The organism is Sphingomonas sp. BGYR3 (assembly GCF_025153455.1).
In the GTDB taxonomy this organism is placed as follows: Bacteria; Pseudomonadota; Alphaproteobacteria; order Sphingomonadales; family Sphingomonadaceae; genus Sphingomonas.
The window spans coordinates 1,482,070-1,536,192 of record NZ_JANZNT010000001.1 but is presented as its reverse complement, the minus strand read 5'-3'; the positions used below and the strand labels follow the sequence as shown (position 1 = coordinate 1,536,192).

Here is a 54,123-nt window from a genome sequence, read left to right as displayed (position 1 = left end):
ATCCGCAACCCCGCCTATGCCGCGTTCCTGAAGCGGCTGGCCGCGGAGGGGCCAAAGGCGCTGTATGCCGGCCCGACGGCGGAGCGGATCGTGGCGCGGACCACGGCGGGGCCGCTGGCCGGTACGATGACGATGGCGGACCTTTCCGCCTATCGCCCCGTCAAGCGGCAGGCGCTGTGCCGCCCCTATCGCGTCTGGAAAATCTGCGTGCCGCCGCCGCCGTCGAGCGGGGTGGGGCTGCTGCAGCTGTTCGCCATGCTGGAGCGGACGGATATTGCCAAGCGCGGGCCGCAGGATGCGCAGGCATGGTTCCTGTTCGCTGAGGCAAGCCGCCTGATGTACGCCGACCGGGACCGGTATGTCGGCGATGTGCCGGACGTGCCGGTCGCGGGGTTGCTTGATCCCGCCTATGTCGCCTCTCGCGCGGCGCTGATCGGGGAGCGGGCGGGGCCTGCACCAGCGGCGGGAACGCCGCCGGGCGCGCCCAGGCTGGCGATGGACCGGACGCTGGAGCCGGCGGGAACATCGCATTTCATCGTCGGGGATGCGGCGGGCAATGTCGTGTCGATGACGACGACGGTGGAAAGCATCTTTGGCACCGGCCGGATGGTCGACGGGTTTTTCCTGAATAACCAGATGACCGATTTCAGCTTTTCGCCGACCGAGCCGGACGGACGACCGGCGGCCAATGCGGTCGGCGCGGGCAAGCGGCCGCGATCGTCGATGACGCCGCTGATCCTGCTGGACGCGGACGGCCGGTTTGCCGGCGCGCTGGGATCGGCGGGGGGCAATGCCATCCTGGCCTATGTCGGCAAGTCGCTGGTGGCGGCGGCGGACTGGGGGATGCCGATGCAGGATGCGCTGGCGCTGCCCAATCTGGTGGCGCGCGGACCCAGCTTTAACGGCGAAGTGACGAAGTTCAGCCCCGATCTGCTGGCCGCGCTGAAGGCGAGGGGCGTCGACCTGAAGCCCGGACAGGGCGAGGATTCAGGGCTGCACGGCGTGATGATCCGCAAGGGGCGCGTCGATGGCGGGTTCGATCCCCGGCGCGAGGGCGTGGTACTGGTGCTGCCAGCGGGGCAGGCGCGATAGGGTCAGGCGCGATAGGTATCGTCATGCTGATGGGCGAACGCCTTCAGCATCGAGAAATTGCTCCAGTCCTTTGCCCAGGCCTTTTCATGGAAGAAATAGGCGATGGCGTTGCAGCACGGTTCGATCAGCGCGATGCCGCCCGCAATGGCGAACGAGCCGGTGAAGGCATAGGCCACCGAAAAGCCGATCGCGAGGTGGATGACCAGATAGGTCAGGGTCTTCATCAGATCGCGTGACACGTCGCTCACTCCCGGTACTGCGACTGGCCAACGGGTGGCGCACCGCTTTGATCCAGTGATTTGGGCGATGAGCGTTAATCGTTCAAACCGATTGATCCGGAGATACTGATCGAAACGGGCAATCAGCCAAGGCCGCGGGCGATGCGCGCGGCAAGCCCCGGCCCGTGGAACAGCAGCGCGGAATAGAGCTGAACCAGCGTCGCGCCGGCATCCAGCCGCGCCTGCGCCTCTTCCGCCGAATCGATGCCGCCGACCGAGATCAGCGGCAATTGACCGCCGGTTGCCGAACGCGCCTCCGCCAGCTTGGCGCGGGCCAGATCGCGCAGCGGCGCGCCGGACAGGCCGCCCGCTTCGCCCGCCGCGCCCGATTGCAGCGTGTCCGGCCGGGTGATGGTGGTGTTGGATACGATCAACGCATCGACATGATGGTCGATGGCCGCGCGGACGATCCGGTCGATCAGGTCGCGGGGGCAATCCGGCGCGATTTTCAGAAATAGCGGGCGGCGCGTGCCATCGGCCAAGTGACGGGCAGCGTCGCAGCGGGTGAGCAGATCGCCCAGCATCGGCTGTTCCTGAAGATCGCGCAGGCCCGGCGTGTTGGGCGAACTGATGTTGATGGTGACATAATCGCCATGGGCAGCAGCCGCAGCCACGCCGTATGCGTAATCCGCGATGCGATCGTCCGAATCCTTGTTCGCGCCGACATTGATGCCGACGATCCCCTGGCGCCGGGCGACCGACAGGCGCAGCAGCGCGGCGTCTAGACCGGCATTGTTGAAGCCCATGCGATTGATCACCGCCTGATCCTCGACCAGCCGGAACAGGCGGGGGCGGGGATTGCCCGCCTGGGGCCGCGGGGTCAGCGTTCCGACCTCCACAAAGCCGAAGCCGAGCGCGAGAAACCCGTCCACCGCCTCTGCATCCTTGTCCACCCCGGCGGCGAGGCCAATGGGGTTGGGAAAGGTGAGGCCAGCGAGCGTCACCGGATGCGCGGGCAGGGCCGGGGCCAGCGGCGCACCGACGCCGCCCCACAGGGCCAGCGCGCGGATCGTCAGGCGGTGCGCACGCTCCGGTTCGATGCGGAACAGCGCGGACTGGACAAGCGGGTAAAGCATGGCCGGTCGATGGCACTGCGCCGGGCCAGCGTCAAATCGCATTGACGCCCCGGCTTGTCGCTTTTGTCCAATACGTATTCCCCCTTAGCCGCTAGGTGATCCCTGCGACCCGAGGCGGCCCCTTGCGGGGGCGCCTGAACTTCGTCGGCTCGGCTCATTCGTGAGCCGGGCCGTTTTTTTGTCCGTTCCGGATGCTGTCATCGAACAAATCTCATTGAATATCCGGTACATGCTGGTCAAAGTCATTGGGGTTACGTGATGATGCGATAGCGCGAGGAAGCGGGGGCGCCTGGGGTCGATGCAACTGAATTTTGCGCTGCCGTCTGCCGAGGTCGCGCCGTTCGTCTCTGTCTTCTACCTGTTTCGGGATGATTCGCCGCAGTTCGAGGGGATCGAACGGGCCGATGTCGGTCAGATCCGGTTCATGCTGAAGGGGGAGGGCGTGATCGCCTTTCCCGGCGGGCATGAAGAACCATCGACGCCGATCATGATCAACGGTCCCGGCACCGGGGCATCCCCCTATCGCGTCAACGGCCCGTTCCATTGTTTCGGCGCGTCGCTGCGCGCGGTCGGCTGGGGCAGCCTGGTCGGCATGTCGGCGGCCGACCGCGCCGATCATGTGACCGACGGCGCGCTGTTGTTCGGCGAGGAGGGGCTGGCGCTGCTCGAACGGTTGCGGGGGATCGAGACGCTGGCCGACATGGTGGCGGTGGCCGAACCGTTCATCCTCAATCATGTGCGGCGCAATCCCGTGCCCGACGATCATCGCCATCTGTGCGAGGTGGTGCGCCAGTGGCTGACCCAGCCGGGGCCGATCCGGGTTGCCGACCTGTTTGCCGTGCTGCCCATGTCGGAACGGCAGGTGACGCGGCTGGTGAACCGATATTATGGCGGGCCGCCCAAGTTCCTGGAGCGCAAGTTCCGCACCCTGCGCGCCGCGACAGAGATCGCCACCGGGCGGCCGCCGTCCGAGGTGGCCGTCCATTTTTATGACCAGTCGCACATGATCAACGAAATCCGTCACTTTACCGGCCATACGCCGGGGTCGCTGGGCGCGCAGATGGACCCGGTGCTGGCGATCACGTTGCGCGAAGAGCGGTTCGGCGAACTGGCGCCGCTGGTCTTTCCCAACGGCAGCGAATGAGCGGCCATTTCCCGGCGGCGGGCGGTTGACGAAGCGGGGCAAAGCGCCCATCTGCCTAATCGGAACGAATTGATCCGATTTGAGAACCACTCGCAAAATGCGCCTGTCCGCCCAGTCCGATTACGCTGTCGTGATGCTTGCCGCCGCCGCCCGCCATTGCGGCGTTTCCGGCCGGTTGAACGCCACGATCCTGAGCGAGGAAACCGGCCTGCCGCTGCCGACCGTGCAAAAGCTGGTCAGCCGCCTGTCCGCGGCCGGGCTGATCGAAAGTACCCGCGGGACGGGCGGCGGGTTTCGCCTGTCGCGCCCGCCCGCCGCCATCACGCTGGCCGATATCATCGAGGCGATCGAAGGGCCGATCGCGATGACCGCATGTGTCGAACATGGCCGCAATGACTGCGCAGTCGAGGCCGAGTGCCGGGTCAGGCCGCACTGGCCAAGCGTCAACGGCGCCGTTCGCGGCGCACTGGCCGGGATCAGCCTGGCCACCCTTTCTTCCACGCCCGCATTGCAAGCGAACGGAATCTGAGCATGGCCACCAAGAATGCCGAGGCGATCGCCGCCGCGAACAAGAAGTATGAATGGGGCTTTGCCACCGATGTCGAACAGGAGTTCGCGCCCAAGGGGCTGAGCGAGGATACCGTCCGCTATATCAGCGCCAAGAAGGACGAGCCGGAATGGATGCTCGACTGGCGGCTGAAGGCGTTCCGGTTGTGGCAGACGATGGAGGCACCCGACTGGGCCAAGCTGAACGTGCCGCCGATCGATTATCAGGACGCATATTACTACGCCGAGCCGAAGCAGAAAAAGACGATCGCGTCGCTGGACGAGCTCGATCCGGAAATCCGGCGCACCTATGAAAAGCTGGGCATCCCGCTGGAGGAGCAGAAGGTGCTGGCCGGCGTCGAGGGCGCGCGCAAGATCGCGGTGGATGCCGTGTTCGACAGCGTGTCGGTGGCGACCACGTTCCGCAAGGAGCTGGAAGAAGCGGGCGTCATCTTTCGGTCGATCAGCGAGGCGATCCGGGAATATCCCGAGCTGGTCCGCAAATGGCTGGGCAAGGTGGTGCCGCAGCATGACAATTATTTCGCGGCATTGAACTGCGCGGTCTTTTCGGACGGGACGTTCGTCTATGTGCCGGAGGGCGTGCGCTGCCCGATGGAGCTGAGCACCTATTTCCGGATCAATGCCGAAAATACCGGCCAGTTCGAACGCACGCTGATCGTCGCCGACAAGGGCGCGTATGTCTCCTATCTGGAAGGCTGCACCGCGCCGATGCGCGACGAGAACCAGCTGCATGCCGCCGTGGTCGAGCTGGTCGCGCTGGACGATGCCGAGATCAAATATTCGACGGTGCAGAACTGGTATCCCGGCGACGAGAATGGCGTCGGCGGCATCTATAACTTCGTGACCAAGCGGGCGCTGTGTCAGGGCCGCAATTCCAAGGTCAGCTGGACGCAGGTCGAAACCGGCAGCGCGATCACCTGGAAATACCCCAGCTGCGTGCTGAACGGCGAGAACAGCGTCGGCGAGTTTTATTCCGTCGCGGTGACCAACGGCCGGCAACAGGCCGACACCGGCACCAAGATGATCCACAACGGCAAGGGCACGCGGTCGACCATCGTGTCCAAGGGGATCAGCGCGGGTCGCAGCGACAATACCTATCGCGGGCTGGTGCGCGTGGCGCCGGGTGCAGAGGGGGTGCGCAATTTCACCCAGTGCGATTCGCTGCTGCTGGGCGATCAGTGCGGCGCGCACACCGTCCCCTATATCGAGGTGCGCAACCCCAGCGCGCAGATCGAGCATGAGGCGACGACCAGCAAGATCAGCGAGGATCAGCTGTTCTATGCCATGCAGCGCGGGCTGGATCAGGAGGCCGCCGTGGCGCTGATCGTCAACGGTTTTGCGCGGGAGGTGCTGCAGCAATTGCCGATGGAGTTCGCGGTCGAGGCGCAGAAGCTGCTTGGCATCTCGCTGGAAGGATCGGTGGGGTGATGCTGTTGCCGCTGATCCTGCTGGCATCGGTTCAGGATGGTGCGCCGCCCGTCGATGACGGTGCGGACATCGTCGTCGTGGCCGAGCGGATGAAGCGGATCAAGCTGAGCCTCAGCCGCAAGGGCGATGTGCTGCGCAAATGCCGCGTGCGGGAATCGAGCGGTGATCCGGCGATCGACGGCTTTGCGTGTCAGGCCGTGGCCGAATGCCTGAGTGAAGGCAATCGCAAGTCGGATCCGCTGGAAGCGTGTGCAACCAAGCGCACGCTTGCCTTTTATCGCGCGCGCCGTGCCGGGATGGCGCCGGTGGAGACGGCGCAATGATCGCCGCGATGATCGCAGTATCGCTTGGCGGTGGTGCCATGCTGCAGGATGCTGCACCCGTGGCGCAGGAAGCGCCCCCGCCCGTCGACACCGGCGAGGACATCGTCGTCAGTGCGACGGTGGGCAAGATCGCGCTGGTGTTCGACAAGGGCGTCGATGGTCGGCTGCACAATTGCCGGGTGTTCGTATCGTCGGGCGTCCGGCGGCTGGATGCAAAGGCGTGCGGCAGCCTGCCCGATTGCGTGACGATCGAGGGCGGCGAGACATTCTGCGGCGACAAGATCGAGGGCCGGGTTGCCGCGGCGCCGAAGCCGGAGGTGATTGCCGCGCCCAACCTGGCCATCGGCGCGATCCTGAAGCCGGAAGCCAGGCCCCTGCCCGCGACCGGCCCGGCGCTGCGCGAGGGCGAGGGCCAGTCGGCGGACCGGCTGGGCAAACTGCCCCCGCCGCCGCGCCCCGCAACCGGCGCACCCGGCATCCAGATCGGACCGGTGACGAATACGCAAGAACGGCCGGACGACCGGCTCAATCCTTTTGGACGAAGTGAGATCCCCAGTGCTGACGATCGATAACCTGCACGCCGAAATCGATGGCAAGGCCATTTTGAAGAGCCTGTCCCTGACCGTGAACGCGGGCGAGGTCCATGCGATCATGGGCCCGAACGGCGCGGGCAAATCCACGCTCGGCTATGTGCTGGGCGGCCGGCCGGGCTATGATGTGACCGAGGGATCGGTGACCTTTGCCGGGGCCGACCTGCTGGAACTGGAGCCGCATGAGCGGGCCGCCGCCGGGCTGTTCCTGGGGTTCCAGTATCCGGTCGAGGTGCCCGGCGTATCCAACCTGCAATTCGTGCGCGAGGCGCTGAACGCGCAGCGCAAGGGGCGGGACAAGGCACCATTGTCGGGCGCGGAGTTCATCAAGCTGGCCCGCGCGCAGGCGCAGGCGATCGGGATGGACCCCGAAATGCTGAAGCGCCCGGTGAATGTCGGCTTTTCCGGCGGCGAGAAGAAGCGCAACGAGATGGTGCAGATGGGGATCATCGACCCCCGGCTGGCCATCCTTGATGAAACCGACAGCGGCCTGGACATCGACGCGCTGAAGGCGGTGGGCGAGGGGATCAACCGCATCATGCGCCGGCCCGACAAGGCGGTGATCCTGATCACCCATTATCAGCGGCTGCTGGATTATGTTCAGCCCGATTTCGTGCATGTGCTGGCCGATGGCCGGATCGTCCGTTCGGGCGGGCCGGAACTGGCGCTGGAGCTGGAGCGCGAAGGTTATGCCGGGGTGGCGGCGTGACCGACGCGCTGACCCTGCCCACGCGCCGGGACGAAAGCTGGCGCTATGCCGATCTGGATGCGCTGGCCCGCGTCTGGCCGCTGGCCGATGCGCCGGAGCACATCGTGGTTCCGGCGGGCGAGGCACAGACGCTGCTGATCCCCGCGCTGGAGCCGGTGGACGGCGTGGCCGTGCGCGCCATTCAGGCAGAGCTGGGCGCGGGCGCGCGCCTGAACGTTCAGGCACTGGTTTCCGGATGCGATTATGGCCGCCTGTCGATCAGCGTGCGGCTGTCGCGGGGCAGCCATTTCGAACTGGGCGGCGCGATCCTGGGTTCGGGCGAACAGACGCTGGAAATCGTGACGGACGTCTATCACGTCGAGCCTGAGGCGACGAGCAATCAGACGGTGCGCAACGTCCTGTCCGGCCGGGCGACCGGCAGCTATATCGGCGCGGTGCGCGTGGCGCGCCATGCGCAGAAGACGGATGGCAGCCAGTCGGTGAAGTCGATGCTGCTCGACCGGACGGCAACGGCCAATGCGGTGCCGCAGCTGGAGATTTTCGCCGACGACGTGAAATGCGCGCATGGCGCGACGGTGGGCGAACTGGACAAGTCCGGCCTGTTCTACATGGCCGCGCGCGGTATCCCGCCTGAGGTTGCCAAGCGGCTGATGCTGCAGGCGTTCCTGGCCGAGGCATTTGCAGCGGCCGGTGATGCGGGCGAGGCGCTGGACGCGGCGGCGCAGGCGCAGCTGGAGGCGATGCTGTGACCACGATGACCGCGCCGCAGACGCTGGCCCTGCGCGGGGATTTCCCCGGGGTCGGCGACTGGCATTATCTGGATACCGCCGCGACGGCGCAAAAGCCGGGGCAGGTGATCGATGCGATCGCGCGCGCCTATGGCCCCGATTATGCCACGGTGCACCGCGGCGTCTATCGCCGGTCGGCGGACATGACGATTGCCTATGAAGCGGCGCGGGCGCGGGTGGCGCGGTTCATCGGTGCCGCCAGCCCGGACGAGTGCGTGTTCGTGCGCGGCGCGACCGAGGGGATCAACCTGGTCGCCCATGGCTGGGCAGCCAATGTGTTGAAGTCCGGCGACCGCATCCTGATTTCCGCGCTGGAGCATCACAGCAACATCGTGCCGTGGCAGATGGTGGCCGAGCGGACGGGCGCTGCGATCGATGTGGTGCCGCTGACCCCCGATCATGCCATCGATCTGGACGCGATGGCGGCAATGATCCGGCCGGAACATCGCATCGTCGCGCTGGCCCATGTGTCCAATGTGACCGGCGCCGTGCTGGACGCGGCGCGTGCGGCGGAGATTGCCCATTCGGTCGGCGCAAAGCTGCTGCTGGACGGGTGCCAGGCCGCGCCGCGGCTGGCGCTGGACGTGCGGGCGCTGGATTGCGATTTCTATGTCCTGTCCGGGCACAAGCTGTACGGCCCGACCGGCATCGGCGTGCTGTGGGGCAGGGCCGAACTGCTGGATGCGATGCAGCCCATGCAGGGCGGCGGCGCGATGATCGACAAGGTGACGTTCCAGCGCACCACCTATGCCCCGCCGCCGGGCCGGTTCGAGGCGGGGACGCCGCATATCGTCGGCGTGGTCGGCCTGCACGCCGCGATCGATTATGTGGACGATGTGGGGCTGGACCGCATCCACGCGCATGAGGCGGCGCTGGTGACGGCGACGCGGGAGGCGCTGGGGCAGATCAATTCGGTGCGGCTGTTCGGCCCCGCCGATGCGGCAGGCATCGTCAGTTTCGAGGTTCAGGGCGTGCATCCGCACGATGTCGGCACGATCCTGGACGAAGAAGGCGTGGCGATCCGCGCCGGGCACCATTGTGCCCAGCCGCTGATGGACCTGCTGAATGTGCCGGCGACGGCGCGGGCCAGCTTTGGCCTGTACAACGACGCGGACGATGTGGCGGCGCTGGTGCGCGGCATCGAGCGCGTGACCAGGATTTTTGGATAGGATTCGCGGGATGAACGAGGAACGGCCAATCGCAATCGAGGAAGTCGACGCCGTCGCAACGCCGCCCAAGGCGCGCGTGGACGATGCCGCCGTGGAAAGCCCGCGCGACACATTCGAGCGCAAGCGCGACTATCTGGACGGATTTCTGAACCAGAAGCCGGTGGCGGCAAGCGGCAATGAGCCGGGCGGCGCATTGTACGAAGCGGTGATCGACGCGCTGAAGGAAATCTATGACCCCGAAATCCCGGTCAACATCTATGACCTGGGCCTGATCTATAATGTCGAGATTGCCGAGGGCGGCCATGTCGTGGTGACGATGACGCTGACCACGCCGCATTGCCCGGTTGCGGAATCCATGCCGGGCGAGGTTGAACTGCGCGTCTGTGCGGTGCCGGGCGTGTCGATGGCGGACGTCAATCTGGTGTGGGACCCGGCATGGGATCCGGGCAAGATGAGCGACGAGGCGCGGCTCGAACTGGGGATGCTGTGATGACCATAACCACCACCCGTCAGCGGCCCGCCGCCGTCATCCTGACCCAGCGGGCAGAGGCGCGGATCGCCGACCTGATGGGCCGCGCGCCGGAAGGGGCGATCGGGGTCAAGCTGTCCACGCCGCGTCGCGGCTGTTCGGGCCTGGCCTATTCGGTCGATTACGTGACTGTTGCCAACCCGATGGACGAACGGATCGAAACGCCCGGCGGCACCTTTTTCGTCGATGGCGGGTCCGTCCTGTACCTGATCGGATCGACGATGGACTGGGTGGAGGACGATTTCACCGCCGGGTTCGTGTTCAACAATCCGAACGCCAAGGGCGCGTGCGGGTGCGGCGAGAGCTTTACCGTCTGACGGTGCCGCCTTCGACCAGCGTTTTCAGCCGGTCCAGCCCGGCGATCCAGTCTGCCTCTCGCGCATCGCGGGTCGCCTGATCGGCAAAGGGGCGTTCGGTCAGCGTCAGTTCGACCTCGTCGCCCAGCGGCCAGAATTGCAGCGTCAGCGTGCGGGCGGGCGTGCCGTCCAGTTCCAGGATCAGGGCATCGCGGGCCAGCACGTCGCGAAACCGGCCGCGATCCGCCTTTTCCCCCTCGCGCGCGCTATAGGTGACGACGACGAACGGCCCGCCGGGGCGCGCGACGATTTCGGCAATCATCACCCGCTGTTCCGGCGTCGACCACCAATGGGCCAGCATCGGCGCATCGGTCCATGCCGTCATCAACCGGTCGATATCGGTGCGGAACCGGCGCAGCAGCGTGATGCGGATCGCCGGCGGCACCCCCTATCGTCCGCCAGCGCGGCTGGCCGGGCAGCGATCGATGGGGGGAATGGGCAGTGCCGACGTCATGCCGCACTATCCCTTCGCAGCCGCACAAAATCAAGGGTGCGGCGCAGCATGATCGAGCGGGCGTTCAGGAGGTTCCGCCTGGTGCGGGCAGGGGCGGGAGAATCGCGGAAACTTCGTGCAATTACAAGACTTGTTCTGCGACTCGCGGTGATTCACAGTCCGGGTCGCACCAGGCAGGTGCATCTAGGCTTCAACTAGCGAAAGGAGGTGATCCGATGTCTCATGGTTCAGCAATGGGGTCGGTTCAGTTCGTTCGGGAGACGCGCCGCTAAGCACCGGACCACGGACGGAAGCCCTCCGTCCGCGGGGCAGCCGGGGGGTATCCTCCCCCAATCAACGGTTGCCGGTCCGATCAAGCGGTCCGCATGGTCTCCCGGGCTGGAGCTCTCCGGCCGCTGACCATGTCGGAGGTCGCCGGATGCCTTGTCGCAAGGCTCCGGCGGCCTCTTTCATTTTGGGGACATGGCGGTCCCCTTTGACTACAGCAGATACACCACGACATAGCGCGCGATCAGCAGCAGCATGATGATGCGCGCCGCATAAGGGCCGCGGACCATCATCGCCGCCCCGATCAGCAGCGCCAGCACGATCGTCAGCACAACAGACAGGGGCCGGTACAGCGCCGGGGCCAGCGCGGGCGTGACCAGATAGAACAGGAGCTGCGCCGCCAGCAGCAGCAGCATGCCCCCCAGCACGATGCGGCGGACGCGAAAGAAATGCTGATCGAGGTCAGGCGTGCCGTCGGCATCGCCGGGAAAGACCAGATGCGCGGCAAGATAATAAACGCCGGCAAACAGCGTCACGAACATCAGCGTTTCGCCGGTCACCGCGATCGACCCGCGCACGAACCACGCCGCCGACCAGAAGGACAAGAGGTCGAGCAGGACGAAGATGGCGAGCAGCGGCGTCAGCCAGCCGATGCGGAACGTCCCGCCGGGCCGCAGCCGCCGTTCGATCGTCCGGGCAAGCCCGCCCAACAGTTCGGCCAGTGACAGGCCGAGCAACAGGCCAAACAGCGAAAAGACGAATTCGAAATCGCTCACCCGGCCGCCCCCGTTTGCCGAACCATTTCTGTCCTGTACCAATCCCGGTGGACGCGGAACAGCCTTGCCCCGGTTCGCATGGCAACCCATCAAGGATGCCATGTCCCGACCCGCCATCCCCGCCGCGACCCTGATCCTGTTCCGCGAAGCTGCGGGCGGGCCGCCGGAACTGTTGTTTGTCGAGCGATCGCGCATGATGCGCTTTGCCGGCGGGGCGATCGTGTTTCCGGGCGGGCGCGTCGATGCGGCCGATCATGCGCTGTCCGAAACCGGCGGCGGCCCCGATGACTGGGAAGAGGCGGCGCGGATTGCGGCAATCCGTGAATGCGTCGAGGAGGCGGGGGTGGCGGCCGGGATCGAGCCGGCGGGCGCGGAAACGGTCGCTGCGATCCGCCATGCGCTGAACCATGGCAGCGCGATGGGTGAGGCACTGGCGGCGGCCGATGCGGTGCTGCGGCTGGATGCCCTCGTCCCCTATGCCCGCTGGCGGCCGGATTTCGACCATGCGCGCAGTTTCGACACGCGCTTCTATCTGGCGAAGCTGCCAGCCGATGCGCCGGAAGCGGTCGTGGATGCGACCGAGAATGTCCGGACATTCTGGGCGACGGCGGCGGAGGTGCTGGCGATGGCGGCGCGGGGGGAGGCGCGGCTGATCTTTCCCACGCGCTGCACGCTGGAGCGGCTGGCGACGCATGACGGGTTCGATGCGGCGGCGGCGGCTGCGCGGGCGTTTCCGGTGCGAACCATCACGCCGTGGATCGAGCAGCGGGACGGGGCGGACTGGATCACCATTCCCGGCGATCTGGGCTATCCCGTGACGGCATTGCCGCTGGCGGCGGCGGCGCGGCAATGAGGGCGGTGCGTCGCACGTTGGGCGCGGTCACGCTGATCGCCATCCTGCTGGCGGGCGCGCTGCTGCTGTATGCCGCCGCGCGAAAGCGGCCGCAGGACATGCCGTGGACAAAGCTGGACCTGAGCCAGCCGGTCGGCCTGTTCACCGGGCGCAAGCTGACCGCGCTGACCAGCGATTTTCCGGCGTGCCGCGGCCTGCTGGACCGGGCGGGCGTCCGGTTCGAATCCCTGCCGCCGGTCAGCGATGGCCAGTGCGGCTATGCCGATGCGGTGCGGCTGGCCGATGGCGGGGCGCGGAGCATCGACCTGATCCCCCAGCGGGTCGGCATGGCCTGTCCGGTGGCGGCGGCGCTGATGCTGTGGGAATGGCAGGTGCTGCAACCGGCGGCGCGGCGGCATTTCGGGCCAGGCGTGCGGGTGTCGCGCATCGACCATTTCGGCAGTTACAGCTGTCGCCGGATGTATGGCCGCAGCGAAGGCGCGTTCAGCGAACATTCGACGGCGGATGCGCTGGATGTGGCCGGGTTCGTCCTGTCCGACGGGACGAGCATCCGGCTGGTCAACGATTGGCAGGACGATGGCGCAAAGGGCGCATTCCTGCGCGAGGTGCGGGACGGGGCGTGCGATCTGTTCGCGACGGTGCTGTCGCCCGATTACAATGCGGCCCATGCCGACCACTTCCACCTGGATCAGGCAGAGCGCGGTGCGATGGGATGGCGGGCCTGTCGCTGACCGACAGGCCGCGCCAACGGGTCAGTTGGGCAGGGCGTTGTGATCGACCTTTTCCACCCAGGCGGGGAAAAAGGCCGGTTGACGCGTCGACCAGCCGCTGGCCGTCGCCGCCGCTTCGCTGATCGATTGCAGCAGCTTGCGCCGCAGATCGGGGTGAAGCTGGGGCAATGCGGCCGCCGAACAGAAGGCAGCGGGCAGCCATGGCCGGGATTCGGCGCCGATCAACCGTTCATACAGAAAGCGATAGGCCGAAAAGCTGGAAAGCCGCCCCTGTCCCAGGTCAAAGGCCGACATGGAGATCAGCGGGGCCATGAACGGTTCGACGGCATCGAGGCCGCTGTCATCCGGAACGATGGCGCGCAGATCGGGCAGCCGGTCGTAAATGCGGGCCTGGGCACGGATGCTGGCCGCTTCCACCACATCGCGCGACCAGCGCGACAGGGCGTCGTCACGGTCCAGCCCGATGTCGAGCGACCGCCGGATATACCGCTGCGTCGCTGCGGCGAATCCCGCAAATTCCTTCATTTCCGCCAGCGTCATTGCACCTTGTGCCGGCTTTGACCTGCTTGCCATCTCCCAGCTCCTACCCACCCCGGGTTCAACACCCTTCGGATCATGCGCCCGGATGGTTAACGGATTGCTTAACCACCCGGTCTGCCGTCGTTCATGCAGTCGATCACAATTGATTCCGCAATGCAACAAAGGTTGCGACGAATTGTGACGGGACGATGCAATCGGCCGGTTGCGGCACGCTTGCATAAGCGGGTGGTGCCGGTAAGCCGGGGGGATTGCGTATCCGGTACGGCGCGGTCGGCGTCGTGCCCCGATTGTCCGGAGTGTCCCGATGCTGCGTTTCCTGTTGCTGTCGCTGATGGCTGGCCTGGCTGCCTGTTCCGCCGGAACCGAAACGGCGGGTGGGCCGGAAACGGGGGACCGGATGGTGGCGACGGTGCTGACGACGCCAGAGGCGCGGGACGTGCACAGCTATGCCCGGCCGGCCGAGGCGCGGGTGACTCATGTGGCGCTGGACCTGAATGCCGATTTCGACAAGCGCGTGCTGTCCGGCACTGCGCGGCTGGATATTCAGGCGGCAGACGGCGCCAAGCAGATCGTGCTGGATACCCGCGACCTGGCCATCGAAGCGGTGACCGACAGCGCGGGCAAGGCGTTGAACTGGAAATTGGGTGCGGCGGATGCCGTGCATGGCGCGCCGCTGACCGTCGATATCGGCGATGCGCGCCAGGTGACGATCCGTTATGCCACCAGCCCCAATGCCGCCGCGCTGCAATGGCTGACCCCTGCGCAGACGGCGGGCAAGCAGCACCCGTTCCTGTTCAGCCAGGGGCAGGCGATCCTCAACCGCAGCTGGATTCCGACGCAGGACAGCCCCGGCATCCGCCAGACATGGGAAGCGCGGGTGACGGTGCCCGAACCGCTGGTCGCGTTGATGAGCGCGGACGGCAATGTCGCCGCCGATGCCATGGCCAAGGGCGAAGGCGCGGGCGAGGGACGGCGCGCGTTCAGTTTCGTGATGGACAAGCCCGTCGCCCCCTATCTGATCGCGATTGCGGTGGGCGATATCGGGTTTCAGTCGACCGGCCCGCGCACCGGCGTGTTCGCCGAACCGGCAACGCTGAAGGCATCGGCGGCCGAGTTTGCCGATCTGGAAAAATTCGTGGATGCCGCCGAATCGCTGTACGGTCCCTATCGCTGGGGCCGGTATGACGTGATCGTCCTGCCGCCCAGCTTTCCGTTTGGCGGCATGGAAAACCCGCTGCTGACCTTTGCCACGCCGACGGTGATCGCGGGCGACAAGTCGCTGGTCAGCCTGATCGCGCACGAACTGGCGCATAGCTGGTCGGGCAATCTGGTCACCAATGCGACCTGGGACGATTTCTGGTTGAACGAGGGGTTCACCAGCTATTTCGAAAACCGGATCATGGAGGCGCTGTACGGCAAGCGGCGCGCGGACATGGAGGCGGATCTGGCGTGGACCGCGATGCAGGACGCGCTGAAGGCAGCGGGCGGCAATGGCCCCGACACGCAGCTGCACCTCAACCTGACCGCCGACCGCGATCCGGACGAGGGGATGACGCAGGTCGCCTATGACAAGGGCGCGACGTTCCTGCGCACGCTGGAGCAGGCGGTCGGGCGGGAAAAATGGGACGCGTATCTGCGCGGCTATTTCGACCGGCACGCCTTTCAGCCGCAGACGAGCAAGGGGTTCCTGGCGGACCTGCGCGAGCATCTGATCAAGGGGGACAAGGCGCTGGAGGACAAGCTGCAGCTCGATCGCTGGGTCTATCAGCCGGGCCTGCCCGACAATGCGGTGCGCGTTGCGTCCGACGCCTTTCCGGCGGTGGACAAGGCCGCGCTCGCCTTTGCCAACGGACTGCCGGTGGACGGGGCGGTGGCACAGGCGACGACGTGGGAAAAGGTGCGCTTCCTCGATTCGCTGCCGCGCACGTTGTCGCGCGAACGGCTGGATACGCTGGACCGCGCGCTCGGCCTGTCGGCCAGCGGCAACAGCGAGGTTCGCTTTGCCTGGCTGAAGCTGGCCATCGCCAACCGCTATGATCCCGCCGTGCCGTCGATCGAACAGTTCCTGACCAGCCAGGGGCGGCGCAAGTTCGTCCTGCCGCTGTTCACCGCGCTGATGGCGCAGGGCGAATGGGGGCAACCGGTGGCGCGGCGCATCTATGCCAAGGCGCGGCCCGGCTATCATTCGGTGACCAGCGGCAGCGTGGACGGGGTGGTAAAGGGCTGATTCGCCGGATCGGACGCCGCCCGGGCGGCGGCGTTCATTCACGGTTCAACCGGTCATCGCCGCCGAAACACCGTTCGTCGGAAATGGTTCCGCATTGCGGATTGCCCCTATTCCCTTTGCCGGCGGGGGATGCTTCCTAGGCTTCACAAACCGGGGGTTCGCAAGGGGTCTTCCATGAAACTGGGTGCTGCAACAGCGCGTTTTGCGCTGCTAGTAAGCTGTTTCCTGATGATGGCGACGCCCGCGCAGGCGCGGTTCTGGCAATGCGTCACCTTTGCCCGCGAAGTTTCCTCGGTCCAGCTGTTCGGCAATGCGCATACCTGGTGGGCTCAGGCCGCCGGTACGTACGAGCGCGACCATCGTCCGGCGGTCGGCGCGGTGATGTCGTTCAAGTCGCATGGCAAGATGCGGCTGGGCCATGTCGCCATGGTGTCCCGCGTGGTGAGCGATCGCGAAGTCCTGTTGACCCATGCCAACTGGTCGCGGCGTGGCGGCGTCGAGCGTGACGTGCGTGCGATCGATGTGTCGGCGGCGGGCGACTGGAGCGAGGTGAAGGTGTGGTTCGGCCCGATCGGCGGCTTGGGTACCAGCAGCTATCCGGTCAACGGCTTCATCTATCCCAAGGGGATGAGCGAGGCGGACGCCATCGCGCCGGTGACGGTCGCCGGCAATGGCGGCCGCGACACCATCGTCGCCGTCAACGACTGAACGCTTCGGTCAGGCAGCCTTTCCGGGCGCAAAGGTCAGCGACAGGCCGTTGATGCAGTGCCGTTTGCCCGTAGGTTTCGGGCCGTCGTCAAAAATATGGCCCAGATGCCCGCCACAGCGGCGGCAATGCGCCTCTGTCCGGACCATGCCAAAGCTGACATCGCGTTCGGTGCCGACCGCGTTGGGCAGCGCCTGCCAGAAGCTGGGCCAGCCGGTGCCGCTGTCGAATTTCGTGCGGGACGAATAAAGCGGCAGTTTGCACCCGGCGCAGGCAAAAGTGCCGGTGCGCTTTTCATTGTTCAGCGGGCTGGTGAAGGGACGTTCCGTCCCCTGTTCGCGCAGGATGCGGAACCGGTCGGGGCCGAGCCGTTTTTTCCATTCGGCATCGCTTAACTGAACCTCGAACTTGCCGCGGGCGGCGGCGCTTTCGCCGGTCGAACACCCGATGGTCATCGCAACGCCGCCGATGGCGGCACTGGTCAGAAACTGGCGGCGGCTGGTCATGCGGGCGATCCTTGCTGCGATGGGGTGCATATAGGTTCGGTCCGGCCGGTCAAAAGGTTGCGCGTGCCGTGCGATCAGTAGCGGGTGAGTTCGACGGGCAGCGAGCGATAGCCATGGACGAAACACGCCGCGACGCGCACCGGATCGCCGGTCACGTTCACGCGCAGGCGGCGGCGCGCCATTTCCTCCATCAGCACGCTGATCTGAAGTTCCGCCAGCCGCGCCCCGACGCAGCGATGAATCCCCCAGCCGAACGACAGGTGCCGCCGGGCATTGGCACGATCGACGCGGATCGCATCGGCGTCCGGGCCGAACACGGATTGGTCGCGATTTGCCGAGATATACCAGAGCGCCAGCTTGTCGCCCGCGCGGATCGCCTGGCCCATCAGTTCGGTATCCTGCGTCGCGGTGCGGCGCATATGGGCGAGCGGCGTCTGCCACCGGATGATTTCCTGGGTCGCATTGGGGATCAGCGCGGGATCGCGTTCCAGCTTTTCCCGTTCGGCCGGAAACTGGCTGAGGCCAAGGGCATAGGCGGACATGGAATTGCGCGTGGTGTCGTTGCCGCCGACGATCAGCAGCATCAGATTGCCCAGAAATTCGTACTGATCCATGTGGCTCATCGCGTCGGAATGGATCATCATGCTGATAAGATCGGGCGTCGGTTCCTTGCCCAGCTTCGACTGCCAGAGCTGCTGAAAATAGGCGCCACATTCGAACATGTGGGCCAGCCGCTGCTGCTTCAGTTCCGCATTCTTGACCAGTTCGATATCGCCCGCCCAGTCGGACCAGAAGGTCAGTTTGCGCCGGTCCTCCCACGGGAAATCGAACAGGATGGCCAGCATCTGTGTCGACAATTCGATCGACACCCGGTCCACCCAGTCGAACCCGGTGCCGATGGGCAGGCTGTCGAGCAGTTCGGCGGTGCGGCGGCGAACATCGACGCCCATTCGGGTCATTTCGGACGGGGTAAAGGCGGGCGCGACGGTGCGCCGCTGATCGGTGTGCCTGGGCCGGTCCATCGCAATGAACATCGGCAGGCGAATGTCGGTTTCGGGATCGAGATCGGCGACCACGATCCCTTCTGCCGAGGAATAGAGGTCGGGCAGCGATTCGACCTCGACAATCCCCTGATAGCTGCTGACCGACCAATAGGCGCCAAAGTCTGACCGCTCGCAGCGATAGACCGGCGCGTCGGCCCGCAGCCGGGCAAAGGGTGCCTGCCATATGTCGTCGCGATACAGTTCCGCCCGGCTGACATCCAGCGGATCGGGGTCCGCCATGCCAGGCATGTCCGCCAAGGTCGCCATCCTGCCTCTCCCTCTTTCCCAAGGAGGAGACTGCTAATTGACACGAATGTCAATTAGGCGGCGGCAGTCCCCTTGCCGAACAGGCGCAGCTTCGGGCCGGATGACTGCAGCACGCCGCGCCGGAACAGACGCGCGCCAAGCCCGATGCAGATGCTGACCCACAAGAGCTGCCAGGCGATGGCGGCAAGATGCGGCCAGATCGCGGCGTCATTTGCTGCCCGCGCGATCATGGCGAAGGGCGAGCTGAACGGAAACACTTCCGCAATCTTGGCCACCATGCTGTCGGGCGCGCCTGCGGCACTGGCGGACAGGCCGAACATCCCCACCTGAACCACCGTGATGGGCAGCGACAGCATCTGCAATTCGCGCTGCGTGCTGGCGAGCGCGCCAACGCCCAGAAACACCGAACCGAGGAGCAGATAGGCATGCAGGAAATAGACCAGGAACAGCAGCGCATAAAGCGGCAGGCCGACCGCCGGGCGGATGTCGCCAAGCGCGCTGGCGGCCTCTGGCGGCAGCGCGCCCGTCGGGATCAGCAGGCCAAAGCCGCCCGCAATCGTGCCCCAGAACCCGATGAACAGGACAGCGACGCCCAACATGCCGATCAGCTTGCCAAGGAACACGCTTTCCAGCGGGACGGCGGCGGCCAGCACCTCGATCACCTTGTTCGACCGTTCCTCCGCCATGGTGCCCACCGCCTGGCCGGCCAGCATCAGCGAGAGCAGGAAAAGGCCGAATACGCCCAGGAACGCGGCGGCGTTGCGGCCGCCGATCGATCCGGATTTGGGGGCGATGCGTTCGAACCGCGGCTTGCTGACCGGTCCTTCGATCCCGGCGCGCCTGTCCCTGAGAGTACGTTCAGCAAGATAGCCGAGATACCGCGACGTGGACGAGGTGGCGTTGCGGTGAATGATCTGAGGCGCGGCAAGCGAGCCATAGAGGACGGCGGGCACATCCCGATCGGATTGCAGCAGCAGGCCGCGGGCCTGGGCTGCGGCATCCGCCTCTGGTCTGACCAGGATCAGCAACGGCACCTGATCCTTGCGCTGGAACAGGACGCGAGCGTCCTTGTCCGCCTGTTCAAGCGCGGCGGAATCGGCGTCGTTCAGGATGGCATAGATGCGCTGCTTTTCCTCTGCGCCCTTGCCCACCGTGGCCGCGCCCATGCCGCCGATCGCGCCAAAGCCGAGCATGAACAATGGCGCGAGCAGAAACAGGAGAAAGGTCGGTGTCGCCACGGTTGCCACGAAATCGCGGCGGGCAACGGTCAGCGCATCGCGCATCAGGCGGGAAAGGCCGTTCATGCCCCCTGCTCCTCGGTTACGGGTTCTTCGGGCGCGGTTTCGGCTATGCCCTCCATCGCCTGCGCACCGACGATCCGCACGAACGCCTCGTGCAGGGTTGGCCGCTCGATCGCCAAGCCGGAAATGCCGTGCCCTTCGGCCAGCAGGCGGGTGAGGATTGGTTCGATCCCGTCATCGGGCAGGGTGAAACGCCAGCCGCCATCGGCGCGCGCGGCGTCGGGCGGCAACAGCGCGGCGATGCCTGCAATTTCGGTGCGCGGTTCGTAAAAGGCGCGATAGGGCAGGGTGGCGCGCGCATCGGCAACCGTCCCCTCGAACTTGCGCTCGCCGCCCGCGATGATCGCCAGCCGGTCGCACAGCCGTTCGGCATGGGCCATGACGTGCGTGGAAAACAGGACGGTCGCTCCGCGATCCCGCTCCGCCAGGATCAGCCGTTCCAGCCGTTCCTGATTCACCGGGTCCAGGCCGGAAAAGGGTTCGTCCAGCACGATGAAGTCGGGCCGGTGGACGACGGAGCCGAGCAGCTGGACAAGCTGAGCCATCCCCTTGGACAGCTTGCGGATCTTTTGCCCCACGGCATGGCCAAGCCCCGCGCCCTCCATCATTTCGGCCGCGCGTGCCCGGCCCGTTTTCCAGTCCAGCCCGCGCAATGCGCCCATAAAGGCAATCGCCTCCCGCGCCGTCATGCTGGGATAGAGGCCGCGTTCTTCGGGCAGATAGCCAACCAGATCGCTGGCCTGTCGCGGGGCGTCATGGCCGAGCAGCGTACGGTGCCCCTCATCCGGTTCGATGATGCCGAGGAGCATCCGCAGCGTCGTCGTCTTGCCCGCGCCATTGGGGCCAAGCACGCCATAGATGCTGCCGGTCGGCACGGCGAGGTCGATGCCCTTTACCACCCGGCGGTTGCCGAAATATTTGACCAGGCCGTGAGCCTCAAGAGCGTAGGTGCTGGGGGTCACAATCTCTCCGTCCGGCGGGGGTGCTCGCAATTTTCTGCCCCTGTGCTAGCGCGCAGTGATGCAGCCGCACAAGGCACTTGAAGACCGTATCCGGGAAAAGGCCGCCGAGCTTGGCTTTGCGGCGTGCGGAATCGCGCGTGCGGATGCCGCGCCGCATGCGGGCGAGCGGCTGCGCCAGTGGCTGGCCGAGGGGCGGCACGGCACCATGATCTGGATGGAGGAGCGCGCGGCGCAGCGGGCCAGCCCGCGCGGATTGTGGCCCGAAGTGCGGTCGGTGATCGCGCTGGGCATGAGTTATGCCCCCGATGTCGACCCGCTGGCGATGGCGGACCGCGCCGATATGGGGCGGATCAGCGTCTATGCGCAGGGCAAGGATTATCACGATGTGGTCAAGCGCGCGCTGAAGGCGCTGGGCCGGTGGCTGGCGGCGGAGGCAGGCTGCGACCTCAAAGTCTTTGTCGACACCGCGCCGGTGATGGAAAAGCCGCTGGCCGAGGCGGCGGGCCTTGGCTGGCAGGGCAAGCACAGCAACCTGGTCAGCCGCACGCATGGCAGCTGGCTGTTCCTGGGCGCGATTTATACCACGCTGGACCTTGCCCCCGATGCGCCGGGGCGCGACCGGTGCGGATCGTGCGATGCGTGCCAGCGCGCCTGCCCCACTGATGCGTTTCCCGCGCCCTATACCGTCGATGCGCGGCGCTGCGTCAGTTACCTGACCATCGAGCATAAGGGCCCGATTCCGGAGGATCTGCGCGCGGGGATGGGCAACCGCATCTATGGCTGTGACGATTGCCTGGCGGTGTGTCCGTGGAACAAGTTTGCCGATGCCGCGCGCGCCAACATCGCCTTTGCCGCGCGCGAGGGGATGGCAGCGCCGGGTCTGGCCGAGCTGCTGGCGCTGGACGATGCGGGATTTCGCGCGCGCTTTGCCGGCAGCCCGATCAAGCGGATCGGGCGGAACCGGATGGTGCGCAACTGCCTGATCGCGGCGGGCAATGGCGGCGATGCGGCGTTGCGGCCACAAGTGGCGGCACTGACCGGCGACCCCGATCCGGTGGTGGCAGAGGCCGCCCGCTGGGCCCTGGCGCGGCTGGGCTGAGCGGTTACTTCCCCCCGCTGCGCCGGGTAAGGGCGGCGACGCAGCTGGCCTGATCGATCGGCGCGCCGGTGCGCTGGCGCGTGTCGACATGGGTGACGACCGGGGCGGCGCCATCGCGCGGGGCGTAAAGATAGGCGTCGAGCACGCAGATCGGGCTGGCGAATTGCAGCTTGCGCCCCGCACCCTCCGTCATTTCGGCATCCGGCCGGCCCAGCACGGCGAGCAGCGCGCGCTCCTCTGCCCCGATCACCTGCGTCATGCCGGGCGCAACGACGCGCGGCGGCACGGGGCGCATGGGTGCGGTGCTGACGGTTGCCGGGCGGGGGCCGGTCGCCCCGCCACAGGCGGCAAGGGCGAGCGCCGCCGGCAAGATGGGGACGAGACGCGAAACAGGGGTCATTGGCTTTCCCTCATGTGAAACAGGTGCGTCGCCATCGCCGCGCCCAGGATCGGGCCGAACAGTCCGGCGACCGGCACGATCAGGATGGCGGTGCCGATCGCGCCCAGCACCATGCGCGATCCGCGGGTACGCCGCCGCCAGTCGCGCATCGCGGCATCGTCCATGTGGCGGGCAGCAACCATGTCGCCCAGGTCGCGGCCAAGCAGCCAGGCATTGGCAATGAAGAACAGCGCCGCCGTGCCGACGCCGGTGACGAGCAGGAACAGATAGGGCGGCACCAGCAACAGGTTGACCGCCACCGCCCGCCCGGCCGATCCAAGCGCCATGCGCAGTGACCTGGCCAGCGGCACTGGCACCGCGCGGTCGCGCCGGGCCGGGTAATGCCGCGCCTCCACCGCCTCTACCACCCCGTCCGCGAACAGGCCGATGACCGCAATGGCAACCGCGCGGAACAACAGCCATGCGCCAAGGATCGAGAGCAGGGCGGCGGCAACCGCGCCCAGCGTGCCCCAGCGTTCGTCAAGCGCCAGCCCGTCGACCAGCACCGCCTGCGTGCCCCAGACAAGGCCAGCCCCGATCAGGGCGAGCAGGACCAGCGTGACCGCCAGCGACCCCAGAAACAGCTTCAGGATCGGCCGGTCGCCAAGCTGGGCCAGGGACAGGGCAAGGGCGCGCAACATGGAACAGGGGATTGGCCCCGCGCACGCACGCCGTCAACGCGGTTGCGCCGGACGGGCGGCAAGGATAGGCGCGCGGACAACGCCTTTTTCCTGATTACGGAGCCCAACTTGAGCGAACCCCGTTTCCATATCGTCGCCATCGGCAACGCCATCGTCGACATCCTGGCCCAGGCCGATGATGCGTTCATCGTCGAACAGGGCATGACCAAGGGGTCGATGCAGCTGATCTTTTCCCCCGAAGAGGCCGATGCGCTGTACGACAAGATGGGCCCGGGGCGCGAGGTTTCCGGCGGATCGGCGGCCAACACCATCGCGGCGATGGCGGCACTGGGCGATTCGTGCGCGTTCATCGGCCAGGTGGCGGACGACCAGCTGGGCAAGGTGTTTGCCCATGACATCCGGTCGGTCGGCATCCATTACGACACGCCCGTGCGCCCCGGCGAGCCGAGCACGGCGCGCTGCCTGATCTTTGTGACGCCGGACGGCCAGCGCACGATGAACACGTTCCTTGGCGCGTCGCAGTTCCTGCCCGAGGCGGCGCTGGACCGCGCGGTCATCGCCGATTCCGCGATCCTGTATCTCGAAGGCTATCTGTGGGATCCCGAAGAGCCGCGCGCGGCGATGCGCGCCGCCATCGATGTCGCGAAGGGGGCGGGGCGAAAGGTCGCGTTCACCCTGTCCGACGTGTTCTGCATCAGCCGCCATGGCGACGATTTCCGCACCTTGTTGAGCGAGGGGATGGTCGACATCCTGTTCGCCAACGAAAACGAGCTGCTGGCGCTGGCCCAGACCGAGGATTTCGATGCGGCGGTGGCCAAGGTTTCGGCCGAGGTCGAAACGCTGGTCGTCACGCGCAGCGAAAAGGGCGCGATCGCGGTGTCGGGCGGGGCCAAGGTGGCCGTGCCGGCAGAGCCGATCGAGCGGGTGGTGGACACGACGGGCGCGGGCGATCTGTTCGCCGCGGGCTTCCTGCATGGTCAGGCACAGGGCCTGGGCCTGGATGCCTCGCTGCGCCTTGGCGCAATCTGCGCGGCGGAGATCATCAGCCATTATGGCGCGCGGCCCGAGGCGGACCTGAAGGCGCTGGTGGCACAGAAGCTGGGCTGAACCGCCGCTTCGCCGGACAAGGAAAAAGGGGCCGGAGGATCGTTCCTCCGGCCCCTTTTTTTGGTCGGTTACGCCTGCTTGCCGCCGGGCGTCGGTGCCCCCGGCAATGGCGGCACCGGCTGCGGCGGGACGTCCGTGTCGTCCTCGGGCACGTCGACGACACCCTGTCCGACATGGCTGCGCGAGCGGCTGTAGCCGAAATAGACCAGCAGGCCGATCGCCGCCCAGCCCAGGAACAGATAGATGCTCTTCTGATCCAGGCTGATGAACAGATAGATGCATCCAAGGACCGCGATCGGGGCAGTCACGAAGACGGCCGGCGTACGGAACGGACGGTGGCGGGTCGGGTCCTTGCGGCGGATGACCATGACGGCGATCGCCACGGCGGCGAAAGCGAACAGGGTGCCGGAGTTGGAGATGTTGGCCAGCTGACCCACCGGGAAGAAGGCGGCGAACAGCGCGACGAACACACCCGTGATCACCGTGATGACGTGCGGCGTGTTGTAGGTCGGGTGAATCTTTGAGAACGCCTTGGGCAACAGGCCGTCGCGGCTCATCACGAAGAAGATGCGCGTCTGGCCGAACATCATCATCAGGATGACCGAGGGCAGGGCGAGGCCAGCGGCGAGGCCAAGCAGATTGCCGATCTGCGGCCAGCCGATTTCACGCAGCGTGAAGGCCAGTGCTTCCTTGGAACAGACGACGTCCTTGAACCCTTCAGCAGCGCGAGCGGCGCATTGCGCGGCCAGTTCGCGGCTGCCGGGTTCGAGCACACCACCTGCGGCGTCGACCACGGGCTGGCTCGACAGGCCCGGGGCACCGATCACGCCGGCGGCGACGAGCATGTAGAAGACGGTGCAGATCAGCAGCGAACCGATCAGGCCGATCGGCATGTTCCGCTGCGGGTTCTTGGTTTCCTCTGCTGCGGTCGAAACCGCGTCAAATCCGACATAGGCGAAGAAGATCGACGCAGCCGCCGCAGAGATGCCGACGAATCCGGTCGGTGCGAACGGGCTGAACTGGTCCATGTTCATCACCGGAACGGCGAGGACGATGAACAGCGTCAGCGCCGACACCTTGATCGCAACCAGGATCGCGTTGACGGTGGCGCTTTCCTTGGTGCCCACGACCAGCAGCCAAGTCACCAGGCCTGCGATCGCCATTGCGGGCAGATTGATCAGGCCGCCGTCGAACGGCCCAAGGACAAGCGCATCGGGGATGTCCATGCCGAAACTCGCCTCGATCAGGCCGATGACATATCCCGACCAGCCGACGGACACCGCGCCTGCGGCAACCGCATATTCAAGGATCAGCGCCCAGCCGACCATCCATGCGATCAGTTCGCCCATGACCGCATAGCTGTAGGTGTAGGCAGAGCCGGAAACCGGCACCATCGATGCCATTTCTGCGTAACACAGGGCTGCAAAGGCGCAGACCAGACCAGCGATCACGAAGCTCCACATCATCGCCGGCCCGGCCTTTTGAGCCGCTTCGGCGGTGAGCACGAAGATGCCGGTGCCAATGACCGCGCCGATACCCAGCATGGTCAGCTGAAAAGCACCGAGCGAACGAGTGAGCGATTTCTTTTCTGCGGTCGCCAGGATGGCGTCGAGTGGCTTGATACGCCCAAAAATCATGAACGGTTTTTCCCCTTTGCCGGGTGGTCGCAACCCCCGGAACTTCCGATTGCGGCGGAGCCTAGTCGCTAATCGCCCGCGTGCAATCCCCAATCGCGCGGTTCAGCGCAGCAGCATCGGGCCCAGCGGCGTGCCGCCGAACAGGTGGACGTGAAGATGGGGCACTTCCTGTCCGCCATGGCCGCCGACATTGGCCAGCAGGCGATAGCCCGGCTCGACCAGGCCCAGTTGCCGGGCGACCGTGCCGACGGCGCGGATGAAGCCCGCAATCTCTGCCTCGCTGCCCCGCGCGCTGAAATCGTCCCAGCTGACATAGGCGCCGCGCGGGATGACCAGGACGTGGACCGGCGCCTGCGGCGCGATGTCGTGGAATGCGACGGCCCAGTCATCCTCATACACCCGGTTCGACGGGATTTCGCCGCGCAGGATGCGGGCAAAGATGTTGGTGTCGTCATAGGGCAGGGTGGCATCGATCGGCATGGCGCTACTCCGTCCGGGCGGCTTTTTCGGCAAGGCCCGACACGCCTTCGCGCCGGGCGAGTTCGGCGCGGACATCGGCCAGGGAGACGCCGCTTTCGGCCAGAAGGACGATGAGGTGGAACATCAGGTCCGCTGCCTCTGCGGTCAGTGCCGCGCGGTCGCCGTCCAGCGCGGCGATGACGGTTTCCACCGCCTCTTCGCCCAGTTTCTGCGCGATCTTTGCCCGCCCCTTGCTGTGCAGGCGCGCGACATAGGAGGTGTCGGGATCAGCACCCAGCCGGGCGCGGATGGTGAGTTCCAGGGCGTCGAGCGGATCAGCGGTCATGGCCCCCGGCATTGTCGGCAAGGGCCTGTGTGTCAATCCTTTCGCCGCGCGAACCGGCTGCGCAGCGCCCGCCGCGCGATCAGGATGCCGACGGCCACGACTCCGAACATCACGGCATCGGCCAGTTCGAACCCGTCGCGCACCACCTCGCCCGAATGGGCGCGGGCGGCGATCAGCAGCGGGAACAGGGGCAGGATCGGCCAGCGGATCATGGGCAGGGACGGTAACGCGGTGCCCGCAACAAAGCGTTAATTGCCGCCCCGCCGGCGGGCAAGGCGGCGTCCGGCGGCAAGGCCGACCACGCCAAGCGCGAACAGGACAAGCAGCTCCGGTTCCGGAATGGCAATGGCTGGCCGCCCCCCGCCAGTGGCCGGGCGCGCCGGATCAGCGGCGATGCCGGTGCCCGCAAGCCCGATCAGCAGGGCGGCGGCGGCAAGGGGAGCGAGCAATCGGACGGACATGGCCCCGTTTCGACATGGTGAAACCGTTGGTCCGACCATCCAAGCAAGGCGCGCGCCGCGATCGCGATTCAGCGGGAACGCGGGCCGATGATGCTTAACCCGCGCGCGGCGCGCATGGTTAATGTCAAATCAACCGACTCCGATCGGCGTGCGGGCCGGGATGCCGGCATTGCGCAGGGCGGCATGGGCGTCGGCGATCGTCGCTTCGCCAAAATGAAAGATGCTGGCGGCCAGCACGGCGCTGGCATGGCCGTCCCGGATGCCGGCGACCAGATCATCGAGCCCGCCCACGCCGCCCGATGCAACCACCGGAACGGTGACGGCATCGGCGATGGCGCGGATCAGGGGCAGGTCATAGCCGCTGCGCGTCCCGTCCCGGTCCATCGAGGTGACGAGCAGTTCGCCCGCGCCCAGCCGGACGAGGTTCAGCGCATGGTCCATCGCGTCGATGCCGGTGGCCCGCCGCCCGCCATGGGTAAAGATTTCCCAGCGGTCGCCGGATCGGCGCGCGTCGATGCTGGCAACGATGCACTGGCTGCCGAATCGGTCGGCGATATCGGCGACGATTTCGGGCCGCGCGACGGCGGCGCTGTTGACCGCCACCTTGTCCGCCCCGGCCAGCAGCAGCGCGCGCGCATCGTCCGCCGACCGGACGCCGCCACCGACGGTGACGGGCATGAAGCACACCTCTGCCGTCCGGCGCACGACGTCGATGATGGTGCCGCGCGCCTCGTGACTGGCGGTGATATCGAGAAAGCACAGTTCGTCCGCGCCGCCCGCATCATAGACGCGCGCTTGCTCCACCGGATCGCCCGCATCGCGCAGGTCGACGAAATTGACGCCCTTGACCACCCGGCCATTGGCAACGTCGAGACAGGGGATGACGCGGGCGCGGACGGTCATCCGCGCGCGACCCGGATTGCCTCGGCCAGGTCCAGGCGGCCATCATACAGCGCGCGGCCGGTGATCACGCCCTCGATCCCCTCGGCGACATGGGGTTTCAGGGCGTGGATGTCCTCGATCCCCGCAACCCCGCCCGATGCGATGACCGGGATGCTGACCGCGCGGGCCAGCGCCGCCGTCGCATGGACATTACACCCCTTGAGCAATCCGTCGCGGCCGACATCGGTGAACAGCAGGGCAGCGACGCCCGCATCCTCGAACCGGCGGGCAAGATCGGTGACGGAAACGTCCGACACATCGGCCCAGCCATGGGTGGCGACCATGCCGTCGCGGGCATCGACGCCCACGACCACCCGGCCGGGATGGGCGCGGGCAGCGGTGCGGACCAGGTCGGGATTGGTCAGCGCCGCGGTGCCGATGACGATGCGCTGGACGCCGAGGCCGATCCAGCGTTCGACCGATTCCACGGTGCGGATGCCGCCGCCCAGCTGAACCTTGCCCGGAAAGGCGGCGATGACCGCGGCGACCGCATCGCCATTGACCGACCGTCCGGCAAAGGCGCCGTCCAGATCGACCATGTGCAGCCAGTCGGCGCCAGCATCGGCGAAGATCAGCGCCTGCGCGGCGGGATCGTCGCCATAGACGGTGGCACGGGCCATGTCGCCTTCAGCCAGGCGCACCACCTGTCCACCCTTGAGGTCAATGGCGGGAAAGACGGTCAGGGACGCCATTCAAGGAACCTTTCAATGAGGGCGATGCCGTAACGCTGGCTTTTTTCCGGGTGGAACTGGACGCCGATCAGGTTGTCGCGCCCGATCGCGGCAGTCACCGGCCCGCCATGGTCGGTGGTGGCCAGCACATCGTGGCCGGAAAAGGCGAAACTGTGCAGGAAATACGCCTCGCCCGGCTGAATCAGCGGATGGGGACGGGTGGGGACGACATCGTTCCACCCCATGTGCGGCACGCGCACCGCATCGCTGGCGGGCAGCGGCGCTACCTCGCCCGCGATCCAGCCAAGGCCCGGATGGGTGCCGAATTCCAGTCCCCGCGTCGCCATCAACTGCATGCCCACGCACACGCCCAGAAACGGCGCGCCGCCGCGCAGCACCCGCGTCTCCAGCGCCTCGATCATGCCGGGCAGGGCGGCCAGCCCGTCCCAGCAGGCGCGAAACGCCCCCACGCCGGGCAGCACGATCCGGTCGGCGCCCAGCACCGCATCGGCATCGGCAGTGACGATCACGTCGTCCGCGCCAGCGGCCCGGAGCGCGTTATGAACCGAATGAAGATTGCCCGCGCCATAATCGATGAGCGCGACGCTCACGATTGCAGCGCCTCCAGCCCCGGGGCGACCAGGCTGGTCGTCATCTCGACAAATTGCGGGTCGGCAATGCCGCGGACCACATAGGGATCGTTCATCGCCCATGCCTGAACCTCGGCAAGCGTGCCGCGCGCGATCAGCACGCCGCCCGTGGGCGGGTTCTGACGCCCGGCGGCGAGCAGGCGGCCATCGGCCAGCGCCTGTTTCAGGAAATCGACATGATCGGGGCGGACGGCATCCACCTGATCCAGCGGCACCTTGTAGCTGAGCAGGACAAGGATCATCACAGCACCCCCTTGGTCGACGGGATCGCATCGGCCTTGCGCGGATCAATCTCGATCGCGCCGCGCAGGGCGCGGGCCAGCCCCTTGAACACGCTTTCGGCGATATGATGGTTGTTCTGACCGTACAGCGTTTCGATGTGCAGCGTGACACCCGCCGTCTGGGCAAAGCTGTGGAAGAAATGTTCGAACATTTCGGTGTCCATTTCGCCCAGCCGCTTTTGCGTGAACTCGGTCTTGAACACCAGCCAGGGACGGCCGGAAATGTCGATGGCCACGCGGCTCAGCGTTTCGTCCATCGGCGACAAGGCATCGGCGTACCGGCGGATACCGCGCTTGTCGCCCAGCGCCTCTGCCACCGCCTGACCGATGGCAAGCGCGGTGTCCTCGACCGTGTGATGCTGGTCGATATGCAGGTCGCCGACGGTGGTCACATCAAGGTCGATCAGCGAATGGCGCGACAATTGTTCGAGCATATGATCGAAAAAGCCAATGCCGGTGCTGATGCGATAGGCACCGGTGCCGTCCAGGTTGACGGTCACGTCGATGCTGGTCTCGCTCGTCTTGCGCTGAATGGTGGCGGTCCGCATGATGCGCCCCACATAGCGTGCTTCGCTGGTCATGCAATCTTGACCCCGCCGCCTGAGCCTTTAGCAACGGGCGCATGAGTGACAGCGTGGCCGACAGCCTGATTCCCTATGACGACATCGTGCAGGAGGCGCTGCGCGCAGTCGTCGGCCGGGTGCTGGGGCAAGTAGCCGATATGGGCGGCCTGCCGGGCGCGCACCATTTCTACATCACGTTCAAGACGCAGGCGCCGGGCGTGGACATTCCCGCGCGGCTGATCGAGCGGTTTCCCGACGAAATGACGATCGTGCTGCAGAACCGGTTTTGGGACCTGCGCGCCGATGACGAGCGGTTTTCGGTCGGGCTGAGCTTCAACCAGATCCCGTCGACGCTGACCATTCCGTTCAGCGCGATCACCGGGTTCCACGATCCTGCGGTCAATTTCGAGCTGCGGTTCCATGTCGCGGACGGACCGGAAGGGCCGGACCCGCATGACGCGGCGGAAAATGACGGCGAATCGGCCCAGCCGGTCGAGGACGGGTCCAACGTCGTCGCGGTGGATTTCAGCCGCAAGAAATGATCCCCGGTTGAAATCGCGGCAACCTGAACCCGGTTCAGCGGCCATGCTGCGTGCTGGCAATGTCGGGTCGGGCGCGCGATGGATGCCGACACACGTTCAGCATGACGGCAGGTGAAGCCATGACCCAGACCCGGACCGAAACCGACAGCATCGGCGCAATCGAGGTGCCCGCCAGCGCCTATTGGGGTGCGCAGACGCAGCGGAGCATCGACAATTTCCCGTTTGGCGCGCGCGAGCGGATGCCGATCGAGATCGTCCATGCCCTTGCCATCGTCAAACAGGCGGCGGCGCGGGTGAACCGGGCGCACGGCCTGTCCGCCGAAATTGCCGACGCGATCGAGGCGGCGGCGGCAGAGGTGTCGTCCGGCGCGCTGGACGATCAGTTTCCGCTGGTCATCTGGCAGACGGGCAGCGGCACCCAGACCAACATGAACGTGAACGAGGTGATCGCCGGCCGGGCGAACGAGATGCTGGCCGGCACCCGCGGCGGCAAGACGCCGGTGCACCCCAACGATCACGTCAACATGAGCCAGTCGTCGAACGACAGCTTTCCGACGGCGCTGCACATCGCCGCCACGTTGATGGCGGAGCGCCGACTGATGCCCGCTGCCGACCGGCTGTTCGCCGCGCTGGATGCCAAGGCGCGGGCATGGGCCGGCATCGTCAAGATCGGACGCACGCATCTGCAGGATGCGACGCCGGTGACGCTGGGCCAGGAATTTTCCGGTTACGCCAATCAGGTGTATCGCGCGCGCCGCCGGATCGAACCGGCGATCCAGCACGGGACCGGGCGGCTGGCGCAGGGCGGGACCGCGGTCGGCACCGGGATCAACGCGCCGCCGGGCTTTGCGACCGAGGTCTGCCGGGCGATTGCCGATATCACCGGCTATCCCTTTACCACTGCCGAAAATGCGTTCGAGGCGCTGGCGTCCAACGATCCGCTGGTCCACCTGTCCGGCACGCTGAACACGCTGGCGACGGCGCTGACCAAGATCGCCAACGACATCCGCCTGCTTGGCAGCGGCCCGCGATCGGGGCTGGGCGAGCTGGACCTGCCGGCCAATGAGCCGGGCAGCTCGATCATGCCGGGCAAGGTCAACCCGACCCAGTGCGAGATGCTGACCATGGTGGCCGCGCAGGTGATGGGCAATCATGTCGCGATCACCGTCGGCGGGATGCAAGGGCATCTGGAATTGAACGTGTTCAAGCCGATGATCGGCGCAGCGGTGCTGCGGTCCATCGACCTGCTGGCGACCGGCATGGACAGTTTTGCCGAGCGGTGTGTGGAGGGATTGCAGGCGAATGAGGCGCGGATCGCCGAATTGCGGGACCGCTCGCTGATGCTGGTGACGGCGCTGGCCCCGGAAATCGGGTACGACCATGCGGCCAAGATCGCCAAGCACGCGCACGAACAGGGCCTGACGCTGAAAGAGGCCGGGCTGGCGCTGGGGCTGGTGGACGAAGCAACGTTTGACCGGGTGGTGCGCCCGGAAACCATGGTTTGATTAACGGATCCGGCCGACGGGAACCTGTGCCGCGATCGTCGGTTTCTTCCCCGAACCATTTCGAGGGGAGTTTTCCATGAGCCTCACCACCATCTTGGGCGCCGCGATCGGCGGCGCCATTGACGGATCCGAAGGCGAAGACAGCGCCGTCGACGGCATGATCATCGGCGTTGTCGTTGCCCACACGCTGCGCATCGTCGTTCCGGTCGCGATTGTCGGCACGGTCGGCTGGCTGGCGTGGCGCAAGGCAAAATCGGCCTATGCTGACTTCAGCACCCGCCGGTCTGCCCCGGCGGCGGAGGTGACGGCGTGATCGGGCGGGTCATCGGCGCGCTGGTCGGCCGTGAAATCGATCGCCGTGATGGCACCGGCGGGGCAAAGGGCGCCGCAATCGGATGGGTTGCGGCCACGGCGCTGCGCCGCATGGGACCCGCCGGCTTGGTGCTGGGCGGCGGATATGTCGCCAAGAAGATGTATGACCGGCACAAGGCGCGCCGTCGCTGAACGCCGTTTTCCCGACCCTGTCGGGCCACTAGCCGCTTGACCATCGCCCCATGCCCGCGCCAGTAGCGGGCATGGCAGAGCGAAACGAACCCGATCCCCATGGCTTTCAACGGCGCGGGGTCCTTTTCGTGCTCTCCTCGCCTTCGGGCGCGGGGAAATCGACCATTGCCCGGCGGCTGCTGGCCGAGGAGGGCGAAAACCTGCGCATGTCGGTGTCCGCGACCACGCGCCCGATCCGCAAGGGCGAGGTGGATGGCCGGGACTATCATTTCATCGATACCGACACGTTCAAGGCGATGGTCGCGCGGCACGAGTTCCTGGAATGGGCGCATGTGTTCGACCATCGATACGGCACGCCGCGCGCGCTGATCGATCAGATGCTGGATGCGGGCAAGGATGTATTGTTCGACATCGACTGGCAGGGCGCGCAGCAGCTGTTTCAGCTGAAGGGCGGCGACGTCGTGCGCGTGTTCATCCTGCCCCCGTCGATGAAGGAGCTGCGCCGCCGGCTGGAGTCGCGCGGCACGGACACGCAGGAGGTGATCGACCGGCGCATGGACCGGGCGGACCGCGAGGCGAGCCATTGGGACAGCTATGACTATGTGCTGGTCAATGACGATGTCGATGCTTGTTTCCAGCAGGTGCGCACGATCCTGCACGCCGAACGGCTGAAACGGTCGCGCCAGCCGGGCCTGATCGGATTTATCCGCGAGCTGGGTCGCGGCTGACCGGCGCTATTCGGAACGGATGAGCTGAAGGAAGCGAACGCCGGCGTCGAAATCGGCGCGGCGGGCGGCGCGCGCCTGTTGGGCCTGCTCATCCTTGCCCCAGCGTTCCTCCTGCCAATCCTCGTCCACCATGGCGGCGGACCACACGGTGTCGGGGTCGGCCCCGCCTTCGGCCAGCCATAGCGCCAGGACGAGCGAACCCGTCGTCGTGACCAGCGGCGACAGCGCGGCCAGGTGAAACGCATCCATCGCCACGACCGCAGCGCCCAGGCGGATGACCGTCACCGGCGGCTGATCGACGTGCATCACGCCCTGTGTCACCTGAAACCGCACGTCGTATTGCGCCTGTGCCCAGGCCAGCGGGGGATCCCATGCCTCTTCCTGCCGGTCGATCAGCGCGGCGGGATCGGTTGCGCGGTAACAGACAAGGTCGCTGGCGGCATAGGCGGCAAGGCCGGCGGCAAACTGTTCCGCATTGGGCGCAATCCGGTCGATGGCGGCATTGGCAAGGCCGGTCAGCGGCATGGCGCGCGGATCGATGGTGTCGCCCACGCCGTTCCATTCCTCCGCCACTGCATGGGCAAGCGCCTGTCCGGGCAGTTTCAGCGGTGCGCGGCCGGGCGTGTTCACTGGCCTGCGATCCAGCGTCACGCCCCAGCCGCCGGGGCCGCGAACGGCATCGGCACGCGTCCAGAACCGCTTCATTCGGCCCGGCTCCGCCAGCGGCGGGCCAGCGCCTTTGGTACCACGGCCATGCAGTACAGCCCGGTCAGCAGGATCGCGGCGCCCAGGATGCGGGGCAGGGTGTCCACCGACCGCCCGATCAGCAACAGGCCAAACACCGCACCAGCGACGCAGGCCATGTTGGCCAGCACGATCAGGAAATAGCGGTTGCGCGCGGTGCGTTCCGCATCGTCGATGCCGTTCATGCCAGCGCCGCCTTCAGCGCGCGAAGCTGATGCGCGTCATCGGCCACCCATGCCGCGCCCGCCGCGATCAGTTCGTCCGGCGCGTGATAGCCCCAGGAAACGCCGACCGCGTGCGTGCCGGCGGCCCTGGCCATCGCCATGTCGTAATGGGTGTCGCCGATCATCACCGTCGTTTCCGGCGATGCGCCCGATTCCGCCATCGCCTGTTCCACCATCGACGGATGCGGTTTGGACGGATGCCGGTCCGCCGTCTGCAGGGTCGTGAAATGATGGTCGATGCGGTGATGGGCAAGGATCAGGCCCAGGCCGCGATCGGACTTGCCAGTGGCAACCCCCATCACCCAGCCTGTGTCCGCAAGCGAAACCAGCAGATCGGCAATCCCGTCATACAGCGGTTCGGCCAGCATGGTGCCGCTGGACCGCAGGCGGAAAAAGGCCGCCTTGTACGCATCGGCCAGCGCCATGTGAAAACCGTCATCGGCATCCGGCAACAGCGCGGCCATCGCCTGGGGCAGGCTGAGCCCCACGATCCGGCGGATTTGCGTGCGCGGCGGCGGGGCCAGCCCGGCGCCGTCGAACGCGGCCTCCATCGCCAGGCAGATGTTCGCCTGGCTGTCGACCAGCGTGCCATCGCAATCGAACAAAGCGAGGCGGTTCATCCCCGGCTGCCCCGGCTGCGCCGTTCGCCGCGGCGCTCCTTGCGGACCTGCTTGGCATGGGCCTTTGCCTGCTGCTTCAGCACGGCGCGGCTGGGCGGGGGCGGGCCATCGTCGATCATCGTGCGCTCGCCAAGGCTGAGGTCAAAGGCGAGCAGCTTCATGCTTTCGGCGATATGCACGGGCAGTTCGGCCGTCACGTCCAGCGCGCCGCCATCGGGATGATCGATGCGCAGCCGCCGTGCGTGCAGGTGCATCTTGCGGCTGATCCCGCCGGACAGGAACGCCTCCGGTCCCCCATATTTGCCGTCGCCGACAATGGGATGGCCGATCGCGGCCATGTGCACGCGCAGCTGATGCGTTCGCCCGGTCATGGGTTGCAATTCGACCCAGGCGGCGCGGTTGCCCGCCCGTTCGATCATGCGATAGCGGGTGCGGGCAGGCTGGCCGTTTTCCTCGTCAACATGCATTTTTTCGCCGCCCGTGCCCGGCTGTTTGCCGATCGGCAGGTCGATGAACCCGTCCTCGATGCTGGGCACGCCGACGACCAGCGCCCAATAGACCTTGCGCGCGGTGCGGCTGGAAAAGCTTTTGGCGAAATAGCCCGCCGCCCGCGCCGAACGGGCGATCAGCAGTGCGCCCGACGTGTCCTTGTCCAGCCGGTGGACCAGTTTCGGCCGCCCTTCCTGTTCGAACTGCAGCGCGTCGAGCAGGCCGTCGACATGGTCGAACGTCTTGGTCCCGCCCTGGGTCGCAAGGCCGGGGGGCTTGTTCAGCACCAGCGCGGCGGCATCGCGGTGGATGACCAGCGACTGGGCAAATTCCACCTGTTCCGGCGACAGCGGCGGGCGCTGACGCACGGGCCGTGCGGGCTTTTCCGGTTTTACGGGTTCGGCCGGGGGCACCCGGATCACCTGTCCGGCGGCGATGCGGTCGCCCGGTGTGGCGCGCGCGCCGTCGAGGCGAAGCTGGCCGGTCCGCGCCCAGCGCGACACGATGTTGAAACTGGCATCGGGCAGATGCCGTTTGAACCAGCGATCGAGGCGGATGCCGTCGTCATCCGCCGCCACGGTGAACTGCCGGACCTGATGTTCGTCCGTCATGCCAGCCCCCTGACCAGCCCGAGGCCAAGGCCGAGCGCTGCAACCGATCCGATCACCGAAACAACGGCATAGCCGACCGCCAGCGACCAGTCGCCGCGCTGAAGCATCGTCATGACCTCAAGCGAAAAGGCGGAAAAGGTGGTGAAGCCGCCCAGCACGCCGACGCCAAGGAACACCCGCCACGTCTCGCCCGCCTCGATGCGCAGCACGGCGGCGGCGAGCATCCCCATCAACAGGCCGCCCGACAGGTTCACGAACAGGGTGCCCCAGGGCAGGCCGGTGCCGAACAGCGCGGTGGCAGCCCGTCCGGTCAGGTACCGCAGCCCTGCCCCGATCGCGCCGCCCGCCATGGCGAGAAACAGATGGATCATCGCTGCTGCCTAGCGGGAATGGCCGCCGCCCGCTAGCGTCCCGTCCACATCATTGCGGAGCAGGGTCATGCGCGTTCTCGTCCTTTACGGTTCCTATCGCCGCGATCGTCAGGGCATCCGGCTGGCCGAATGGCTGGTCCGGGCGATGAGCGACCGGTCGCACTCGGTCGAACTGGTCGATGCACAGGCCGTCGGGCTGCCGATGCTGGACCGGATGTACAAGGAATATCCGGCCGGCACGGCGCCGGAGGCGTTGGAGACGCTGGCCGGAATGCTGAAATCGGCGGACGGGTTCCTGTTCGTCACGGGCGAATATAACTGGGGGGTACAGCCGGGCCTGAAGAACCTGACCGACCATTTTCTGGAAGAATGGTTCTGGCGGCCGGCCGCTATCGCCAGCTATTCCGCCGGGCGGCTGGGCGGGGCGCGGGCCAATTCGGCCTGGCATCCGACGCTGAGCGAGATGGGCATGGCGGTGGTGCCATCCACGCTGACCGTGGGTCAGATCGGGCAGGCGCTGGATGAGGACGCACAGCCGCAGGGCGATGGCGGCCATGCGCTGGAACGCGCCTTTCCCCGGTTTGCGGCCGATTTCGAATGGTGGATGGAAGCGGCCAAGGCCCAGCGCGAGCGTGCGGATCCGCCCTATTGATGGGCCGGGCAATGCGGCATAGCGGCGCGGCATGACCGAATCCGATTTCATCGACGCGCTGCGCCGCCTGCCGCTGCACCCTGGCGCGCGCGGCCTGCGCGACGATGCGGCGCTGCTGGAACTGGGCGGTGAGACGCTGATCCTGACGCATGATGCCATGGCGGCGGGCGTGCATTTCCTGGCCGATGCGGACCCTGCCGACATCGCCTGGAAGCTGGTGGCGACCAACCTGTCCGACCTGGCGGCCAAGGGTGCGGAGCCGCTGGGCGTGCTGATCGGCGCGACGCTGGGGCCGGGGGCGGAGCGGTTTGTCGAGGGGCTGGGCGAGGCGCTGCGCGCCTTTTCCGTGCCGCTGATGGGCGGGGATACGATTTCGGTGCCAGGGCGCTCGGCCGCGGTCCATGGCCTGACGGCGATCGGGCGGGCGACGCATCGCCCGGTGCCGGACCGGGCGGGCGCGCGGGCGGGCGATCCGCTGTACATCACCGGCACGATCGGCGCGGCGATGCTGGGCCACGCCCTGTTGAGCGGGGGGCGGCCATGCCCCGACGATCTGGCCCAGGCCTATCTGCGCCCGGTGCCTTTATTGGCCGAGGGGCGGATGCTGGCCCCGTGCGTCAGCGCGATGATGGACATTTCCGACGGGGTGCTGATCGACGCGGCGCGGATGGCCGATGCCAGCGGCGTGACCGCATGGATCGACAGTGCCGCCATTCCCTATGCCGACGCGCTGCGCGATGCCGACCCGCTGCTGCAGGGTGAGGCGCTGCGCTGGGGCGATGATTATGCGCTGCTGTTCGCCGCTGCCGAGGGGGCGGTGCCGCCCGGCCTGACGGCGCACCGCATCGGATGGCTGGCAGAGCGCGGTGCGGCGGCGGTGATGCTGGATGGCGTGCCGCAGACGGGGCGGCTGGGCTATGAGCATGGCGGCTAGCCCGGCGGGCTAGTTCTTCGCCGCAGGTTTCCGGAGGCGGCAGGGCACGATGTCGCGGGGCTCCGGGCGCGGCCCGGCGACGCGGAAGGTTGCGAAATAGCCGCCTGCGCGGGGCATCGGTTCGATTTCGACCAGCGAATAGCCGACCGCCGCGAATTCGCAGCGTAGCAGGTTAGGCGGCGTGCCGTGCTGTTCGGTCGGCCGGTTGGCATCGACCACCACGACCAGCCCGTCGGGTTTCAGCGAGGGCCGCATCCGCCACAGAAAGGCATAGGGCTGCTCGATCTCATGATACATATGGACCATGAAAATGCGGTCGAAGCTGTTTTCCGGCAGCTTGGGATCGGATGCCTCGCCCAGCCGGACCGAGACATTGGACAGCCGTTCGCGCGTCACCCGCTCGGCCAGCGCGGAATGGATGGACGGGATGATGTCTTCGGCCAGCACGCGGCCGCGCGCACCGACCCGGTCGGCAAGGCGCGTGGTGTAATAGCCCTCGCCCGCGCCGATATCGGCCACGGTCATGCCGGGCGTGATTTCCGCCTTGTCCATCACCGTGTCCGCCTCACGCAACCGGTCGCGCGATTCCTCGGTGGACCAGCGACTGGACACGATGGCCGCGACGGGACGGTCCGCGGCCGGAAAATCCTCGGTATCGTCGTCCGTCCGGTTGCCGGGGCTGCCCGGGGCAGTGCCGCAACCGGCAAGCATCAGCGACAGGGCCAGCGCGCCGCACGCGGCGGACAAAAGCCGGAAGGCAGCGCGCGGCGCGGTCATGGTCAGTCGACGTCCTCCACCTGAACCGCCTCGCCCGTCACGCGCTGGGCGAGCGCGGCGGCCATGAACGCATCGAGATCGCCGTCGAGCACGTCGGACGGCGAGGTCGAGGTGACGCCGGTGCGCAGGTCCTTCACCAGCTGATAGGGTTGCAGCACATAGGACCGAATCTGGTGGCCCCAGCCGATATCGGTCTTGGTCGCGTTCTGCGCATTCGCCGCCGCCTCGCGCTCGGCCAGTTCGCGTTCGTACAGGCGGGCGCGCAGCTGGTTATACGCCTCTGCCTTGTTCTTGTGCTGGCTGCGCTGGTTCTGGCACTGCACCACGATCCCGGTGGGCAGGTGCGTGATGCGGACCGCGGAATCGGTGGTGTTGATGTGCTGTCCGCCGGCACCCGACGCGCGATAGGTGTCGATGCGCAGCTCGCTTTCGTTGATCTCCACCTCGATATTGTCGTCGATCACCGGATAGACCCAGATCGAGGAGAAGCTGGTGTGGCGGCGCGCCGAGCTGTCATACGGGCTGATGCGGACAAGGCGGTGGACGCCGCTTTCGGTCTTGGCATAGCCATAGGCATTCTCGCCCTTGACCAGCAGGGTCGCCGATTTGATCCCCGCCTGTTCGCCGGCGTGATAATCGATCAGCTCGACCTTGTAGCCATGCTTTTCCGCCCAGCGGGTGTACATCCGCTGCAGCATTTCGGCCCAGTCGTTCGATTCCGTGCCGCCCGCGCCGGAATTGATTTCGATATAGGTGTCGTTGGCGTCCGCCTCACCCGACAACAGCGCCTTGACCTTGTCCGTCTCTGCCCGGCCGGCCAGTTCGGCCAGGGCGGCAACGCCCTCATCCGCCATGGCGGTGTCGCCTTCGGCTTCGGCCATTTCGATGAGTTCGGCGGTGTCGGCCAGTTCCGATTCGATCGCGCGGGTCGCGCTGATCGCCTCGTCCAGCCGGCGGCGTTCGCGCATCACGTCCTGCGCCAGCTTGGGATTGTTCCACAACGCCTGATCCTCGACCCGGGCGTTCAGCTCGTCGAGGCGGCGCAGCGCGCGATCCCAGTCCAGCGAGCGGCGCAGCAGCGCGAGCGCATCGTTGATCTGGTCGATATGGGCTTGCGCTTCGGCGCGCATGGAAACTCTCCAGTCCTTGAAATCAGGGTCAGGGGCGCAGCGGCGCCCGGTGATCGACGAGCCAGCGCGCTAGTAGATTCCCCCCTCCCTTTGCAAGAAGTCGCTGTCGGACTGGGTGGCGCGCCGGGGTGCGGCACCCTGTTTCGCAGGGTCGCTGACCGCGGCGCGTTCGCCCTCTGCACGGGCGCGCGCGGCGCGGCGCGGCTCCATCTCCGGCTTGAAGGCTTCCCAGATTACGGCGGCCTTGGGCTCGTCGGTCGGCCAGGTGCCAAAGACGGGGCGGCCGCTCATCCGGTCGATGCGGACCATGCGGATGCCCGCCGGCGCGGCAAAGGGCAGCACCGGCACATCCTTGTACGCGGCCTGAGCAAAGGTCTTGTAGATCGGTGCGGCCAGCGTGCCGCCCTGTGCGTATCCGCCCAGGCTGCGCGGGCTGTCATAACCGATGTACAGGCCCGCAATCATCTGGGGCGTGCCGCCGACGAACCACACGTCGTTGGGGCCGGTGGACGTTCCCGTCTTGCCCATGATCGGGCGTTTCAGATCGCGCAGCGTCGTGGCGGTGCCCCGCTGAATCACCCCTTCGGTAATGTGCACCATCTGATAGGCGCTGAGCGGATCGACGATCTGGCGCGAGCGGATATTGGGGCGCGGCATCGGCTTTCCGTCCCAGTCGGGCGCGTTGCAGCGATCACAGGGCCGCCATGCCTCCGGCCAGATCACCTGACCGCGGCGGTCCTGAACATAGTCGATCAGCGACGGGGTGAGCGCGCGGCCGTGATTGACCAGGATGGAATAGGCATTGACCATCCGCAGCACGGTCGTTTCGCCCGCGCCCAGCGCATAGGACAGATAGGGCGGGAAGCGGCCTTCGCTGACGCCCACGTCCTGAATCAGCTTCACCACCTTGTCCATGCCGGTCTGGGTGGCGGTGCGCACCGTCATCAGGTTGCGCGACTGTTCGATGCCCCAGCGCATGGTGCGCGGCCCCGCCGATCCGCCGCCGAAATTGCGGAAGCATTTCTGGCCCAGGCGCGGGCCCTGATTCACGCAGAGCGGGCCATCGACGATGATGCTGGCCGGGCTCATCCCCGCTTCGAGCGCGGCGGTGTACACGATCGGCTTGATCGTCGATCCGGGCTGGCGATTGGCCTGGGTTGCGCGGTTGAATGCCTGAACCCGCGAATCGAACCCGCCCTGCATCGCCAGCACGCGGCCGGTGCGCGGTTCTTCGACCACCATGCCGCCCGACACGCGCGGGATGGATTTCAGCGCATAGGCCGCGCCCTGCGGTGCAACCGCGATGATGTCGCCGGGCTTCAGCGCGGCAAAAGCGATGCCGCCCGTGCCCCGCACCGGCATCAGCGCGCCCGACCGGGGCAGCGTGGCGGTGCGCCCGTCGGTCAGCCCGATCTGTGCGCTGTCGCCGTCGCGGGAAATGACGATCGCGGCGCGCCAGTCGGCGTAATCGAGTTCGACATTGGTGCGGATCAGCGCGCCGAACCAGTTGCCGTCGCGGATTTCCTCGTTGCGGATCGGGCCGGACCAGCCGCGACCGGATTCATACCGGATCAGCCCTTCGCGCAGCGCCTTTGCAGCATAATCCTGAATCTTGGGATCGAACGAGGTGCGGACCCACAGGCCGCCGGCATAGACGCTGTACGGCCCGTCTTCCTGATACTCGCCGAACTTGTCGAGCAGCTGGCGGCGCACCTCTTCGACGAAATAGCCGCCCCCGCGCTCGAACCGGGGCGTGCGGCGCGGTGCGGCGCCTAGCGGGGCGGCAACCGCCGCCGAATGCTGCGCCGCGGTGATGAAGCCGTTGCGCAGCATTTCGCCCAGCACCCAGTTGCGCCGTTCGATCGCGCGGTCGGCATGGCGATCGGGATCGTAATTGGCCGGCCCCTTGGGCAGCACGGCAAGATAGGCCATTTCCGGCAGGGTCAGCTGCGCCAGCGGCTTGTCGAAATAGGCATTGGCCGCCGCCTCGACCCCGAACGCGTTCCGGCCGAGCGCGATCTGGTTCAGATACAGCTCAAGGATCTTCTGCTTGGACAGCGTATCCTCGATCCGCCAGGCGAGCAGCGCCTCGCGCGCCTTGCGGACATAGCTGACTTCGTTGTTCAGCAGCAGGTTCTTGGCAACCTGTTGCGTGATGGTGGACGTGCCGCGCGGCGTTTCCCCGCGCACCACGCCCTGAAATGCCGCGCGCACCAGGCCAGGATAATCAAGGCCGCCATGTTCGAAAAAGGTGCGATCCTCCGCCGCCAGAAAGGCGCTGACCAGGAGCGGCGGATATTCTGAATAATCGAGCTGGATGCGCCGTTCGCGGGCATAGATGTGCACCGGCGCGCCGTCATTGGACCGGACATAGCTGGGCAGCGGCGGTTCATAGGTCTTGAGCGCCTCGACCGAGGGCAGGTCGCGGGCGACCATCCCCCACAGCACCGCCGTTCCGACCCCGGCCAGCAGCGCGATCCACGCGATCAGGCGGAACCACCAGCGCCGGCGGATCCCGGACAGCCGGGTCCGCAGCCCGGCGGCATTGCGCTGGATGCGAACCGTGACGGGCGGCGTTTCGGATTGATCCATATCGCCGGGGGTTTAGCAAAACCGGGCCGCTTTGCCAGTGCCGAGCGGGCCGCGTTCGTCGCAATCGGTTGCCTGCCCTAGCTGGCGGGCGCTGCTTCGCGGGAGGCGAGGCGGCGGGCGAAATGCACCTCCACCGCGCGGGCGACCGTTTCGGCCATCCGCTTGCGCCCATCGGCAGACGCAAGGAACCGGGCATCCGCCTCGTTCGTCAGATACCCTGCCTCGAACAGGATCGACGGCATGTCGGGCGCCTTCAGCACCACCAGCGAGGCCATGCGATGAAAGTTCGGTTTGACCGGGATCAGGCCCTCTGCCTCGCGGCCCAGCAGCCGGGCAAAGGCGGCGGACAGGTTCATCGTTTCGCGCTGGGTCAGGTCGATCAGGATCGAGCGGACATCCGATTCGGCCCCGCCCAGGTCGATGCCGGCGATGATATCCGCCTTGTTCTCGCGCGCGGCGAGCCGGGCGGCTTCCTTGTCCGACGCGATTTCGGACAGGGTATAGGCGGTTGCGCCCGACGCGCCGGCATGGGGCGCGCTGTCGCAATGGACCGAGATGAACAGGTCGGCGCCCAGCCGCCGGGCGATGCCGAAACGGTCCTGCAGCAACAGATACCGGTCATCGTCGCGGGTCAGGGCGACGCGCACCTTGCCCGTGGCGAGCAGCCGGTCGCGCATGGCCCGCGCCAGGGCCAGCGTCATCGCCTTTTCCGCGGTCCCGTCAAAGGGCGAGATGGTGCCGGGATCGCGCCCGCCATGGCCGGCATCGATCACCACCAGCGGGCGGCTGGGATCATCGCCCAGGATGCGGGGCAGGGGCGGGGCGGGCCGCGCGGCAGGCACGGCGGCGGCGGCAACGCCCGTCGCCGGACCGGCGATCAGGGTGCGCCCGCGCGCAGCGGCAGCGGCAAAGCGGCGGTCGTCCACCGCCTCGAACGTCAGGGTCAGCGACTGGCCGGCGGGATCCAGCCGGCCGCCGGTGATGACGGCGGGACGATCAAGGTCGAACACGATGCGGGCGGTATCGCCGTCCGGCCGGCCCTGCCGGATCCGGGCGACCGGCCCGGATGCGGCGACCGTGCCGCCGGGGCTGGCCCCCGCAATGTCCACGGCGATGCGGCGGGGATCGTTGACGACGAAGCTGCTGGCCGATGCGACGCGGGAATCCAGCCGGATGACGATCCGGCCCGGGTCCACGCGCACGGACTGAACCGTCCCGGCCCAGGCGGCCGGGCCGCCGAACCAGGCCGCGAAAAAGGCGATGATGAACCCCACCCGTGCGATATTGGGCACAAGGGCCGGGCCGGTCCAGCCCAAACGCATGCTCGTCTGCCTTCCCCCAGATCGGTCGATGCGGATGGTTTACGCCCCGTCACCCAAGACGCGGTGAATCGGTACGGTTAACGCCTCGCTAGGCATTTTCCGCGATAGCAGTGGCATGTTCCCATGGTGTTGCCGCGCCGGGCGCGCGGTGCTAGGGAATTATACGGAACCACTCTGGTTCGCATTTTTACTGCGTGGGCGACGCGTTTTGCGCGATCCCGCCGACGCAGGTCTTCAGGTTGACGTTCGCCATGCTGCACTATCCTTGCCCATTGCCCGAAATCGCCCTGGCGGCGACGGGCGGTGCGGCGAATGGGGCGCCGGTCCACCGGACCGGCCGTGCGGCCGGCAGCGAAATACACAGCGTAATTTCCAATCCCGGGGCGGCCAGTGCTGCCCCGGCCTTTTCTGACATCAGCGCGCCATGCCCCCCACGCGGCGGGCGCGCCCGGAGAATCATAAATGACCATGCGTATGTTGATCGACGCACGGCACCGGGAGGAAACCCGCGTCGCCGTCGTCAAGGGAAACCGAATCGAGGAGTTTGATTTCGAATCGGCCGAGCGCAAGCAGCTCAAGGGCAACATCTATCTGGCCAAGGTGACGCGGGTCGAACCGTCGCTGCAGGCCGCGTTCGTCGAATATGGCGGCAATCGCCACGGGTTCCTGGCGTTCAGCGAAATCCACCCGGATTATTATCAGATCCCCAAGGAGGACCGCGAGGCATTGCTGCGCGAGGAAGCGGAGCATGCGGCCGAGGAAGCGGCGCTGCGCGACGACGGGGATGACGACGATCACGACCATGACGACGGCGCCGACCATGACGGCGATGTCGAGGTGCTGGAACGTCCCGCCGACGAGGAAGAGGGCGCCGAGCCGTCCGAAACCGGCGGCAGCGACGACAGCCGCCCGCGCCGCAAGGGCCGCGGCAATGGCGACGATGCGGTCGAGGCGCTGCGCCAGCGCCGCATGAACCTGCGCCGCCGCTACAAGATCCAGGACGTGATCAAGCGGCGTCAGGTGATGCTGGTGCAGGTCGTCAAGGAAGAGCGCGGCAACAAGGGCGCGGCGCTGACCACCTATCTGTCGCTGGCCGGCCGTTATTGCGTGCTGATGCCCAATACCGCGCATGGCGGCGGCATTTCGCGCAAGATTTCGTCCGCTGCCGACCGCAAGCGGCTGAAGCAGATCATGGCCGACCTGGCCCTGCCGCCCAGCATGGGCTGCATCGTGCGCACCGCCGGGCTTCAGCGGACCAAGGTCGAGATCAAGCGCGATTTCGACTATCTGGCCCGGTTGTGGGACGGCATCCGCGAAACGACGCTGAAATCCACCGCGCCTGCCCTGGTCTATGGCGACAGCGACCTGATCAAGCGGGCGATCCGCGACATCTATAATCGCGACATCGACGAGGTGATCGTCGAGGGCGAGGACGGATATCGCCAGGCCAAGGATTTCATGAAGCTGCTGATGCCCAGCCACGCCCGGCGCGTGCGGCATTATGCGGACAGCGTGCCGTTGTTCCAGCGGTTCGGCGTCGAGGATCAGCTGGCGGCGATGTACCATCCGGTCGTCCAGCTGAAATCGGGCGGCTATCTGGTCATCAATCCGACCGAGGCGCTGGTGTCGATCGACATCAATTCCGGCCGGTCGACGCGCGAACACAATATCGAACAGACGGCGACGGCCACCAATCTGGAGGCGGCTCAGGAAATCGCCCGCCAGCTGCGCCTGCGCGACATGGCCGGTCTGGTCGTCATCGATTTCATCGACATGGATCATTCGTCCAACGTCCGTAAGGTCGAAAAGGCGATGAAGGAGGCGCTGAAGAACGATCGCGCCCGCATCCAGGTCGGGCGGATCAGCCCGTTCGGCCTGATGGAAATGAGCCGCCAGCGGCTGCGCACCGGGGTACTGGAAGCCTCCACCCGGCCGTGCCCGCATTGCGAGGGAACGGGCCTGGTCCGCACCGCATCGTCGGCGGGCCTGTCGGCGCTGCGCCTGATCGAGGACGAGGCCGGTCGCGGCCGCGGATCGAACCTGTTGCTGCGCGCCAGCCAGGAAGCGGCTTTGTACGTCCTGAACAAGAAGCGGGCTGAACTGGCGGAGATCGAGGAACGCTATGGCGTGACCATCGAGGTCGCGTCGGACGGCGAGCGCGAAGGCGCGCGGATGTCGGTCGAAGCGTCCGGCCCGCCGCCGGTATTCACGCCGCGCCCGCCGGTGCTGATCGAGGATGCCGACGACGACCTGCCGTTCGAGGACGAGGACGAGGCGTTCGAGGAAGAAGCGGCTGACGAGGAGGCCGATACCCCCCGTCGTACGCGTGGCGACGGTGAGGGCGAGGGAGAGGGCGGCCGCAAGCGCCGCCGTCGCCGTCGCGGCCGCCGTGGTCGCTCGTCGGACGAGGAAGGCGGCACGTTCGCAGAGGGTGAAGCCGGGGCCGAAGCCGAAGGTGACGGCGATACCGACGAAGCGGGCGAGGCAGGCGAGGCCAGCGAAGCCGATGCCGGCAACGACGCCGCCACGGGCGACGATGGCGCGCCGCGCAAGCGCCGCCGCCGGGGTCGCCGCAGCGGTCGCCGCAACCGTGAGGGCGGCGAGCAGCTGCCGGAAACGGGTGATGAAGCCGACGCTGAGGCCGAGGCCGAGCCTGTCGTTGCCGCGGAAGCGCCTGCAGCGACCGAGACAGTGGCTGAAGCCGAGCCGGAAAAGCCCAAGCGGACCCGTCGCCGGCCGAAGGCGGAGGCTGCCGTCGCCGCTGCTGCTGAACCGGTGGCCGAAGCAGTTGCCGAGCCGGTACCTGCCGAAGCTGCAGCCGAACCTGCCGCGGAAGAGCCTGCGCCCAAGCCGAAGCGCAGCCGGTCGCGCAAGACCAAGCTGAGCGACGACGCCGAGGCAGAGGTGGCCGTTCCGGCCGCTGAAGCCGAGCCGGTAGCGGCAGCGCCCGAACCGGCCGAGGTCGCCGAGGTGGCTGAGGCTGCGCCAGAAAAGCCCAAGCGGACGCGCCGGAAAAAGGCCGAAGCTGCGGCGGCCCCTGCCGAGGCGGCGGTGCTGGAAGCGCCGGTCGCGGCCGAACCGGTTGCCGATGCGGCGCCGGCCGAGCCGGTCGCTGCGACGGAAGCAGACGAGCCGGCAGAAGCATCGCCGCCGCGTCGCGGATGGTGGCAGCGCACCTTCGGCGCCTGATATCCCGGACCGGTGAGGGGCGGCATCGCGCCGCCCTTCACCGCCGGTTCAGCCCGGAAGGACAAGGAAACCGCCGCGCCCGACTTGCGGCGGGGGAGAGAAAGCGGTCCAATGACGGCGATGAAGCGCCTTGTCACCTTGTTCGCCATGGCCTGTCTGTTCCTGGCGCTTCCCGCCCGTGCGCAGTCGATCCTGCGCGATGCGGAAACCGAGGCGCTGCTCAATGACATGTCGCGCCCGCTGGTGGAAAAGGCCGGCCTGGACCCGCGCAATTTTCAGGTCGTGCTGATTAACGATCCGTCGATCAACGCCTTTGTCGCCGGTGGTCAGGCGGTCTATATCCACACCGGCCTGCTGGACAAGGCAGAGAGCGCCAATGAGGTGCAGGGCGTCATCGCCCACGAAATCGGCCATATCATCGGCGGTCACGTGCCGTTGCGCGATCGCGGGTCCGGTCCGGCGACCGGCATTTCCATCCTGAGCCTGGTACTGGGCATCGCTGCGATGGCGGCGGGGGCTGGCGAGGCCGGGGCGGGTATCCTGGCCGCCGGGCAACAGGCCGCGATGGGCAGCTATCTGGCGTTCAGCCGCACGCAGGAAAGTTCGGCCGACGCCGCCGGAGCGCGGCTGCTGCGCGATTCCAACATCACCGGAAAGGGCTTTCTATCCTTTTTCAAAAAGCTGCAGAATACCGAGTACCGGCTCGCGATCCCGCAGGAAAACAGCTATAACCGCACCCACCCGCTGTCGGGCGAGCGCATTGCCAACCTGACCGCGGATGTGGAGGCGTCGCCCGCCTTTTCCCGGCCGCTGAACGCTGATCTGGAACGCCGGTTCAAACTGGTTCAGGCCAAGCTGCGCGGATATGTGAACGATCCGCAGGACACGCTGCGCGCTTATCCGACCAGCAACACGTCGGAAATCGCGGATTATGCCCGCGCCTATGCCTGGCACAAATCGGGTTATCCCGATCAGGCGCGCGATGCGACCATGGCGCTGGTCAGGGCGGAGCCGAACAATCCTTATTTCCTGGAGCTGGAGGGGCAGATCCTGCTGGAATCCGGTAAGCCGAGGGATGCGATCGCCCCGCTGCGCCGCGCGGTCCAGCTGACCAACGGCCAGCCGCTGATCGCGACGACGCTGGGCCATGCGCTGATCGCGACCGAGGACAAGGAACAACTGGACGAGGCGGAACGGGTGCTGCGCGCCGCCGTCAACCGCGACCGGGAAAACCCGTTTGCCTGGTTTCAGCTTGGCACCGTTTACGAGCGCAAGGGCGACCGGGCGCGCACCGCGCTGGCCACTGCCGAGCGCGCGTTGATGATGGGTGAGCCGGGCCTTGCCATGGCCAGCGGCCAGACGGCACTGGGCCTGTTGCCGCAGGGTTCGGGCGAATGGCTGCGTGCACAGGATATCGTGATGGTGGCCCAGAACGCGTTGTCGGAACAGCGCGGTCGCAGGCGGAATTGAGGCAGGACATGGCAGGAGAACGGGGCGGCGCGCCGCTATGGGTGGTGGCGCTGGTCGCACTGGGTTCGGCGGCGATCGGCGGCGGTATCGTGGCGGGCGCGGACCGGCTGCGCGGCGGCGGGGCGGCGGGCGGCGATGCCGTTCGTGATTACCTGTACGAACATCCCGAAGTGCTGCCCGAGGCGATGGACCGGCTGCGCGCCCGCGAAACGGCCAAGATCGTGGACAGCAACGAGGCAAAGCTGCTGAAGCCCTTCGACAGCGCATGGGCCGGCAATCCGGACGGCGATGTCACGGTGGTTGCGTTCATGGATTATGCCTGCGGCTATTGCCGGGCCAGCCTGCCGTCCGTCGAGCGGCTGCTGGCCGAGGACAAGGGCGTGCGCATCGTCTATCGCGAGCTGCCCATCCTGTCCGAGGCGAGCCGCGATGCCGCCAACTGGGCGCTGGCGGCGGCGGAGCAGGGCAAGTTCAAGCCGTTCCACGACCGGCTCTATGCCGCAGGCCAGCTGTCCCCGGCGACGATCCAGGCGACCGTTGCTGCTGTCGGGCTGGACCGGGCGCGGGCCGAACGGGTGATCGCATCGCCGCGCGTGGAACAGGAAATTGCCGCCAACCTCAACATCGTGCGGGACCTGGGCGCCAGCGGAACGCCGACCTGGGTGATCGGGGATCAGGTGATCAACGGCGCCGTCCCCTATGAAGCGATGAAGGCGGCGGTGGACAAGGCACGTCAGAAAAGCTGACCCATCGCCATTGCGGGCATCCGGACGGTGCCCCATGTTGCTGGTCAGGGAACAAGGGGCATCATCGGTTCAATGGATTCCATCCTGTCATTGCGGGGCGTCGGCAAAACCTATGCCGGCGGCTTTACCGCGCTGAAATCGGTCGACCTGGATATCCGGCGGGGGGAAATCTTTGCCCTGCTCGGACCCAATGGCGCGGGCAAGACGACCCTGATTTCGATGATCTGCGGCATCGTGACGCCCAGCAGCGGGACGATCATGGTCGATGGCAAGGATGCGGTGCGCGATTGGCGCGGCGCGCGCGAGCGGATCGGCCTGGTGCCGCAGGAACTGTCGGTCGACATGTTCGAAAAGGTCGAGGCGACCGTCCGGTTCAGTCGCGGCCTGTTCGGCAAGCCGGCGGACGAGGCCTATATCGCCGGCATCCTCTCCGACCTGTCGCTGGCGGACAAGCGCAAGTCGAAGATCATGGAATTGTCCGGCGGGATGAAGCGCCGCGTGCTGATCGCCAAGGCACTGGCGCATGAACCCGACATCCTGTTTCTGGACGAACCCACGGCGGGCGTCGACGTGTCGCTGCGCAAGGATATGTGGCGCCTGATCGGGCGGCTGCGCGAACGCGGCACGACGATCATCCTGACCACGCATTACATCGAAGAGGCCGAGGAGATGGCCGACCGGGTCGGCGTCATCAACAAGGGCGAATTGCTGCTGGTCGAGGACAAGGCCGCGCTGATGCAGAAGCTGGGCAAGCGCGAGCTGACGGTGACGCTGGCCGAGCCGCTTGCCGCGATCCCGCCGGAACTGGCCGAATGGCAGCTGGAGCTGCACGAGGAGGGCAGCGTGCTGCGCTATCGTTTCGACGGGCAGGCGGAGCGGACCGGCGTGCCGTCGCTGCTGCGCCGGCTGGCGGACCTGGGCATCGGCTTTGCCGATCTGGAAACCAGCAAATCGTCGCTTGAGGATATCTTTGTCGATCTGGTCGAGCAGGGGAAACACTGACATGGCGATCGCCAATCCGCGCGGCGTGCTCGCCATTTACCGCTTCGAGATGAACCGCGCGCTGCGCACCCTGTGGCAAAGCCTGGTGACGCCGGTGCTGACCACATCGCTCTATTTCATCGTGTTCGGCGGGGCCATCGGCAGCCGGATGAACGGCGTGGGCGGCGTCGAATATGGCGCGTTCATCGTGCCCGGCCTGATCATGCTGACCCTGCTGACGCAGAGCATCCTCAATGCCTCGTTCGGCATCTATTTCCCGAAATTCACCGGCACGATCTATGAACTGCTGTCCGCGCCGGTTTCGGCGGTGGAACTGGTGATCGGCTATGTCGGTGCGGCGGCGACCAAATCAGTGGCGATCGGCCTGATCATCCTGATCACCTCGACCCTGTTCGTCGATCTGCGGATCGAACATCCGGCGGCGATGATCGCGTTCCTGCTGCTGACCGCCATCAGCTTTTCGATGTTCGGGTTCATCATCGGCATCTGGGCCAAAAACTTCGAACAGCTGAACTTCGTGCCCGCGCTGCTGGTCACGCCGCTGACCTTTCTGGGCGGCGCATTCTATTCGATCGACATGCTGCCCCAGCCCTGGCGGACGGTCAGCCTGTTCAATCCGGTCGTCTATCTGGTCAGCGGTTTTCGCTGGAGCTTTTTCGGGCAGGGCGATGTGCCGATCGCGGCAAGCCTCGGCTTTACCGCGGCCTTCCTGGCACTGTGCCTGGGCATCATCGCCTGGATGTTCCGCACGGGATACCGGCTGAAGAACTGATCCGCCCCGCCGCGTACACGGCAGGGGGACGGGTCAGGCGATGCGGTGTTCGCCCTTGACCCAGCGGACGGTGCCGCTGCTGGCGCGCATCACCACGCTTTCGGTGACCAGCTTGCCATTGAGGCGCTTGACCCCGTCGAGCAGCGAACCGTCGGTGACGCCGGTCGCGGCAAAGATGCAGTCGCCCTTGGCCAGTTCCTTGAGGTCATAGATCTTGTCCAGATCCTCGATCCCCCATTTGCGGGCGCGGGCGCGTTCATCGTCGTTGCGGAACACCAGCCGGCCCTTGAACTGACCGCCGACGCAGCGGAGCGCAGCCGCCGCCAGCACGCCCTCGGGCGCGCCGCCCTGACCCATATACAGGTCGATATTGGTTTCCGGATCCGCGACCGCGATCACGCCAGCAACATCGCCATCGGGGATCAGCATGATGCCGCAGCCACAGGCGCGCAGTTCCGCGATCAGCTTTTCGTGGCGCGGGCGATCCAGCACGCAGATGTTGAGATCGCTCGGCTGAACCCCGCGCGCGGCGGCGACCGCGTTGACATTTTCGGTGGGGCTCTTGCTCAGGTCGATGATGTCGTCCGGCAGGCCGGGACCGCAGGCGAGCTTGTCCATATAAACGTCGGGCGCGTTGAGCAGGCCGCCTTCCTCCGCGATGGCCAGCACGGCCAGCGCGTTCGGCCCCGCCTTTGCGGTGATCGTCGTTCCTTCCAGCGGGTCGAGCGCGATGTCGATGCGCGGCCCCTTGCCCGGCGCCGATCCGACCTTTTCGCCGATATAGAGCATCGGCGCTTCGTCGCGCTCGCCCTCTCCGATCACGACGGTGCCGTCCATGTACAGCTCGTTCAGCGCCTCGCGCATCGCCTCTACCGCAGCGGCGTCGGCGGCCTTTTCATCGCCCCGGCCGATCAGCTTGGCCGACGAGATGGCGGCGGCCTCCGTCACGCGGACCATTTCGAGGACGAGAACGCGGTCAAGGATCGAGCTGGCGGCTGTCATGATCGGCGTATCTCCCTGAATACCTATGCGAGCCGGGCGATAGGCGAGCGGCCTGAACTTGTCGAGCACGTTGCCGGGCCAAAAGGCCGAAAAAACCGGCCCGCTGTTCCGGAAATGGGCGCCGTTAACCCAGAATGTGCATCCACATCGGCTGGCCGATGATGCTGGGGCTGCCGCTCAGCTTGTCCAGCGCATGGGCAACCGCGCGTTCCGGCCCCTCATGCGTGACGATGACGACCAGAACGCTGCCGTCGCTGGCCGCCCCGCGCTGGATCAGGCTTTCGATGGAAACCCCGGCATCGCGCATCGCGGCGGCGATTTCGGCCAGCACGCCCACCTTGTCCGCCACGGTCAGGCGCAGATAGGCGCGGCCCCGGCGCTCGCCCGCCGCCTCCGGCTCTGCATCCGCCAGCGCATCGGCGGGCATGGCATAGGGCGGGCCATATTCGCCGCGCGCGATGTCGATGAGGTCGGCGACGACCGCGCTGGCCGTCGGGCCTTCGCCCGCGCCGCGGCCCTGAAACAGCAGCGGACCGACGAAATTGCCCTCTGCCATCACCGCGTTCAGCGATCCGGTGACATGGGCCAGCGGGTGATCCATCGGCACCAGATGCGGATGCACCCGCTGAAACAGCCCGTTCGAGCCCGCCTCGGCAATGCCGACCAGGCGGATGCGATAGCCCAGCGCCGCCGCCTCTGCGATATCGGCGGCGATGACGTGGCGGATACCGCTGATCGCGACGCTGCCGAATGCGGGCCGGGTGCCGAATGCCAGCGCGGCCAGGATCGACAGCTTGTGCGCGGCATCCACGCCGTCAATGTCGAAGCTGGGGTCCGCCTCTGCAAAGCCCAGCCGCTGCGCTTCGGCCAGCACATCGGCGAAATCGCGGCCCTCCGCCTCCATCTTGGACAGGATGAAGTTGCAGGTGCCGTTGAGGATCCCAGCCACGCGGGTCAGTTCGTTGGCGGCAGCGCCTTCGCGCAGCCCCTTGATGACGGGCACGCCGCCGGCCACCGCGGCCTCGAACTTCAGCGGGACGGCAGCGGCCTCCGCCGCCGAGGCGAGTTCCAGGCCGTGATGCGCGATCATCGCCTTGTTGGCGGTGACCAGCCCCTTGCCGCTGGCCAGCGTCGCGCGGGCAAGGGCAAGGGCGGGGCCGTCCGACCCGCCGACCAGTTCGACCACTACATCTGCATTGCCATGGCGCGCCAGATCGACGGGATCATCGACCCAGTCGAACCGGCCCATGTCGATGCCGCGATCCTTGCTGCGGTCGCGGGCGGACACGGCCACCACCTCGATCGGGCGGCCGGCGCGCCGCGCGATCAGGCCGGCATTGGTATCGATCAGGCGGACAACCCCCGCGCCCACCGTGCCAAGTCCCGCAATTGCCACCCGCAAACTGTCGCCCATGTCGCCCTCTTGTTCCCGAACGACCGGCGACTAGCCGCGCTTGTCGGCGGCGTCCAGCATCGTTGCGCATTTTTTGCACAGAATGCTGGCGCTGCACGCAAGCTTATTTCTTGATCAACCCGATCTCGACCAGCCGCTCCAGCAGATAGTCATGGGCGGTGATCGGTTCGGGATAGCGGTTCGGCCGATCCGCGCTGATGCAGCCGGGCAGCGTCCTGATCATGAAATCCGGCGCCGGATGCAGGAAGAACGGCATGGAATAGCGGGAATAGCCGCGCCGTTCCGGGGCGGGGTTGACGACGCGGTGCGTGGTCGACGGCAGGACATGGTTGGTCAGCCGTTGCAGCATGTCGCCGACATTGACGACCATCGCGCCTTCCGGCGGCTTGACCGGCAGCCAGCGGCCATCGCGGTCGAGCAGTTCCAGCCCGGCTTCCTCTGCGCCGAGCAGCAGGGTGATCAGGTTGATATCCTCATGCGCGCCGGCCCGCACTTCGGGGGCATCGGCGGGCACGGGGGGATAATGGAGCAGGCGCAGCACCGAATTGCCGTCCTTTACCGCGGGGTCGAACCAGTCGGGCGCCAGGTCCAGATAGCGGGCGATCGCGGAAAGCAGGCGGTCGCCCGCCCGGTCCAGCGCCGAAAACAGCGTCAGGAACGTGTCCTTGAACCCGTCCGGCTGATCGGGCCAGACATTGGGGGACATGAACCGCTGATAGGGATGATCGGCGGGCAGTTCGCGGCCGATGTGCCAGAATTCCTTGAGGTCGACGTGCGATGCGCCCTTGGCGATCTCCGTCTTGAA

Annotated in this window: 62 protein-coding genes (2 of these 62 cut by a window edge); 29 read left to right on the top strand and 33 right to left on the bottom strand. The window is 66.8% G+C overall.

The window, feature by feature from the left end:
- Positions 1-1,092, top strand: the 3' portion of a protein-coding gene (locus NYR55_RS07245; RefSeq protein WP_260020529.1) for a gamma-glutamyltransferase family protein. It extends 651 nt beyond the left edge of the window; the window shows 1,092 of its 1,743 coding nt (coding positions 652-1,743); the start codon falls outside the window, past its left edge; it ends in the stop codon at positions 1,090-1,092.
- Between the two features lie 2 nt (positions 1,093-1,094).
- On the opposite strand, the gene NYR55_RS07240 is transcribed toward NYR55_RS07245, so the two are convergent.
- Both NYR55_RS07240 and NYR55_RS07235 read right to left on the bottom strand, forming a co-directional pair.
- Entirely contained in the window at positions 1,095-1,331 is a 237-nt protein-coding gene (locus NYR55_RS07240) for a DUF2061 domain-containing protein (RefSeq protein WP_260020528.1), read from the bottom strand.
- Positions 1,332-1,453: 122 nt separating this feature from the next.
- A complete protein-coding gene (locus tag NYR55_RS07235; RefSeq protein ID WP_260020527.1) occupies positions 1,454-2,446 on the bottom strand; it encodes a quinone-dependent dihydroorotate dehydrogenase in 993 nt (330 codons plus the stop codon).
- Positions 2,447-2,744: 298 nt separating this feature from the next.
- On the opposite strand from NYR55_RS07235, the gene NYR55_RS07230 reads away from it, so the two are divergent.
- The 10 genes from NYR55_RS07230 to NYR55_RS07185 all read left to right on the top strand — a co-directional run bounded on the left by NYR55_RS07230 (position 2,745) and on the right by NYR55_RS07185 (position 10,010).
- Positions 2,745-3,590, top strand: coding sequence for an AraC family transcriptional regulator (locus tag NYR55_RS07230; protein ID WP_260020526.1), 846 nt, complete (start codon positions 2,745-2,747; stop codon positions 3,588-3,590).
- Positions 3,591-3,687: 97 nt separating this feature from the next.
- Positions 3,688-4,119 (top strand): Rrf2 family transcriptional regulator, encoded by a 432-nt coding sequence (locus tag NYR55_RS07225; protein ID WP_260020525.1) that lies wholly within the window; start codon positions 3,688-3,690, stop codon positions 4,117-4,119.
- 2 nt (positions 4,120-4,121) lie between these two features.
- The gene (sufB, locus tag NYR55_RS07220; protein WP_260020524.1) at positions 4,122-5,585 is read left to right on the top strand and encodes a Fe-S cluster assembly protein SufB; all 1,464 of its coding nucleotides are present in this window, start codon (positions 4,122-4,124) and stop codon (positions 5,583-5,585) included.
- Positions 5,582-5,908 (top strand): hypothetical protein, encoded by a 327-nt coding sequence (locus NYR55_RS07215; RefSeq protein ID WP_260020523.1) that lies wholly within the window; start codon positions 5,582-5,584, stop codon positions 5,906-5,908. The genes sufB and NYR55_RS07215 overlap by 4 nt, the downstream gene beginning before the upstream one ends.
- Positions 5,905-6,480, top strand: a complete 576-nt coding sequence (locus NYR55_RS07210; RefSeq protein WP_260020522.1) for a hypothetical protein — start codon at positions 5,905-5,907, stop codon at positions 6,478-6,480. The genes NYR55_RS07215 and NYR55_RS07210 overlap by 4 nt, the downstream gene beginning before the upstream one ends.
- Positions 6,464-7,207 carry a Fe-S cluster assembly ATPase SufC gene (gene sufC, locus NYR55_RS07205; RefSeq protein WP_260020521.1) on the top strand — a complete coding sequence of 248 codons (744 nt, stop codon included), beginning with the start codon at positions 6,464-6,466 and terminating at the stop codon, positions 7,205-7,207. Before NYR55_RS07210 ends, sufC begins: the two co-directional genes overlap by 17 nt.
- Positions 7,204-7,956 carry a SufD family Fe-S cluster assembly protein gene (locus tag NYR55_RS07200; RefSeq protein ID WP_260020520.1) on the top strand — a complete coding sequence of 251 codons (753 nt, stop codon included), beginning with the start codon at positions 7,204-7,206 and terminating at the stop codon, positions 7,954-7,956. The genes sufC and NYR55_RS07200 overlap by 4 nt, the downstream gene beginning before the upstream one ends.
- A 5-nt stretch (positions 7,957-7,961) precedes the next feature.
- On the top strand, positions 7,962-9,164 hold the full coding sequence (locus NYR55_RS07195; protein WP_260021590.1) for a cysteine desulfurase: 1,203 nt from the start codon (positions 7,962-7,964) through the stop codon (positions 9,162-9,164).
- 10 nt (positions 9,165-9,174) lie between these two features.
- On the top strand, positions 9,175-9,654 hold the full coding sequence (locus NYR55_RS07190) for an SUF system Fe-S cluster assembly protein (protein WP_260020519.1): 480 nt from the start codon (positions 9,175-9,177) through the stop codon (positions 9,652-9,654).
- On the top strand, positions 9,654-10,010 hold the full coding sequence (locus NYR55_RS07185) for an iron-sulfur cluster assembly accessory protein (RefSeq protein ID WP_260020518.1): 357 nt from the start codon (positions 9,654-9,656) through the stop codon (positions 10,008-10,010). Before NYR55_RS07190 ends, NYR55_RS07185 begins: the two co-directional genes overlap by 1 nt.
- Here the strand turns inward: NYR55_RS07185 and NYR55_RS07180 are convergent.
- The gene (locus NYR55_RS07180) at positions 10,000-10,434 is read right to left on the bottom strand and encodes an SRPBCC domain-containing protein (protein WP_260020517.1); all 435 of its coding nucleotides are present in this window, start codon (positions 10,432-10,434) and stop codon (positions 10,000-10,002) included. The genes NYR55_RS07185 and NYR55_RS07180 overlap by 11 nt on opposite strands.
- Before the next feature lie 548 nt (positions 10,435-10,982).
- Entirely contained in the window at positions 10,983-11,546 is a 564-nt protein-coding gene (locus tag NYR55_RS07175) for a hypothetical protein (RefSeq protein ID WP_260020516.1), read from the bottom strand.
- Between the two features lie 100 nt (positions 11,547-11,646).
- Between NYR55_RS07175 and NYR55_RS07170 the strand changes: the two genes are divergently transcribed.
- Together NYR55_RS07170 and NYR55_RS07165 are read left to right on the top strand one after the other, a co-directional pair.
- A complete protein-coding gene (locus tag NYR55_RS07170) occupies positions 11,647-12,399 on the top strand; it encodes an NUDIX domain-containing protein (protein WP_260020515.1) in 753 nt (250 codons plus the stop codon).
- A complete protein-coding gene (locus NYR55_RS07165) occupies positions 12,396-13,130 on the top strand; it encodes an extensin family protein (RefSeq protein ID WP_260020514.1) in 735 nt (244 codons plus the stop codon). Before NYR55_RS07170 ends, NYR55_RS07165 begins: the two co-directional genes overlap by 4 nt.
- A 21-nt stretch (positions 13,131-13,151) precedes the next feature.
- Here NYR55_RS07165 and NYR55_RS07160 read toward each other — a convergent pair whose 3' ends face one another.
- Entirely contained in the window at positions 13,152-13,703 is a 552-nt protein-coding gene (locus NYR55_RS07160; RefSeq protein WP_260020513.1) for a hypothetical protein, read from the bottom strand.
- Between the two features lie 271 nt (positions 13,704-13,974).
- Here NYR55_RS07160 and NYR55_RS07155 point away from each other — a divergent pair, with 271 nt between their 5' ends.
- Positions 13,975-15,897 (top strand): M1 family metallopeptidase, encoded by a 1,923-nt coding sequence (locus NYR55_RS07155; RefSeq protein ID WP_260020512.1) that lies wholly within the window; start codon positions 13,975-13,977, stop codon positions 15,895-15,897.
- A gap of 174 nt (positions 15,898-16,071) precedes the next feature.
- Positions 16,072-16,605 carry a CHAP domain-containing protein gene (locus NYR55_RS07150; RefSeq protein WP_260020511.1) on the top strand — a complete coding sequence of 178 codons (534 nt, stop codon included), beginning with the start codon at positions 16,072-16,074 and terminating at the stop codon, positions 16,603-16,605.
- A gap of 9 nt (positions 16,606-16,614) precedes the next feature.
- Here the strand turns inward: NYR55_RS07150 and msrB are convergent, their stop codons facing one another.
- From msrB to NYR55_RS07130, 4 genes are all read right to left on the bottom strand, one after another.
- Positions 16,615-17,109 carry a peptide-methionine (R)-S-oxide reductase MsrB gene (gene msrB, locus NYR55_RS07145; RefSeq protein WP_260020510.1) on the bottom strand — a complete coding sequence of 165 codons (495 nt, stop codon included), beginning with the start codon at positions 17,107-17,109 and terminating at the stop codon, positions 16,615-16,617.
- 74 nt (positions 17,110-17,183) lie between these two features.
- Positions 17,184-18,419, bottom strand: a complete 1,236-nt coding sequence (locus NYR55_RS07140) for a cytochrome P450 (RefSeq protein ID WP_260020509.1) — start codon at positions 18,417-18,419, stop codon at positions 17,184-17,186.
- Between the two features lie 53 nt (positions 18,420-18,472).
- Positions 18,473-19,723: an ABC transporter permease gene (locus NYR55_RS07135; RefSeq protein WP_260020508.1), complete on the bottom strand. Its 1,251-nt coding sequence runs from the start codon at positions 19,721-19,723 to the stop codon at positions 18,473-18,475.
- The gene (locus NYR55_RS07130; RefSeq protein WP_260020507.1) at positions 19,720-20,682 is read right to left on the bottom strand and encodes an ATP-binding cassette domain-containing protein; all 963 of its coding nucleotides are present in this window, start codon (positions 20,680-20,682) and stop codon (positions 19,720-19,722) included. The genes NYR55_RS07135 and NYR55_RS07130 overlap by 4 nt, the downstream gene beginning before the upstream one ends.
- A gap of 58 nt (positions 20,683-20,740) precedes the next feature.
- Here NYR55_RS07130 and queG point away from each other — a divergent pair, with 58 nt between their 5' ends.
- Positions 20,741-21,781 (top strand): tRNA epoxyqueuosine(34) reductase QueG, encoded by a 1,041-nt coding sequence (queG, locus tag NYR55_RS07125; RefSeq protein ID WP_260020506.1) that lies wholly within the window; start codon positions 20,741-20,743, stop codon positions 21,779-21,781.
- Positions 21,782-21,785: 4 nt separating this feature from the next.
- On the opposite strand, the gene NYR55_RS07120 is transcribed toward queG, so the two are convergent.
- Positions 21,786-22,181 carry a hypothetical protein gene (locus NYR55_RS07120; protein ID WP_260020505.1) on the bottom strand — a complete coding sequence of 132 codons (396 nt, stop codon included), beginning with the start codon at positions 22,179-22,181 and terminating at the stop codon, positions 21,786-21,788.
- Entirely contained in the window at positions 22,178-22,861 is a 684-nt protein-coding gene (locus NYR55_RS07115; protein WP_260020504.1) for an EI24 domain-containing protein, read from the bottom strand. The genes NYR55_RS07120 and NYR55_RS07115 overlap by 4 nt, the downstream gene beginning before the upstream one ends.
- A gap of 108 nt (positions 22,862-22,969) precedes the next feature.
- On the opposite strand from NYR55_RS07115, the gene NYR55_RS07110 reads away from it, so the two are divergent.
- Positions 22,970-23,968: an adenosine kinase gene (locus NYR55_RS07110; RefSeq protein WP_260020503.1), complete on the top strand. Its 999-nt coding sequence runs from the start codon at positions 22,970-22,972 to the stop codon at positions 23,966-23,968.
- Positions 23,969-24,036: 68 nt separating this feature from the next.
- On the opposite strand, the gene NYR55_RS07105 is transcribed toward NYR55_RS07110, so the two are convergent.
- The 10 genes from NYR55_RS07105 to hisB all read right to left on the bottom strand — a co-directional run bounded on the left by NYR55_RS07105 (position 24,037) and on the right by hisB (position 29,963).
- Complete coding sequence (locus tag NYR55_RS07105; protein ID WP_260020502.1) at positions 24,037-25,605, bottom strand: amino acid permease; 1,569 nt, start codon at positions 25,603-25,605, stop codon at positions 24,037-24,039.
- A 102-nt stretch (positions 25,606-25,707) separates the two neighbouring features.
- On the bottom strand, positions 25,708-26,085 hold the full coding sequence (locus tag NYR55_RS07100) for a histidine triad nucleotide-binding protein (RefSeq protein WP_260020501.1): 378 nt from the start codon (positions 26,083-26,085) through the stop codon (positions 25,708-25,710).
- Positions 26,086-26,089: 4 nt separating this feature from the next.
- Positions 26,090-26,410, bottom strand: coding sequence for a phosphoribosyl-ATP diphosphatase (locus NYR55_RS07095; RefSeq protein ID WP_260020500.1), 321 nt, complete (start codon positions 26,408-26,410; stop codon positions 26,090-26,092).
- A 32-nt stretch (positions 26,411-26,442) separates the two neighbouring features.
- Positions 26,443-26,622, bottom strand: a complete 180-nt coding sequence (locus tag NYR55_RS07090) for a hypothetical protein (RefSeq protein WP_260020499.1) — start codon at positions 26,620-26,622, stop codon at positions 26,443-26,445.
- Between the two features lie 36 nt (positions 26,623-26,658).
- A complete protein-coding gene (locus tag NYR55_RS07085) occupies positions 26,659-26,859 on the bottom strand; it encodes a PEP-CTERM sorting domain-containing protein (RefSeq protein ID WP_260020498.1) in 201 nt (66 codons plus the stop codon).
- 141 nt (positions 26,860-27,000) lie between these two features.
- Positions 27,001-27,774: an imidazole glycerol phosphate synthase subunit HisF gene (gene hisF / locus NYR55_RS07080; protein ID WP_260020497.1), complete on the bottom strand. Its 774-nt coding sequence runs from the start codon at positions 27,772-27,774 to the stop codon at positions 27,001-27,003.
- Positions 27,771-28,505 (bottom strand): 1-(5-phosphoribosyl)-5-[(5-phosphoribosylamino)methylideneamino]imidazole-4-carboxamide isomerase, encoded by a 735-nt coding sequence (gene hisA, locus NYR55_RS07075; RefSeq protein ID WP_260020496.1) that lies wholly within the window; start codon positions 28,503-28,505, stop codon positions 27,771-27,773. Before hisA ends, hisF begins: the two co-directional genes overlap by 4 nt.
- A complete protein-coding gene (gene hisH, locus NYR55_RS07070) occupies positions 28,493-29,095 on the bottom strand; it encodes an imidazole glycerol phosphate synthase subunit HisH (RefSeq protein WP_260020495.1) in 603 nt (200 codons plus the stop codon). Before hisH ends, hisA begins: the two co-directional genes overlap by 13 nt.
- Positions 29,092-29,376: a YciI family protein gene (locus NYR55_RS07065; protein ID WP_260020494.1), complete on the bottom strand. Its 285-nt coding sequence runs from the start codon at positions 29,374-29,376 to the stop codon at positions 29,092-29,094. Before NYR55_RS07065 ends, hisH begins: the two co-directional genes overlap by 4 nt.
- Positions 29,376-29,963, bottom strand: a complete 588-nt coding sequence (gene hisB, locus NYR55_RS07060; RefSeq protein WP_260021589.1) for an imidazoleglycerol-phosphate dehydratase HisB — start codon at positions 29,961-29,963, stop codon at positions 29,376-29,378. Before hisB ends, NYR55_RS07065 begins: the two co-directional genes overlap by 1 nt.
- Positions 29,964-30,037: 74 nt before the next feature.
- Here hisB and NYR55_RS07055 point away from each other — a divergent pair, with 74 nt between their 5' ends.
- The 5 genes from NYR55_RS07055 (at position 30,038) to gmk (ending at position 33,257) form a co-directional block, all read left to right on the top strand.
- Positions 30,038-30,520 carry a ClpXP protease specificity-enhancing factor SspB gene (locus tag NYR55_RS07055; RefSeq protein WP_260020493.1) on the top strand — a complete coding sequence of 161 codons (483 nt, stop codon included), beginning with the start codon at positions 30,038-30,040 and terminating at the stop codon, positions 30,518-30,520.
- A 119-nt stretch (positions 30,521-30,639) separates the two neighbouring features.
- The gene (fumC, locus tag NYR55_RS07050) at positions 30,640-32,025 is read left to right on the top strand and encodes a class II fumarate hydratase (RefSeq protein ID WP_260020492.1); all 1,386 of its coding nucleotides are present in this window, start codon (positions 30,640-30,642) and stop codon (positions 32,023-32,025) included.
- Between the two features lie 76 nt (positions 32,026-32,101).
- Positions 32,102-32,338: a hypothetical protein gene (locus NYR55_RS07045; protein WP_260020491.1), complete on the top strand. Its 237-nt coding sequence runs from the start codon at positions 32,102-32,104 to the stop codon at positions 32,336-32,338.
- Positions 32,335-32,529: a hypothetical protein gene (locus NYR55_RS07040; RefSeq protein WP_260020490.1), complete on the top strand. Its 195-nt coding sequence runs from the start codon at positions 32,335-32,337 to the stop codon at positions 32,527-32,529. Before NYR55_RS07045 ends, NYR55_RS07040 begins: the two co-directional genes overlap by 4 nt.
- A 50-nt stretch (positions 32,530-32,579) precedes the next feature.
- Positions 32,580-33,257, top strand: a complete 678-nt coding sequence (gene gmk / locus NYR55_RS07035) for a guanylate kinase (protein ID WP_260020489.1) — start codon at positions 32,580-32,582, stop codon at positions 33,255-33,257.
- Positions 33,258-33,263: 6 nt separating this feature from the next.
- Here the strand turns inward: gmk and NYR55_RS07030 are convergent, their stop codons facing one another.
- Genes NYR55_RS07030 through crcB form a run of 5 tightly spaced genes read right to left on the bottom strand, consistent with a single transcriptional unit; the run spans position 33,264 to position 36,316 of the window.
- Positions 33,264-33,962 carry an ATP12 family protein gene (locus NYR55_RS07030; RefSeq protein ID WP_260020488.1) on the bottom strand — a complete coding sequence of 233 codons (699 nt, stop codon included), beginning with the start codon at positions 33,960-33,962 and terminating at the stop codon, positions 33,264-33,266.
- Entirely contained in the window at positions 33,959-34,186 is a 228-nt protein-coding gene (locus tag NYR55_RS07025) for a hypothetical protein (RefSeq protein ID WP_260020487.1), read from the bottom strand. Before NYR55_RS07025 ends, NYR55_RS07030 begins: the two co-directional genes overlap by 4 nt.
- Positions 34,183-34,845, bottom strand: a complete 663-nt coding sequence (locus tag NYR55_RS07020; RefSeq protein WP_260020486.1) for an HAD-IA family hydrolase — start codon at positions 34,843-34,845, stop codon at positions 34,183-34,185. Before NYR55_RS07020 ends, NYR55_RS07025 begins: the two co-directional genes overlap by 4 nt.
- The gene (locus tag NYR55_RS07015) at positions 34,842-35,945 is read right to left on the bottom strand and encodes an RluA family pseudouridine synthase (protein ID WP_260020485.1); all 1,104 of its coding nucleotides are present in this window, start codon (positions 35,943-35,945) and stop codon (positions 34,842-34,844) included. Before NYR55_RS07015 ends, NYR55_RS07020 begins: the two co-directional genes overlap by 4 nt.
- Positions 35,942-36,316 carry a fluoride efflux transporter CrcB gene (crcB, locus tag NYR55_RS07010; protein WP_260020484.1) on the bottom strand — a complete coding sequence of 125 codons (375 nt, stop codon included), beginning with the start codon at positions 36,314-36,316 and terminating at the stop codon, positions 35,942-35,944. The genes NYR55_RS07015 and crcB overlap by 4 nt, the downstream gene beginning before the upstream one ends.
- Before the next feature lie 67 nt (positions 36,317-36,383).
- On the opposite strand from crcB, the gene NYR55_RS07005 reads away from it, so the two are divergent.
- Complete coding sequence (locus NYR55_RS07005) at positions 36,384-36,968, top strand: NADPH-dependent FMN reductase (RefSeq protein ID WP_260020483.1); 585 nt, start codon at positions 36,384-36,386, stop codon at positions 36,966-36,968.
- A 31-nt stretch (positions 36,969-36,999) separates the two neighbouring features.
- The gene (thiL, locus tag NYR55_RS07000; protein WP_260020482.1) at positions 37,000-37,902 is read left to right on the top strand and encodes a thiamine-phosphate kinase; all 903 of its coding nucleotides are present in this window, start codon (positions 37,000-37,002) and stop codon (positions 37,900-37,902) included.
- A gap of 9 nt (positions 37,903-37,911) precedes the next feature.
- Here thiL and NYR55_RS06995 read toward each other — a convergent pair whose 3' ends face one another.
- The 4 genes from NYR55_RS06995 to NYR55_RS06980 all read right to left on the bottom strand — a co-directional run bounded on the left by NYR55_RS06995 (position 37,912) and on the right by NYR55_RS06980 (position 43,723).
- A complete protein-coding gene (locus NYR55_RS06995; protein ID WP_260020481.1) occupies positions 37,912-38,679 on the bottom strand; it encodes a methyltransferase domain-containing protein in 768 nt (255 codons plus the stop codon).
- A gap of 2 nt (positions 38,680-38,681) precedes the next feature.
- Positions 38,682-39,809, bottom strand: coding sequence for a peptide chain release factor 2 (prfB, locus tag NYR55_RS06990; protein ID WP_260020480.1), 1,128 nt, complete (start codon positions 39,807-39,809; stop codon positions 38,682-38,684).
- Positions 39,810-39,878: 69 nt separating this feature from the next.
- Positions 39,879-42,401 (bottom strand): transglycosylase domain-containing protein, encoded by a 2,523-nt coding sequence (locus tag NYR55_RS06985; protein ID WP_260020479.1) that lies wholly within the window; start codon positions 42,399-42,401, stop codon positions 39,879-39,881.
- Positions 42,402-42,478: 77 nt separating this feature from the next.
- Positions 42,479-43,723, bottom strand: a complete 1,245-nt coding sequence (locus tag NYR55_RS06980) for an N-acetylmuramoyl-L-alanine amidase (protein WP_260020478.1) — start codon at positions 43,721-43,723, stop codon at positions 42,479-42,481.
- Positions 43,724-44,185: 462 nt separating this feature from the next.
- On the opposite strand from NYR55_RS06980, the gene NYR55_RS06975 reads away from it, so the two are divergent.
- From NYR55_RS06975 to NYR55_RS06955, 5 genes are all read left to right on the top strand, one after another.
- Positions 44,186-46,912 (top strand): ribonuclease E/G, encoded by a 2,727-nt coding sequence (locus NYR55_RS06975; RefSeq protein ID WP_260020477.1) that lies wholly within the window; start codon positions 44,186-44,188, stop codon positions 46,910-46,912.
- Positions 46,913-47,023: 111 nt separating this feature from the next.
- The gene (locus tag NYR55_RS06970) at positions 47,024-48,382 is read left to right on the top strand and encodes a M48 family metalloprotease (protein ID WP_260020476.1); all 1,359 of its coding nucleotides are present in this window, start codon (positions 47,024-47,026) and stop codon (positions 48,380-48,382) included.
- A gap of 8 nt (positions 48,383-48,390) precedes the next feature.
- Positions 48,391-49,128 carry a DsbA family protein gene (locus NYR55_RS06965; RefSeq protein ID WP_260020475.1) on the top strand — a complete coding sequence of 246 codons (738 nt, stop codon included), beginning with the start codon at positions 48,391-48,393 and terminating at the stop codon, positions 49,126-49,128.
- Between the two features lie 72 nt (positions 49,129-49,200).
- Positions 49,201-50,130, top strand: coding sequence for an ABC transporter ATP-binding protein (locus NYR55_RS06960; protein WP_260020474.1), 930 nt, complete (start codon positions 49,201-49,203; stop codon positions 50,128-50,130).
- A 1-nt stretch (position 50,131) separates the two neighbouring features.
- Positions 50,132-50,902 carry an ABC transporter permease gene (locus NYR55_RS06955; RefSeq protein ID WP_260020473.1) on the top strand — a complete coding sequence of 257 codons (771 nt, stop codon included), beginning with the start codon at positions 50,132-50,134 and terminating at the stop codon, positions 50,900-50,902.
- A 33-nt stretch (positions 50,903-50,935) separates the two neighbouring features.
- Here NYR55_RS06955 and glpX read toward each other — a convergent pair whose 3' ends face one another.
- The 3 genes from glpX to NYR55_RS06940 form a co-directional block, all read right to left on the bottom strand.
- On the bottom strand, positions 50,936-51,904 hold the full coding sequence (gene glpX, locus NYR55_RS06950; RefSeq protein WP_260020472.1) for a class II fructose-bisphosphatase: 969 nt from the start codon (positions 51,902-51,904) through the stop codon (positions 50,936-50,938).
- Between the two features lie 124 nt (positions 51,905-52,028).
- The gene (locus NYR55_RS06945; protein ID WP_260020471.1) at positions 52,029-53,318 is read right to left on the bottom strand and encodes a homoserine dehydrogenase; all 1,290 of its coding nucleotides are present in this window, start codon (positions 53,316-53,318) and stop codon (positions 52,029-52,031) included.
- 103 nt (positions 53,319-53,421) lie between these two features.
- Positions 53,422-54,123: the 3' portion of a 2-oxoglutarate and iron-dependent oxygenase domain-containing protein gene (locus NYR55_RS06940; RefSeq protein ID WP_260021587.1), read on the bottom strand. The gene runs 252 nt beyond the window's last position; 702 of the gene's 954 nt are visible here — the last part of the coding sequence; its start codon lies beyond the right edge, outside the window — the gene reads right to left on this strand; its stop codon occupies positions 53,422-53,424.

Bases quoted from the DNA above. Each gene is read 5' to 3' on its own strand.
- NYR55_RS07235 (WP_260020527.1), bottom strand. From the start codon at position 2,446: ATGCTTTACCCGCTTGTCCAGTCCGCGCTGTTCCGCATCGAACCGGAG.
- NYR55_RS07230 (WP_260020526.1), top strand. From the start codon at position 2,745: ATGCAACTGAATTTTGCGCTGCCGTCTGCCGAGGTCGCGCCGTTCGTC.
- NYR55_RS07225 (WP_260020525.1), top strand. From the start codon at position 3,688: ATGCGCCTGTCCGCCCAGTCCGATTACGCTGTCGTGATGCTTGCCGCC.
- sufB (WP_260020524.1), top strand. From the start codon at position 4,122: ATGGCCACCAAGAATGCCGAGGCGATCGCCGCCGCGAACAAGAAGTAT.
- NYR55_RS07210 (WP_260020522.1), top strand. From the start codon at position 5,905: ATGATCGCCGCGATGATCGCAGTATCGCTTGGCGGTGGTGCCATGCTG.
- NYR55_RS07195 (WP_260021590.1), top strand. From the start codon at position 7,962: ATGACCGCGCCGCAGACGCTGGCCCTGCGCGGGGATTTCCCCGGGGTC.
- NYR55_RS07190 (WP_260020519.1), top strand. From the start codon at position 9,175: ATGAACGAGGAACGGCCAATCGCAATCGAGGAAGTCGACGCCGTCGCA.
- NYR55_RS07185 (WP_260020518.1), top strand. From the start codon at position 9,654: ATGACCATAACCACCACCCGTCAGCGGCCCGCCGCCGTCATCCTGACC.
- NYR55_RS07170 (WP_260020515.1), top strand. From the start codon at position 11,647: ATGTCCCGACCCGCCATCCCCGCCGCGACCCTGATCCTGTTCCGCGAA.
- NYR55_RS07165 (WP_260020514.1), top strand. From the start codon at position 12,396: ATGAGGGCGGTGCGTCGCACGTTGGGCGCGGTCACGCTGATCGCCATC.
- NYR55_RS07160 (WP_260020513.1), bottom strand. From the start codon at position 13,703: ATGGCAAGCAGGTCAAAGCCGGCACAAGGTGCAATGACGCTGGCGGAA.
- NYR55_RS07155 (WP_260020512.1), top strand. From the start codon at position 13,975: ATGCTGCGTTTCCTGTTGCTGTCGCTGATGGCTGGCCTGGCTGCCTGT.
- NYR55_RS07150 (WP_260020511.1), top strand. From the start codon at position 16,072: ATGAAACTGGGTGCTGCAACAGCGCGTTTTGCGCTGCTAGTAAGCTGT.
- msrB (WP_260020510.1), bottom strand. From the start codon at position 17,109: ATGACCAGCCGCCGCCAGTTTCTGACCAGTGCCGCCATCGGCGGCGTT.
- NYR55_RS07140 (WP_260020509.1), bottom strand. From the start codon at position 18,419: ATGGCGACCTTGGCGGACATGCCTGGCATGGCGGACCCCGATCCGCTG.
- NYR55_RS07135 (WP_260020508.1), bottom strand. From the start codon at position 19,723: ATGAACGGCCTTTCCCGCCTGATGCGCGATGCGCTGACCGTTGCCCGC.
- queG (WP_260020506.1), top strand. From the start codon at position 20,741: ATGCAGCCGCACAAGGCACTTGAAGACCGTATCCGGGAAAAGGCCGCC.
- NYR55_RS07120 (WP_260020505.1), bottom strand. From the start codon at position 22,181: ATGACCCCTGTTTCGCGTCTCGTCCCCATCTTGCCGGCGGCGCTCGCC.
- NYR55_RS07115 (WP_260020504.1), bottom strand. From the start codon at position 22,861: ATGTTGCGCGCCCTTGCCCTGTCCCTGGCCCAGCTTGGCGACCGGCCG.
- NYR55_RS07105 (WP_260020502.1), bottom strand. From the start codon at position 25,605: ATGATTTTTGGGCGTATCAAGCCACTCGACGCCATCCTGGCGACCGCA.
- NYR55_RS07100 (WP_260020501.1), bottom strand. From the start codon at position 26,085: ATGCCGATCGATGCCACCCTGCCCTATGACGACACCAACATCTTTGCC.
- NYR55_RS07095 (WP_260020500.1), bottom strand. From the start codon at position 26,410: ATGACCGCTGATCCGCTCGACGCCCTGGAACTCACCATCCGCGCCCGG.
- NYR55_RS07090 (WP_260020499.1), bottom strand. From the start codon at position 26,622: ATGATCCGCTGGCCGATCCTGCCCCTGTTCCCGCTGCTGATCGCCGCC.
- hisF (WP_260020497.1), bottom strand. From the start codon at position 27,774: ATGACCGTCCGCGCCCGCGTCATCCCCTGTCTCGACGTTGCCAATGGC.
- hisA (WP_260020496.1), bottom strand. From the start codon at position 28,505: ATGGCGTCCCTGACCGTCTTTCCCGCCATTGACCTCAAGGGTGGACAG.
- NYR55_RS07065 (WP_260020494.1), bottom strand. From the start codon at position 29,376: ATGATCCTTGTCCTGCTCAGCTACAAGGTGCCGCTGGATCAGGTGGAT.
- hisB (WP_260021589.1), bottom strand. From the start codon at position 29,963: ATGCGGACCGCCACCATTCAGCGCAAGACGAGCGAGACCAGCATCGAC.
- NYR55_RS07055 (WP_260020493.1), top strand. From the start codon at position 30,038: ATGAGTGACAGCGTGGCCGACAGCCTGATTCCCTATGACGACATCGTG.
- fumC (WP_260020492.1), top strand. From the start codon at position 30,640: ATGACCCAGACCCGGACCGAAACCGACAGCATCGGCGCAATCGAGGTG.
- NYR55_RS07045 (WP_260020491.1), top strand. From the start codon at position 32,102: ATGAGCCTCACCACCATCTTGGGCGCCGCGATCGGCGGCGCCATTGAC.
- gmk (WP_260020489.1), top strand. From the start codon at position 32,580: ATGCCCGCGCCAGTAGCGGGCATGGCAGAGCGAAACGAACCCGATCCC.
- NYR55_RS07030 (WP_260020488.1), bottom strand. From the start codon at position 33,962: ATGAAGCGGTTCTGGACGCGTGCCGATGCCGTTCGCGGCCCCGGCGGC.
- NYR55_RS07025 (WP_260020487.1), bottom strand. From the start codon at position 34,186: ATGAACGGCATCGACGATGCGGAACGCACCGCGCGCAACCGCTATTTC.
- NYR55_RS07020 (WP_260020486.1), bottom strand. From the start codon at position 34,845: ATGAACCGCCTCGCTTTGTTCGATTGCGATGGCACGCTGGTCGACAGC.
- NYR55_RS07015 (WP_260020485.1), bottom strand. From the start codon at position 35,945: ATGACGGACGAACATCAGGTCCGGCAGTTCACCGTGGCGGCGGATGAC.
- crcB (WP_260020484.1), bottom strand. From the start codon at position 36,316: ATGATCCATCTGTTTCTCGCCATGGCGGGCGGCGCGATCGGGGCAGGG.
- NYR55_RS07005 (WP_260020483.1), top strand. From the start codon at position 36,384: ATGCGCGTTCTCGTCCTTTACGGTTCCTATCGCCGCGATCGTCAGGGC.
- thiL (WP_260020482.1), top strand. From the start codon at position 37,000: ATGACCGAATCCGATTTCATCGACGCGCTGCGCCGCCTGCCGCTGCAC.
- NYR55_RS06995 (WP_260020481.1), bottom strand. From the start codon at position 38,679: ATGACCGCGCCGCGCGCTGCCTTCCGGCTTTTGTCCGCCGCGTGCGGC.
- prfB (WP_260020480.1), bottom strand. From the start codon at position 39,809: ATGCGCGCCGAAGCGCAAGCCCATATCGACCAGATCAACGATGCGCTC.
- NYR55_RS06985 (WP_260020479.1), bottom strand. From the start codon at position 42,401: ATGGATCAATCCGAAACGCCGCCCGTCACGGTTCGCATCCAGCGCAAT.
- NYR55_RS06980 (WP_260020478.1), bottom strand. From the start codon at position 43,723: ATGCGTTTGGGCTGGACCGGCCCGGCCCTTGTGCCCAATATCGCACGG.
- NYR55_RS06975 (WP_260020477.1), top strand. From the start codon at position 44,186: ATGACCATGCGTATGTTGATCGACGCACGGCACCGGGAGGAAACCCGC.
- NYR55_RS06970 (WP_260020476.1), top strand. From the start codon at position 47,024: ATGACGGCGATGAAGCGCCTTGTCACCTTGTTCGCCATGGCCTGTCTG.
- NYR55_RS06965 (WP_260020475.1), top strand. From the start codon at position 48,391: ATGGCAGGAGAACGGGGCGGCGCGCCGCTATGGGTGGTGGCGCTGGTC.
- NYR55_RS06960 (WP_260020474.1), top strand. From the start codon at position 49,201: ATGGATTCCATCCTGTCATTGCGGGGCGTCGGCAAAACCTATGCCGGC.
- NYR55_RS06955 (WP_260020473.1), top strand. From the start codon at position 50,132: ATGGCGATCGCCAATCCGCGCGGCGTGCTCGCCATTTACCGCTTCGAG.
- glpX (WP_260020472.1), bottom strand. From the start codon at position 51,904: ATGACAGCCGCCAGCTCGATCCTTGACCGCGTTCTCGTCCTCGAAATG.
- NYR55_RS06945 (WP_260020471.1), bottom strand. From the start codon at position 53,318: ATGGGCGACAGTTTGCGGGTGGCAATTGCGGGACTTGGCACGGTGGGC.